Annotated in this window: 46 protein-coding genes and 1 pseudogene; 30 read left to right on the top strand and 17 right to left on the bottom strand. The window is 37.5% G+C overall.

Going from position 1 to position 45,561, the window contains the following annotated elements:
- From AACV00_RS07170 to AACV00_RS07135, 9 genes and pseudogenes are all read left to right on the top strand, one after another.
- A partial coding sequence (locus AACV00_RS07170; protein ID WP_202608913.1) for an RHS repeat-associated core domain-containing protein occupies nucleotides 1-862 on the top strand: 862 nt, incomplete at its 5' end.
- 2 nt (nucleotides 863-864) lie between these two features.
- On the top strand, nucleotides 865-1,335 hold the full coding sequence (locus tag AACV00_RS07165; protein WP_036918261.1) for a hypothetical protein: 471 nt from the start codon (nucleotides 865-867) through the stop codon (nucleotides 1,333-1,335).
- 472 nt (nucleotides 1,336-1,807) lie between these two features.
- Nucleotides 1,808-2,260, top strand: a complete 453-nt coding sequence (locus AACV00_RS07160) for a hypothetical protein (protein WP_036918263.1) — start codon at nucleotides 1,808-1,810, stop codon at nucleotides 2,258-2,260.
- Nucleotides 2,261-2,325: 65 nt separating this feature from the next.
- A pseudogene (locus tag AACV00_RS17635) lies at nucleotides 2,326-2,667 on the top strand (hypothetical protein); the annotation flags it as partial.
- 45 nt (nucleotides 2,668-2,712) lie between these two features.
- Nucleotides 2,713-3,321 carry an RHS repeat-associated core domain-containing protein gene (locus AACV00_RS07155; RefSeq protein WP_272519700.1) on the top strand — a complete coding sequence of 203 codons (609 nt, stop codon included), beginning with the start codon at nucleotides 2,713-2,715 and terminating at the stop codon, nucleotides 3,319-3,321.
- Entirely contained in the window at nucleotides 3,314-3,748 is a 435-nt protein-coding gene (locus AACV00_RS07150; protein WP_104731628.1) for a hypothetical protein, read from the top strand. The genes AACV00_RS07155 and AACV00_RS07150 overlap by 8 nt, the downstream gene beginning before the upstream one ends.
- A 460-nt stretch (nucleotides 3,749-4,208) precedes the next feature.
- Nucleotides 4,209-4,526 carry a hypothetical protein gene (locus AACV00_RS07145; RefSeq protein ID WP_036918267.1) on the top strand — a complete coding sequence of 106 codons (318 nt, stop codon included), beginning with the start codon at nucleotides 4,209-4,211 and terminating at the stop codon, nucleotides 4,524-4,526.
- A 434-nt stretch (nucleotides 4,527-4,960) separates the two neighbouring features.
- Complete coding sequence (locus AACV00_RS07140; RefSeq protein ID WP_004242751.1) at nucleotides 4,961-5,146, top strand: hypothetical protein; 186 nt, start codon at nucleotides 4,961-4,963, stop codon at nucleotides 5,144-5,146.
- Nucleotides 5,147-5,312: 166 nt separating this feature from the next.
- Complete coding sequence (locus tag AACV00_RS07135) at nucleotides 5,313-5,525, top strand: hypothetical protein (protein ID WP_223293443.1); 213 nt, start codon at nucleotides 5,313-5,315, stop codon at nucleotides 5,523-5,525.
- Between the two features lie 460 nt (nucleotides 5,526-5,985).
- Here the strand turns inward: AACV00_RS07135 and znuB are convergent, their stop codons facing one another.
- On the bottom strand, nucleotides 5,986-6,771 hold the full coding sequence (gene znuB / locus AACV00_RS07130) for a zinc ABC transporter permease subunit ZnuB (RefSeq protein ID WP_004247983.1): 786 nt from the start codon (nucleotides 6,769-6,771) through the stop codon (nucleotides 5,986-5,988).
- Nucleotides 6,764-7,489, bottom strand: coding sequence for a zinc ABC transporter ATP-binding protein ZnuC (znuC, locus tag AACV00_RS07125; RefSeq protein WP_004242756.1), 726 nt, complete (start codon nucleotides 7,487-7,489; stop codon nucleotides 6,764-6,766). The genes znuB and znuC overlap by 8 nt, the downstream gene beginning before the upstream one ends.
- 74 nt (nucleotides 7,490-7,563) lie before the next feature.
- Here znuC and znuA point away from each other — a divergent pair, with 74 nt between their 5' ends.
- The 3 genes from znuA to lpxM all read left to right on the top strand — a co-directional run bounded on the left by znuA (nucleotide 7,564) and on the right by lpxM (nucleotide 10,930).
- Nucleotides 7,564-8,508, top strand: a complete 945-nt coding sequence (gene znuA / locus AACV00_RS07120; protein ID WP_004251364.1) for a zinc ABC transporter substrate-binding protein ZnuA — start codon at nucleotides 7,564-7,566, stop codon at nucleotides 8,506-8,508.
- 12 nt (nucleotides 8,509-8,520) lie between these two features.
- Nucleotides 8,521-9,849 (top strand): murein DD-endopeptidase MepM, encoded by a 1,329-nt coding sequence (mepM, locus tag AACV00_RS07115; RefSeq protein ID WP_004242759.1) that lies wholly within the window; start codon nucleotides 8,521-8,523, stop codon nucleotides 9,847-9,849.
- Between the two features lie 106 nt (nucleotides 9,850-9,955).
- Nucleotides 9,956-10,930: a lauroyl-Kdo(2)-lipid IV(A) myristoyltransferase gene (gene lpxM, locus AACV00_RS07110; protein ID WP_004242762.1), complete on the top strand. Its 975-nt coding sequence runs from the start codon at nucleotides 9,956-9,958 to the stop codon at nucleotides 10,928-10,930.
- An 89-nt stretch (nucleotides 10,931-11,019) separates the two neighbouring features.
- On the opposite strand, the gene pyk is transcribed toward lpxM, so the two are convergent.
- Complete coding sequence (pyk, locus tag AACV00_RS07105; protein WP_004242765.1) at nucleotides 11,020-12,462, bottom strand: pyruvate kinase; 1,443 nt, start codon at nucleotides 12,460-12,462, stop codon at nucleotides 11,020-11,022.
- Between the two features lie 230 nt (nucleotides 12,463-12,692).
- Entirely contained in the window at nucleotides 12,693-13,535 is an 843-nt protein-coding gene (locus AACV00_RS07100; RefSeq protein WP_012367880.1) for a MurR/RpiR family transcriptional regulator, read from the bottom strand.
- A 354-nt stretch (nucleotides 13,536-13,889) separates the two neighbouring features.
- On the opposite strand from AACV00_RS07100, the gene zwf reads away from it, so the two are divergent.
- The 4 genes from zwf (at nucleotide 13,890) to AACV00_RS07080 (ending at nucleotide 17,877) form a co-directional block, all read left to right on the top strand.
- The gene (gene zwf, locus AACV00_RS07095) at nucleotides 13,890-15,365 is read left to right on the top strand and encodes a glucose-6-phosphate dehydrogenase (RefSeq protein WP_004242768.1); all 1,476 of its coding nucleotides are present in this window, start codon (nucleotides 13,890-13,892) and stop codon (nucleotides 15,363-15,365) included.
- Between the two features lie 582 nt (nucleotides 15,366-15,947).
- Nucleotides 15,948-16,388 (top strand): multidrug/spermidine efflux SMR transporter subunit MdtJ, encoded by a 441-nt coding sequence (mdtJ, locus tag AACV00_RS07090; RefSeq protein WP_004242769.1) that lies wholly within the window; start codon nucleotides 15,948-15,950, stop codon nucleotides 16,386-16,388.
- Nucleotide 16,389: 1 nt separating this feature from the next.
- Nucleotides 16,390-16,722: a multidrug/spermidine efflux SMR transporter subunit MdtI gene (gene mdtI, locus AACV00_RS07085; RefSeq protein ID WP_004247986.1), complete on the top strand. Its 333-nt coding sequence runs from the start codon at nucleotides 16,390-16,392 to the stop codon at nucleotides 16,720-16,722.
- Nucleotides 16,723-17,013: 291 nt separating this feature from the next.
- Entirely contained in the window at nucleotides 17,014-17,877 is an 864-nt protein-coding gene (locus AACV00_RS07080) for an SDR family oxidoreductase (RefSeq protein ID WP_046334771.1), read from the top strand.
- Between the two features lie 29 nt (nucleotides 17,878-17,906).
- Here AACV00_RS07080 and AACV00_RS07075 read toward each other — a convergent pair whose 3' ends face one another.
- Nucleotides 17,907-18,251: a RidA family protein gene (locus tag AACV00_RS07075; protein ID WP_004242773.1), complete on the bottom strand. Its 345-nt coding sequence runs from the start codon at nucleotides 18,249-18,251 to the stop codon at nucleotides 17,907-17,909.
- Nucleotides 18,252-18,336: 85 nt separating this feature from the next.
- On the opposite strand from AACV00_RS07075, the gene AACV00_RS07070 reads away from it, so the two are divergent.
- The 5 genes from AACV00_RS07070 to rnd all read left to right on the top strand — a co-directional run bounded on the left by AACV00_RS07070 (nucleotide 18,337) and on the right by rnd (nucleotide 24,962).
- Nucleotides 18,337-20,274 carry an ATP-dependent DNA helicase gene (locus AACV00_RS07070; protein ID WP_161679991.1) on the top strand — a complete coding sequence of 646 codons (1,938 nt, stop codon included), beginning with the start codon at nucleotides 18,337-18,339 and terminating at the stop codon, nucleotides 20,272-20,274.
- Between the two features lie 93 nt (nucleotides 20,275-20,367).
- The gene (gene tsaB / locus AACV00_RS07065) at nucleotides 20,368-21,069 is read left to right on the top strand and encodes a tRNA (adenosine(37)-N6)-threonylcarbamoyltransferase complex dimerization subunit type 1 TsaB (protein WP_004251334.1); all 702 of its coding nucleotides are present in this window, start codon (nucleotides 20,368-20,370) and stop codon (nucleotides 21,067-21,069) included.
- A 90-nt stretch (nucleotides 21,070-21,159) separates the two neighbouring features.
- Nucleotides 21,160-21,753 (top strand): Slp family lipoprotein, encoded by a 594-nt coding sequence (locus AACV00_RS07060; RefSeq protein WP_004242776.1) that lies wholly within the window; start codon nucleotides 21,160-21,162, stop codon nucleotides 21,751-21,753.
- 302 nt (nucleotides 21,754-22,055) lie between these two features.
- Complete coding sequence (gene fadD, locus AACV00_RS07055) at nucleotides 22,056-23,744, top strand: long-chain-fatty-acid--CoA ligase FadD (protein ID WP_004242778.1); 1,689 nt, start codon at nucleotides 22,056-22,058, stop codon at nucleotides 23,742-23,744.
- A 99-nt stretch (nucleotides 23,745-23,843) separates the two neighbouring features.
- Nucleotides 23,844-24,962 carry a ribonuclease D gene (gene rnd / locus AACV00_RS07050; protein ID WP_161679993.1) on the top strand — a complete coding sequence of 373 codons (1,119 nt, stop codon included), beginning with the start codon at nucleotides 23,844-23,846 and terminating at the stop codon, nucleotides 24,960-24,962.
- A gap of 273 nt (nucleotides 24,963-25,235) precedes the next feature.
- On the opposite strand, the gene minE is transcribed toward rnd, so the two are convergent.
- Genes minE through minC form a run of 3 tightly spaced genes read right to left on the bottom strand, consistent with a single transcriptional unit; the run spans nucleotide 25,236 to nucleotide 27,045 of the window.
- The gene (gene minE / locus AACV00_RS07045) at nucleotides 25,236-25,505 is read right to left on the bottom strand and encodes a cell division topological specificity factor MinE (protein ID WP_004242781.1); all 270 of its coding nucleotides are present in this window, start codon (nucleotides 25,503-25,505) and stop codon (nucleotides 25,236-25,238) included.
- A 3-nt stretch (nucleotides 25,506-25,508) separates the two neighbouring features.
- Entirely contained in the window at nucleotides 25,509-26,321 is an 813-nt protein-coding gene (gene minD, locus AACV00_RS07040) for a septum site-determining protein MinD (RefSeq protein ID WP_004242782.1), read from the bottom strand.
- A gap of 22 nt (nucleotides 26,322-26,343) precedes the next feature.
- Nucleotides 26,344-27,045, bottom strand: coding sequence for a septum site-determining protein MinC (gene minC / locus AACV00_RS07035; RefSeq protein WP_049210477.1), 702 nt, complete (start codon nucleotides 27,043-27,045; stop codon nucleotides 26,344-26,346).
- A 133-nt stretch (nucleotides 27,046-27,178) separates the two neighbouring features.
- On the opposite strand from minC, the gene AACV00_RS07030 reads away from it, so the two are divergent.
- Genes AACV00_RS07030 through AACV00_RS07015 form a run of 4 tightly spaced genes read left to right on the top strand, consistent with a single transcriptional unit; the run spans nucleotide 27,179 to nucleotide 29,805 of the window.
- Entirely contained in the window at nucleotides 27,179-27,466 is a 288-nt protein-coding gene (locus tag AACV00_RS07030) for a YcgL domain-containing protein (RefSeq protein WP_004247993.1), read from the top strand.
- A gap of 24 nt (nucleotides 27,467-27,490) precedes the next feature.
- Nucleotides 27,491-28,618: a lytic murein transglycosylase gene (locus tag AACV00_RS07025; protein WP_017827468.1), complete on the top strand. Its 1,128-nt coding sequence runs from the start codon at nucleotides 27,491-27,493 to the stop codon at nucleotides 28,616-28,618.
- 53 nt (nucleotides 28,619-28,671) lie between these two features.
- Nucleotides 28,672-29,328 (top strand): fumarylacetoacetate hydrolase family protein, encoded by a 657-nt coding sequence (locus AACV00_RS07020; RefSeq protein WP_004242786.1) that lies wholly within the window; start codon nucleotides 28,672-28,674, stop codon nucleotides 29,326-29,328.
- A 33-nt stretch (nucleotides 29,329-29,361) separates the two neighbouring features.
- Nucleotides 29,362-29,805 (top strand): YcgN family cysteine cluster protein, encoded by a 444-nt coding sequence (locus tag AACV00_RS07015; protein WP_004242788.1) that lies wholly within the window; start codon nucleotides 29,362-29,364, stop codon nucleotides 29,803-29,805.
- Nucleotides 29,806-29,849: 44 nt separating this feature from the next.
- Here the strand turns inward: AACV00_RS07015 and fetB are convergent, their stop codons facing one another.
- The 4 genes from fetB to AACV00_RS06995 form a co-directional block, all read right to left on the bottom strand.
- The gene (fetB, locus tag AACV00_RS07010) at nucleotides 29,850-30,620 is read right to left on the bottom strand and encodes an iron efflux ABC transporter permease subunit FetB (RefSeq protein ID WP_110706646.1); all 771 of its coding nucleotides are present in this window, start codon (nucleotides 30,618-30,620) and stop codon (nucleotides 29,850-29,852) included.
- Nucleotides 30,621-30,685: 65 nt separating this feature from the next.
- Nucleotides 30,686-31,336, bottom strand: coding sequence for an iron efflux ABC transporter ATP-binding subunit FetA (fetA, locus tag AACV00_RS07005; RefSeq protein WP_004242790.1), 651 nt, complete (start codon nucleotides 31,334-31,336; stop codon nucleotides 30,686-30,688).
- A gap of 291 nt (nucleotides 31,337-31,627) precedes the next feature.
- The gene (locus tag AACV00_RS07000; RefSeq protein ID WP_036908038.1) at nucleotides 31,628-32,551 is read right to left on the bottom strand and encodes an alpha/beta hydrolase family protein; all 924 of its coding nucleotides are present in this window, start codon (nucleotides 32,549-32,551) and stop codon (nucleotides 31,628-31,630) included.
- 118 nt (nucleotides 32,552-32,669) lie between these two features.
- On the bottom strand, nucleotides 32,670-33,584 hold the full coding sequence (locus AACV00_RS06995; protein WP_004242792.1) for a helix-turn-helix domain-containing protein: 915 nt from the start codon (nucleotides 33,582-33,584) through the stop codon (nucleotides 32,670-32,672).
- 94 nt (nucleotides 33,585-33,678) lie between these two features.
- Here AACV00_RS06995 and AACV00_RS06990 point away from each other — a divergent pair, with 94 nt between their 5' ends.
- On the top strand, nucleotides 33,679-34,302 hold the full coding sequence (locus AACV00_RS06990; RefSeq protein WP_152908225.1) for a TetR family transcriptional regulator: 624 nt from the start codon (nucleotides 33,679-33,681) through the stop codon (nucleotides 34,300-34,302).
- 679 nt (nucleotides 34,303-34,981) lie between these two features.
- Entirely contained in the window at nucleotides 34,982-36,535 is a 1,554-nt protein-coding gene (locus AACV00_RS06985) for a methyl-accepting chemotaxis protein (protein ID WP_004247997.1), read from the top strand.
- Nucleotides 36,536-36,662: 127 nt separating this feature from the next.
- Here AACV00_RS06985 and AACV00_RS06980 read toward each other — a convergent pair whose 3' ends face one another.
- The gene (locus AACV00_RS06980; RefSeq protein WP_004247998.1) at nucleotides 36,663-37,661 is read right to left on the bottom strand and encodes a 2-hydroxyacid dehydrogenase; all 999 of its coding nucleotides are present in this window, start codon (nucleotides 37,659-37,661) and stop codon (nucleotides 36,663-36,665) included.
- A gap of 158 nt (nucleotides 37,662-37,819) precedes the next feature.
- On the opposite strand from AACV00_RS06980, the gene AACV00_RS06975 reads away from it, so the two are divergent.
- The 3 genes from AACV00_RS06975 to AACV00_RS06965 are packed head-to-tail and all read left to right on the top strand — an operon-like array spanning nucleotide 37,820 to nucleotide 41,006.
- A complete protein-coding gene (locus AACV00_RS06975; protein WP_049256063.1) occupies nucleotides 37,820-40,456 on the top strand; it encodes a YdbH family protein in 2,637 nt (878 codons plus the stop codon).
- The gene (locus tag AACV00_RS06970; RefSeq protein ID WP_004242803.1) at nucleotides 40,453-40,659 is read left to right on the top strand and encodes a YnbE family lipoprotein; all 207 of its coding nucleotides are present in this window, start codon (nucleotides 40,453-40,455) and stop codon (nucleotides 40,657-40,659) included. Before AACV00_RS06975 ends, AACV00_RS06970 begins: the two co-directional genes overlap by 4 nt.
- A 14-nt stretch (nucleotides 40,660-40,673) precedes the next feature.
- Nucleotides 40,674-41,006: a YdbL family protein gene (locus AACV00_RS06965; RefSeq protein ID WP_004248000.1), complete on the top strand. Its 333-nt coding sequence runs from the start codon at nucleotides 40,674-40,676 to the stop codon at nucleotides 41,004-41,006.
- A gap of 78 nt (nucleotides 41,007-41,084) precedes the next feature.
- On the opposite strand, the gene AACV00_RS06960 is transcribed toward AACV00_RS06965, so the two are convergent.
- From AACV00_RS06960 to AACV00_RS06945, 4 genes are all read right to left on the bottom strand, one after another.
- On the bottom strand, nucleotides 41,085-41,669 hold the full coding sequence (locus AACV00_RS06960; protein ID WP_004242805.1) for a fimbrial protein: 585 nt from the start codon (nucleotides 41,667-41,669) through the stop codon (nucleotides 41,085-41,087).
- Between the two features lie 41 nt (nucleotides 41,670-41,710).
- A complete protein-coding gene (locus tag AACV00_RS06955; protein ID WP_049199559.1) occupies nucleotides 41,711-44,125 on the bottom strand; it encodes a fimbria/pilus outer membrane usher protein in 2,415 nt (804 codons plus the stop codon).
- Nucleotides 44,118-44,819 (bottom strand): fimbrial biogenesis chaperone, encoded by a 702-nt coding sequence (locus AACV00_RS06950; RefSeq protein WP_036918277.1) that lies wholly within the window; start codon nucleotides 44,817-44,819, stop codon nucleotides 44,118-44,120. The genes AACV00_RS06955 and AACV00_RS06950 overlap by 8 nt, the downstream gene beginning before the upstream one ends.
- Before the next feature lie 126 nt (nucleotides 44,820-44,945).
- Nucleotides 44,946-45,491 carry a fimbrial protein gene (locus tag AACV00_RS06945; RefSeq protein WP_237612836.1) on the bottom strand — a complete coding sequence of 182 codons (546 nt, stop codon included), beginning with the start codon at nucleotides 45,489-45,491 and terminating at the stop codon, nucleotides 44,946-44,948.
- Between the last annotated feature and the right edge of the window lie 70 nt (nucleotides 45,492-45,561).

Below are 45,561 nucleotides of genomic sequence, written 5' to 3'. Positions count from 1 at the left end.
GATATATGCCGATGGCACTCTTGCGGAGTCTCAGCAAATCCAATGGCTGTATCAACCCGGAGAAATAACGCCCACCGCGCGTTATCAACAGGGTAAACTGCACTATGTGGTCACCGACCACCAAGGAACCCCGCGAGAGATATTCAGTGAAGGCGGACAAGCCAGTTGGGCAGGACGGTTGAATACGTGGGGCCAAATGCAGTTTTGGCGTTACCGCGAGGGCAAAGCGGAGAATGACCCTAATTATACCGAATGTCCTTTTCGCTTTGCGGGGCAATATGAAGATGAAGAAAGTGGCTTGTATTATAATCGCTTTCGCTATTATGATAAGGAAACAGGGCAGTATCTTTCCCCAGACCCCATAGGGTTATTGGGTGGGCTGAATCCGTATGGGTATGTGCATTGCCCGACGGGGTGGGTTGATCCGTTTGGGTTGGAGTGTTGTCCAGGAAAAATAACTGGAGATTCTAAGACTCTAAGAGAAAAAATTAATTTAGCTCGATCAGGAGATGTTTCTGCTCAAGCAGAATTGGCTTATGCTAAATATATGCGTGACAAAGGACATAACATTCATTTTAATACGCCTCCAAATCGTTCTATATCAATGGCTGATTTCACAGTAGATGGGGTTCAAATTGATACTAAGCTATTAAGTGGAATAGGTGGTAATGCAGCTAAAAATATTACGAAAGGTGTAAGACAAGTTGGTGATAATGGAGTGGTTCAAGTAATTAGAAACTCAGATTCACCTATAAGCTTAGAACAATTTCAAGGGTTTATTAATGGATATAAGTCTCCAAACCCTTCAGTTAAAGTTGAGCTAATCGATCAATCGGTCCTGAAGCCTTACTGGGATTTTTAAATATGGTTATAAAAAGTAATATATTAGTAGAATACAAGAATAAAAGTTTGATAACTCTTAAAATGAATGAGTTCTTAAATCTTTTTGATATTGATTTCAGTGTGTCAGATTATGATTATTTTGATATAAATGAATATAAGTTTCTTTCAGAAGAATATAAAAACATTATAAATGATGACCATAGATTAATTGATATTCTTTCTAGGGTTAATTTTACATACGAGATAGATATAGGAACATCGTATACGTCTATAGAAAGTAAATATTTGCCCGTTATAACAGACTATATAGCTCAAAAGTTATCTTACGAATTACACTGCAATGTTTTAACTTCATTTAAATCGTGCAAAGGTGATGATGATTGCTATGTTAGCTTTTTTTATTGTGGGAAAGAGTTAATAGATTTATCTTCGTTTGATTTGTCGATTTGGGATAATGTGAAATGGTCAAAACACAATGTTAAACTAAGTTAGCCAAAAATTCAACTAACTTAGTTTAGGGACGTTTAAATACAGAATTCAACTGTAATTATACCCTGCCATCAGCTCGCACATTGAGTTTTTTATCTCACTCAATTGCGCTTGCTACTGTTGATTTTGCTATTTAATCGCTCGCGTGTTTTCACTGTCGGGTATCAATACCAAAAAGCCGTTTAAGATCTTGACGGTAAAGGTGAAGCCAGTCTCAAATTGTCGGCGCCGTTCGAGCATCGGGCGCTGGGCGGTTACCATAATATCAGTGGGCGGCTTGCCCCACTTAACGGCTTTATGTGTGGGCTTCACCAACCAATAAGGGCAATAACCGTCTGACAAAACGCCAATATAGAGATACTTTGATTAAACGAGGCACTGTAGGTAAATACCAAATATCCGGGTAATATCAAGGACAGGATTATGTTGTTGGTTTCAAAAATGGAAGGGTAGGACAATTCTATCCAGGTAAATTATGATTAGCATAAATACATTTATTAAAATAAATAATGATTTTATTGATGTTTTTGATTTTGATAAAAAAATCAAAAATAATGATTATATAGATGGTGCAATTGAGTTAACTATCAATGGAAAAAAACTAATTGATAAATCAATGTATGATTATATTGATGATCTTTGGAGTTATTTGTCTGAAGGTCTATTCTTAGTAAGCCAAGGAAGTGAATTTAAATGTTATTTTCCAGATCAGCCAATTGAGGTTAACTTCGTACCACAAAAAGGAAATCGTATTTTAGTTAGCATTAATTGTCACGAAGAAATAAAAACATCTGTTGATAAGTCAGAGTTTTTACATGTAATGACGGAACATGCAAAAAAATTCTTTGAAAAATTAGAAGACTTAAATTCGGCATCAATGGGAACACGTAAATCAGCCTTACAATTTCTTGATAAAATCAACGTATAATAGGGTAGCTAAAAAGCTACTCTATTGTACTCTCAAGGGCGATTCAGTTAATTCTCAACTGTTTTATGTTTTCGCTGTCGGGTATCAATGCTAAACACTCGTATAAGGTTTTTACCGTAAAGGTGAAACCTGCCTTAAACCCTGTATCCTTGAACCACAGTTCTTTGAGGTACACCGCGAGCAGTGGTGCACTTTTGTTACCGCCCCTCCGTGTAACAGAGCGTGGCGCTATTTATAGTCGGGAGACCAACTCGCCGATATATGCCGATGGCACTCTTGCGGAGTCTCAGCAAATCCAATGGCTGTATCAACCCGGAGAGATAACGCCCACCGCGCGTTATCAACAGGGAAAACTGCACTATGTGGTCACCGACCACCAAGGAACTCCGCGAGAGATATTCAGTGAAGGCGGGCAAGCCAGTTGGGCAGGACGGCTGAATACGTGGGGCCAAATGCAGTTTTGGCGTTACCGAGAGGGCAAAGCGGAGAATGACCCTAATTACACCGAATGTCCTTTTCGCTTTGCGGGGCAATATGAAGATGAAGAAAGTGGCTTGTATTATAATCGCTTTCGCTATTATGATAGGGAAACAGGACAGTATCTTTCCCCAGACCCAATAGGGCTATTGGGCGGGCTGAATCCATATGGGTATGTGCATTGTCCGACGGGTTGGGTTGATCCGTTTGGGTTGGAGTGTTGTCCGCCAACTCTGAATCGAACTCAAGCCTTAAACAAAGCTAAGGATTTGGCTGGAATACCTCGCTCACAACAACCAGTTCGACAATGGACAGTTGGAAATGACCCTAAGAGAAGAGGGCAAACAAATTATCAATATTCAGAAGATTTTGGTTCACATGGGCGTTATTACGAATATAGAGATGCTAATGGTTATAAAAAAGTTGTGTTAGAACATACACATGATCCAAGAGCACCATATCCACATGCACATGCAGGACAAGCTAAGACAGGTGCTGACCCAAGAACATATGACTTTAAGCAAGATAGATATTTGAAAATAGATGACCCTAAAACTAAGGATCACCACATTTATTATGAATAATAAGCTTCAAGAAAAACTACTATTACTTAGGGCAAAAAAGTATATTAATAGAATCCGAGGAATTAAGAATATAGCCGTAAACCTAGATGATTATACTCAATTTCAATGGCATAGAGATATTTATAATAAAATATTAAGGAGAAGTGAGTTACCTGAATATAAGATTGCTCTTCCAGCTAGCCAACAGGACATTTATTTATACTTGCAACCAAAAATAAATATAGATAAAAGTAGTTGTTATTATATGTTTTTTGAAGGAAAAGTAATTATATCCTTTTATTTTGCTGATTTTTATGATTTTTTTCTTAGTCATATGTTATTAAATAATACATTTGATATGAATATTCTATCACTTAAACCAGATCGAGTAATTGATATCAGTGAAGATGAATATGACTTAAATATATATGATATATTTAGATCTTAATATGAAAAGCCAGAAGGTCTTCCAACATTCTGGCGTCTTCGTTGTTAAGAGTTCTTTAGTCGCTGACGTACTCCGCATCAGCTCGCGCATCGTGTGTTTGATGGCACTGAGTTGCGCTTGCTGCGGTTGGTTTTGTTGTTTAATCGCTTGGATGCCTTCACTGTCCGGTATCAACACCAAACACCTGTTTTAAGATTTTCACCGTAAAGGTGAAAACTGTTTCAAAACCGACGCCTTTTAACCACGGTCTCTAAGGTGTATCGCGGGCGGTGATACAGTTTTGTTATCGCTCCTCCACATAATTAAAAAATTGTCCATACACGTGGTCTTCGTCCCAGAAAATGGCGCTATTTATGGGGAGTGGACAGTACTCTTGCGGTGTAAAATAGTCACTGATGCTAACTCAAATAGAGTAGTAACTGCTTTTCCAATTTAGAACAAATAATATAAGGGAGATAATATGAGATTAGTATATTTCGTTTATCAAGATACAAATGCTTATGAACGACAAAGTGATGGTGTTGAGTTCTGCAAAATTCCTGAGTTTCATAATGATAAAATTTATTTTTATTGTGATGAATATTCCATGTTTTGGGATTCTATTGATAAAGTTGGAAATCCTAATGATTGTTGTAATTTCTCATTAAAGAGTAGTATTGTCCCAGCTACATTACTAGAAATATCTAACAACGACCTGATATCTTATATTGATACAGTAAAAGAATACATTATAGAAAATAACAAATTAAGTAAATTAACATATATTCATATAAAATAATTACATCATAAGTGTCTATGATCAAAATTATGTTTTTACCTACTTTTGATGTGACATTTACACCGAAAGTAGGCAATTAATTATCTCTTATTCGATAAGCAACGCCTGCAATTGTAGCTTAATATCGCTTAACTGCGCTTGCTGCTGTTGGTTCTGTTGCTTCATAGTTCGAATGTCTTCACTGTCCGGTATCAATACCAAACACTCATTTAAAATATTCACCGTAAAAGTGAAATCCGTATCAAACCTTGTATCCTGAACCACTGCCCTTTGAGGTGTATCGCCGGCGATGGTACAGTTTTGTTACCGTCCCGCCATGTAATAGAGACATATAATAGAGAATGGCTGTATTTATGGAATACACAAAATCATCTAACTGCGTGTCTTGTAGATAGGGGTTTTCCTGATGAAATTAGAAAATTACTGGGGATAGAATGAATATATATGACGGTATAGTATCAAACTCGTTACTTAAGAAGTTTCCATCGGGTTATCCTGCAAATGTACTATTGACTAATTTTGTGGCGAATTTTGTTGATTTAGAAGGCGTTCTTGCCTGTGCTGGTTTATTTTGCCCAACATTTATTGAAATAGATAATGTACTAATGAATATCTTTTAGATATAGACTGGAGACCTTCGTTCAAAATTGATGGTCAATTTAAGTTGGCGCTAATTAAAGGTTTTAACTTGTAAAATTCTGTTTATTTAGGTTCAACAATTAATTTATTCGAATTAAAGAAGAAACTCAACTAGCAATGCGCAAATTATAGGATCTCTTGATTAATATGGAACAATTACTAACCAAAACCGAAATGCCAGAATGGTTTTCTTACCCACGTGAATTTCTCAGAATAGTTGAGCAAAATTTACTTAATTTTGATCCTTGGATTATTTTGGAAGGAGAGCGGCTCAGGGTTCGTTTTGGTGGTTTAAAAAAAGATACCCAACAAATAGAAATATTATTCCTTTTGCCCATCGGGAAGATAATGATGATGTAGCGTGTTGGGATAAAAATAGCCGTCATCAGGTTATTATTATTCACGATTTTGCAAGTGAAGGTTATGAATATGTCGGTAAGTTTGATTCATTTTGGGATTGGCTCAGAACGGCCTTAGAAGCAACTATCGAATACAATGAGTAAATATTAATGTATCAACAAAGCCGGAAGACTGAAGTGGCAAGTTACCGTTGATGGGAGAACCTAGAACATATTTCAAAGCAACTGGTGGGCATATTATAGTCTTCGATCCAGATGGGTGCCGCATAGCGGATATAAGTAAAGAAAGAATAAAAATAGTTGAATGAAACCGTTCACCCAAAGGACAATATTTTATCCCAACTGGTAGTGATACAAAGTTTGCGAGTAAAGAAATACCCGATGTAATTAAAAAATTATAATAGCCCTTGCTATAAATTAGCAAAGGCTATTTTTTTGTTTATAAGATAAACGCTAAACAACTACTGCTTTGCTGGTACAAGCAAGCTCAATACAAATAAACTACTGGCGGCTAATACTACTGATGGGCCTGCAGGGGTGTCATAGAATGCAGAGAAAGTTAATCCCCCAGTGATAGCAAACATACCTACAGCGACGGCAATCACTGCCATCTGTTCTGGTGAACGTGAAAAACGGCGCGCTGTTGCTGCGGGAATAATCAATAGTGACGTAATGATAAGTGCACCAACAAATTTCATTGCCAAACCAATTGTTAATGCGGTGATCATCATTAATTTTAAACGTTCGCGTTGAATATTCACACCATCGACAAAAGCCATATCTTGATTAATAGTCATTGAAAGAAGTGGACGCCATGAACGGATAATCACTAATAAAACAATAACGACACCAATAAAAATGCTGATCACATCTTGGTAATTAACTGAGAGTAAATCACCAAAGAGATACGCCATTAAATCAACACGAACATTGGCCATTAAACTGACGACAACAAGCCCTAAAGAAAGGGCGCTATGAGCCATGATACCTAACAAGGTATCAACAGAAAGTTGAGGCTTTAGTTCTAACCAAACCAATAAAATAGCTAACAGCAAAGTTACGGCAATAACGGCATAAAAAGGCTCTATATTAAACAGCAGGCCAAAAGCGACCCCCAATAAAGAGGCGTGGGCGAGGGTATCGCCAAAATAGGACATTCTGCGCCAAACAACAAAGGAGCCTAATGGACCTGCGGCCATCGCTAAGAGCATACCGGCGATCCAGCCCGGTAACAGCAACTCAATCATGATGACACTCCTTATTATGTTGGTGATGATGACGATAAATACCTAGTTGTTCAGCACCACGACTACCAAACATAGCTATAAATTCAGGGTGAGAAGAAACCACATCTGGTGTACCTGAGCAGCAGATATGACCATTTAAACAGAGCACTTCATCTGTTTTAGCCATAACCAGATGTAAGTCATGTGACACCATTAAAATTGCGCAGCCTAATTCATTGCGAAGCTGATTAATTAAATCATAGAGGGCTAATTGACCATTTACATCAACCCCTTGAGTGGGTTCATCTAGCACTAACAGTTGTGGTTGATTAAGTAAAGCTCGGGCGAGTAAAACACGTTGCGATTCACCCCCTGATAATTTTTGCATAGGGGCGTTTATTAATTTTGCTGCATTGACTCGTTCTAAAGCAGGTAAAATATCTTTATCTTTAACACCCGGTTTTAAGGTCATAAACCGCTTGACTGTCAATGGCATAGTTGGATCGAGATAGAGTTTTTGAGGTACATAGCCAATACGTAAACTATGTTGACGTTCAATCTTTCCAGAAGAGGGAGCCAACAACCCTAAAACCAAACGAATAATCGTTGACTTACCCGCACCATTAGGGCCAAGTAAGGTAAGAATACGGCCTGCTTTTAGATTAAAAGAGATATCTTTTAGAATAACGCTTTCACCAAAAGAGACACCAACCGATTTTAAACGAATTAAGTCAGACATAAAATTAGCACTTGCAGAATCATTGAAACGTTATAATATAACATTTCCAATGACGTTTCACGAGAATTTTGCCTATGTTACATAAAAACAACAAATTTGCGCATGGTTTTTTAATTAAATCATGTTTAGTGACTGCTATGATAGCCTCATTTAGTTCATCTGTTCAGGCAGATGTTGTTGCTTCAATTAGGCCGATAGGGTTTATTGCGGCAGCAATTGCTGATGGTGTAACGCCAACAGAAGTTTTATTACCTGATGGGGCATCGCCACATGATTATGCATTAAAACCTTCGGACTTACGCAAAATCACCTCAGCAGATTTAATGGTATGGGTTGGGCCGGATATGGAAGTCTTTTTAGATAGACCATTAAATAGACTTAGTGACAAAAATAAGCTGGCTTTAGCGGAAACTGACAAAATAAAGTCGCTTTTATTGAAAGATGATAATGACAATGTGCATAAACATGAGGAAAATCACGAACATCATTCTCATGGTGATTATAATATGCACATCTGGTTATCACCAGAGATTGCGTTGTCGTCTGCAAAACAGATCCACGATAGGTTAGTGATGCTCTATCCAGATAAAAAAGAACTTCTGGACGTAAACCTAAGTAAATTCAGCGAACAACTCAAGCAAACAGATAAAAATCTTGTTAATATTCTGTCGCCTGTTAAAAACAAGGGTTATTTTGTCTTTCATGATGCTTATGGCTACTTCGAAAAACATTATAATTTAAAGCCATTAGGTCATTTTACGATCAACCCTGAAATACAACCAGGTGCACAGAAATTACATCAAATACGAACACAGTTGGTTGAGCAAAAAGCCACATGTATTTTTGCTGAGCCACAATTTAGGCCGACAGTAATTGAGACAGTGGCGAAAGGCACTGGAGTTAAAATGGGGGTATTAGATCCCCTAGGAAGTGGGATTGCATTAACTCAAGATAGTTATGTGAAATTCCTTACCCAATTAGCTAACCAATATGCGAGCTGCCTGAATGAAACACAATAAGGAATTAAGAACGTGCAGCAGAAGACGAGATCCATTGCACAGGTATATTTAAATTTACCCTTACCACATAAAATTATGCTTGGTTCGTTAACTGCAGCAACACTGGCTGTCGCAATATGGCGGCCAGTTGTGCTTCACACCGAACAAAGCAGAGAAGTTCCTATCAGTATTCAAACTCCCCTAACAACCCAAGGGGAAAACACCGACGATATTATCACCGACAGTAGTGATCAGCTAACAGATGAAGGACTTGTAGGTGCTGATGATGGTGTCGATACTAGCACCGCAGTGGCACAGGTTCCTCATACTTATATTGTCTCCAGTGGAGATTCATTAAGTTCGATATTAACGCAATTTGGTATCGACTCAGCCGATATTGCAACGCTCTCCAATCAAAATAAAGATCTCAGAAACCTTAAAATAGGCCAACCAATAAGTTGGAAACTTGATGATGATGGTTTATTGCAAGAGTTAAGTTGGGGCGTTTCTCGCCGAGAAACTCGTGTTTATACGCGTACGGAAACAGGTTTTACTGAAGCGAAAGAGTTCCAAAAAGGCGAATGGAAAAATAGTGTGACCACAGGGGTTATCCGTGGTAGTTTCTCTGCAAGTGCAACAAATGCTGGCTTAACTAACGCAGAAGCTCGCGCAGTGACTAAAGCTTTGCAATGGCAATTAGACTTTAGAAAATTACAAAGTGGTGATAAATTCTCAGCCCTTTTTTCTCGTGAAGTCTTAGATGGTCGTACCGAACAGAGCGAACTTATTGGTGTGCGGTTACGAAGTGGTGGTAAAGATTACTATGCTTTTCTTGCTGAAGATGGCCGCTACTATGATAGCCAAGCAGGTGGTTTAGAACGTGGTTTTATGCGTTTTCCAACGGTAAAACAGTTTAGAGTCTCTTCTCAATTTAATCCTCGCCGTATCAATCCTGTCACAGGCCGTGTTGCACCGCATAAAGGGGTTGATTTTGCTATGCCTGTTGGTACGCCTGTTTTAGCTACGGGAGATGGTGAAGTCATTGTCTCTAAATACAGTGGTGCAGCAGGTAATTTTATTGCTATCCGTCATGGTAGCCAATATACCACTCGTTATATGCACTTACGCCAACTGTTAGTCAAACCGGGACAACGTGTAAAACGAGGTGATCGCATTGCACTATCCGGCAATACAGGGCGCTCCACAGGGCCACACTTACATTATGAATTATGGATCAACCAACAAGCGGTTAATCCATTAACAGCTAAATTACCCCGTGCAGATGGCCTAACAGGCAAAGAGAAGCGTGAATACTTAGCTAAAGTAAAAGAGATCATGCCTCAATTAACGTTAGATAATTGACATTAAACAAGAAGTTAAAGACATAAAAGCGGATGATTGATATCATCCGTTTTTGTTTTAATGATTTTTACGCCTATTTAGAGGTGTCAGTTCAGCGAGTTATCTGATGAATAAAGAAAAAGATACAGATAGTAAAGCGGGTTATGTACCGACTTTTCACCGCGCCTATTTGCATCCTCGTCATTGGGGAACCTGGTTTGGTGCAGGCGTATTGTGTGCATTAGCGTATATGCCGGTAAAATGGCGTGATCCGCTCCTTGCTTCTATAGGTCGTTTTGTTGGGCGTAAAGCGAAAAGTGCCAGACGTCGTGCAGATATCAATTTAAGATATTGTTTTCCTCACTGGGATAAAGCACAACGAGAAGATGTGCTTGATAAAATGTTTGAAACAGCGCCACAGTCTTTCGTGATGCTTGCAGATCTTTGTTTAAGAGGGGCTAAACACACATTACAGCGTACCTCTTGGGAAGGGATAGAGATTATAGAGCGCTTAAAAGCACAAGGGCGTAATGTTATTTTTATGGTACCGCATGGATGGGCTGTTGATGTACCTGCCATGTTATTGGCTGCTAAAGGGCAAAAAATGGCAGCAATGTTTCACCACCAAAAAGATCCGGTGACTGATTATTTATGGAATAAAGCACGTTACCATTTCGGCGGACGTTTACACTCGCGCGAAGCGGGGATAAAACCTTTTATTTCAACGGTGCGCCAAGGGTTTTGGGGGTATTATTTACCTGACCAAGATCATGGTGCCGAGCATAGTCAATTTGTGGATTTTTTTGGTACTTATAAAGCCACATTACCGGCGATTGGCCGATTAATGAAAGTATGCAGAGCGGCCATTGTGCCACTGTTTCCTGTTTACTGTCATAAAACGCATCAACTAAAGATTATTATCCGTGAGCCGATGGATGATATAGAAGGGCAAGATGATCGTTATATTGCGCGTCGGATGAATGAAGAGCTAGAAGCGTTAGTCTCACCGACACCAGAGCAATATACTTGGATCTTAAAACTATTAAAAACGCGTAAAGAGGGGGAAATAGAACCTTATGCGCGTGAGAATATCCTAGACTAGTCTATTGCTGGTGAACGAATAGGAAGATAAAAAAACGGGCACTATTTAAAGTGCCCGTTTGCCATTTTGCTATAAAAGAATAAGAACGATTATTCTACGGTAAGGATACGACAAGTATTGGTACTTCCGATCGTACCCATCTGGTCACCTTGCGTGACTAAGACTAAATCACCTGAAACTAAAAAGCCTTTTTCACATAAACGCATAATAGCTTCATTAGCGGCTGCAATACCGTCAGTATGAGTACTGCAATAAACAGGCGTAACACCTCGATAAAGTGCAGTTTGGTTTAATGTTTTCTCATGGCGTGACATAGAGAAAATAGGTAAACCGGTGCTAATTCGTGACATCATACGGGCAGTACGACCGGACTCAGTCATAGCGATAATCGCATTAACGCCTTTCATATGGTTAGCTGCATACATGGTTGACATGGCTATCGCTTCTTCAGCATTATCAAATACCATATCTAAACGGTGTTTTGATACATTGGCCGCAGGCATTTTTTCCGCGCCTAAACAGACTTGTGCCATTGCGGCTACAGTTTCAGCGGGATATTGTCCTGCTGCTGTTTCAGCCGATAACATAACGGCATCTGTACCATCTAATACCGCATTGGCGACGTCCATGACTTCTGCACGAGTTGGCATTGGGTTAGTTATCATCGATTCCATCATTTGAGTGGCTGTGATAACAACACGATTTAGCTGACGAGCACGACGGATGAGTTTTTTCTGTACCCCGACTAATTCAGGATCACCAATTTCTACGCCTAAATCACCACGGGCAACCATGACAACATCAGAAGCGAGGATGATCTCATCGATAATTTCATCATTGGCAACGGCTTCGGCACGTTCAACTTTCGCGACAATTTGGCACTCGCAGCCTGCATCACGTGCTAAGCGACGTGCATAATTAAGATCTTCGCCTGTTCTTGGGAAGGAGACAGCAAGATAATCAACACCAATTTTGGCTGCAGTAATAATATCTTGTTTATCTTTTTCAGTTAATGCTTCAGCAGAAAGACCACCACCGAGTTTATTGATCCCTTTATTATTAGATAGTGGGCCACCGACAGTCACTTCAGTGAAAACTTTCAGGCCTTCGACTTTAAGGACTTTTAATTGAACACGTCCATCATCAAGTAGCAAGATATCGCCAGGAACAACATCGGCAGGTAACCCTTTATAGTCAATACCGACTTTTGTTTGGTCGCCTTCGCCTTTTTCTAAATTGGCATCAAGGAGAAATTTGTCTCCCACATTAAGAAATACTTTGCCTTCTTTAAATGTCGAAACACGGATTTTCGGACCCTGCAAATCGCCTAAAATAGCAACATGGCGACCAAGTCTAGCTGCTATTTCACGGGTGCGATTAGCACGAGCAAGATGATCTTCTGCAGAGCCATGAGAGAAATTTAATCGAACAACATTTGCACCAGCAGTAATGATTTTTTCTAGGTTATTATCACGATCTGTTGCTGGGCCTAAGGTGGTAACAATTTTTGTTCTTCTGAGCCGTCTGGACATGCATTACTCCGTTGACCTTGAACGAAAGGTATTGGCTATTGGATAAAACGGAGGTAAGTAACATTCTATCCAATATGTTAAGTGAAACGCTTCAAGCTAATTGTAACATACTTAGGTGTTTTCATCATATGTGAGAGTTAGCTCGCAGTTATGCTACCATTTTTCAAAAAGTTATCTAGTCAAGGGCACACTGCTAAATGTGACTATACTAACAAATTCATTTAAAACGGTTACTTATCAAAGCGCGAATCGCGTAATGCTTCTTTGACACGCTTCAAGTTATCTCTAAATTTTGGCCCTCGGCGTAAAATAAACCCTGTAGCCAGAACATCAATAACGGTAAGTTGTGCAAGGCGAGAAATCATCGGCATGTAGATATCAGTATCTTCCGGTACATCAAGTAAGATGGGTAACGTTGCTTCGGCGGCTAATAAAGAGCCAGAAGTGGTAATCGCTATTACTGATGCATCATTTTCACGTGCAATTTTAGCAATTTCGACTAAATTTTTAGTACGACCTGTGTGAGACACAATCACCACAACATCACCGTCGATACTATTTATACAGCTCATTCGTTGCATGATAACATCATCAAAATAGGTCACGGGAATGTTGAAACGTGAGAATTTATTCATGGCATCATGTGCGACGGCGGCAGAAGCACCTAGACCAAAAAACGAGATTTTTCTTGCTTGAGTAAGAATATCGACAGCTCGATTAATAACCGCAATATCGAGATTATTTTTGACATTCTCTAAACCCGCCATCGCAGATTCAAATATTTTATTGGTATAAGCAGAGACAGAATCGGAGTCATCAATGTTACGATTGACATAAGGTGTACCATTGGCAATGCTTTGTGCTAATTGTAACTTAAAATCTGGAAATCCTTTTGTTGCCATGCGTCGACAAAAACGATTTACAGTGGGCTCACTAACATCAGCTGTTTTCGCCATAAGAGCGATACTTGAATGGATCACGGTTTGTGGTGTTGTTAAAACAACCTCAGCCACTTTTTTTTCTGATTTACTCAAGATGTCCAGACTAGACTGAACCCTTTCCAATATATTCATTAAATATACAGATCCTTGGCTTTGCCAATTTCAATAAAAGGAGAAATCTATAACGGTTTTATGAAAATATACTACGCATATAACAGCACTTACATCGCTGACAGCCCCTTAAAAGGGCTTTTTTCATCAAAGTATGACCTGTGTCTAACTTTCAAAGCTGAAAACAATTAACAAAACTGTTGTAAATTTACATAGAAATAGAAAAAGCTAGACATAAAAAACTGTTGGTTAATAAGATGTAAGGGGCGTTAAAGACTAAAACACGCAAGCGTATTTACTGCGTACACCCAAAAGAGTACATTAATACGAAATTATGTAACAAAATTACAAAATCTCATCATGAGGAGACGTACTATGGCAGCGATATCGACTGCTCAGGCCTGTGATCTGGTTATCTTCGGTACTAAAGGGGATCTTGCCCGTCGTAAGTTAATTCCATCACTTTATCAACTGGAAAAGGCAGGATATATTCACCCTGATACACGTATCATCGGTGTTGGTCGTGCTGATTGGGATGTAGCTGCTTATACAAATGTTGCCCATGAAGCATTACAAACTTTTTTAAAAGAAGAGATTAACCCTGAAATTTGGCAACGTTTAAGTGCTCGTCTCGATTTTTGTAATCTTGATGTCAATGAAACTGACCACTTTATTGAGTTAGCAAAACATCTAAAACAAGACAAATTACCGGCGATTTACTATTTTGCAATGCCACCAAGTACTTTCAGTGCGATGTGTAAAGGTTTGGGACATGCTAAATTAAATAAAGAGCCAAACCGTGTGGTTATGGAAAAACCACTAGGAACAGATTTAGCGTCTTCAGTTTCTATTAATGATAGTGTGGCGAAATACTTTAAAGAGAGTCAAATTTATCGTATCGACCACTACTTGGGTAAAGAAACCGTTTTAAACTTATTGGCTTTACGTTTTGCTAACTCCTTATTTGTTAATAATTGGGATAACAAAACGATAGATCATGTCCAAATCACGGTGGCAGAAGAAGTTGGTATTGAAGGACGTTGGGGGTATTTCGATCAAGCGGGTCAAATGCGTGATATGGTGCAAAATCACCTATTACAAATTTTGACGATGATCGCCATGTCACCACCTGCTGATTTAACGGCTGATAGTATCCGCCAAGAGAAAGTGAAAGTACTGCGCTCATTACGTCGTATTGATATGACTAATGTCCGTGAAAAAACGGTTCGTGGGCAATATACGGCTGGTTTTGTACAAGGTAAAAAAGTACCGGGCTATCTAGACGAAGAGGGTGCAAATAAAGCCAGTAATACAGAGACCTTTGTTGCAATTCGTGCTGATATTGATAACTGGCGTTGGGCGGGTGTACCCTTCTATTTAAGAACCGGTAAGCGTATGCCAAGTAAATGCTCGGAAGTGGTGGTCTATTTTAAAAAACCAGCTCTGAATATTTTCAGTGAAACCTATCAAGAGTTACCACAAAATAAACTCACTATCCGTTTACAGCCTGATGAAGGTATTGATATTGAAGTGCTAAATAAAGCACCAGGTCTTGATCATAAACACCGCTTACAAACCACTAAATTAGACTTAAGTTTCTCCGAAACTTTTAATCAAACTCATTTAGCTGATGCTTATGAGCGGTTGTTGCTTGAGGCAATGCGGGGTATTCAAGCGCTATTTGTCCGCCGTGATGAAGTAGAAGAAGCATGGAAATGGGTCGATTCAATTATTAATGCATGGGAATGCGATAATGAATTACCTAAGCCATACCAAGCAGGAACATGGGGGCCGGTTGCATCTGTTGCAATGATCACTCGTGATGGCCGCTCTTGGAATGAAATTGAGTAGGGAATTTCATCGTCAGATATAGTCCCTAACTAATATAAATAACACCGTAAAATAAGAGGTCGAGTTTTGCGGTGTTTTTTTATTAAGCATAATTACTGCGATATAAATGAATAAATTAATAACAAGTTCAGCTAAGAATTGATTAACTATGCAGTGTATTGCAATCTTCAACTTAAAACCTAAATAAAACCAATCAATTACCTAAAAAATTTTTGCAGAAGATCCTTGCTTTAAATAATTCGGCATGATAGAAATATCATGTAACATTTATCCATATTATATGAGGGTTCGGAGTATATCGTGCGGATGGTCTGCGCGATGAAAGAATAAATAATCATGACTAGCGCCAAAAGCGTAAAAGTTAAACGTTCTACTTATAAGTTATTCCTTTCTGCTATTTTATCCAGCGAACACTACTGGTGTGGCGCATTATAGAAATTTCTCATCCTACTTCCTGATATATCAGGAAATAACGTTGCCTTAACGTTCGGTTTTATACCGCCAGAAAGACTATCTGCATATTCTCTATCTTCTGCGCAAGAAACGTTTAGGCGTGCTTTAAACGTGTATGAGAGATGAAAAATGATTTATTGGATATTTTTAGTTTTAGCTATTATCTGTGAAGTGATCGGCACTTTATCAATGAAGTATGCCAGTGTCAGCGGTGGTTACACTGGTATGATCGTTATGTGGTTAATGATTGCCACTTCCTATATCTTTTTAGCCATAGCCGTAAAAAAAGTGGCATTAGGTGTAGCTTATGCACTGTGGGAAGGTATTGGAATTGTCATTATTACAACATTTAGCGTGCTTTGGTTTGGTGAATCACTGTCAGCATTAAAATTAGGTGGTTTAGCAATGTTAATTGCGGGGATCACTTTGATTAAGTCAGGCACTAAAAAATCGGCGGTTGCTAAAAAAACAACCGATTCGGTAAAAAATATTGCCGGAAAAGCCAAACAGGTTGCTACTGTGGTAAAGGGAGTTAATAAGCCAATTTCTTCTAATGTTAAAGAGGCTTAATATGTTAGCTCAATTTGAATGGTGGCATGGTGCTTTTCTTCTTCTTGCTGTTGTGCTTGAAATCGTGGCCAATATATTCTTGAAAATGTCTAACGGTTTTAGTCGTTGGGGGTTGGGAATATTGTCATTGCTTTGTGTGTTAGGCGCATTTAGTTCATTGGCAATGGCCGTAAAGGGGATAGAGCTTTCTGTTGCTTACGCACTATGGGGAGCTTTTGGTATTATTGCCACTATCGCCGCTGGGTGGATCTTATTTAATCAACGCCTAAATTATAAAGGATGGAGTGGAATTATATTATTATTAGTCGGTATGATAATGATTAAATTCGCTTAACTCTATTTTACATAGTAAAGTAAAGCATATTAAATAAAAAAGCTAAGTTTCTTGTAAACTTAGCTTTTTTGTTTCTATAAATATCTATTAAAAACGATGTGTTTAAAATAACAAAAGTTTATAGTAAAAATAACCTTACTATTTCAACACTAAAAAGAGTGAAATTTGAAGATGCTATAGAATCTATCACTAACAATGGTGAGTATATTGCATTTATTATGCTAAACGCAGTTGCTATTTATTTATCATTGATGTTACTTTTCATGATAATTAAAAAATAAAGGAGTTGAAATGAAACGGATATTAGTCGCGGGAGCAACAGGATATTTGGGTGGTTTTTTAGTTCAAGAATTAAAAAAACAAGGATATTGGGTACGTGTTTTAGTTAGAAATCATCAACAAGCGACAAAGTTTGCGGATGTTGATGACATATTCATCGGCGAGATCACAAAACCAGAGCAACTTTCTTTGATTGCTCAAAATATTGATTGCGTGATATCAACGGTAGGGATCACTCGGCAAAAAGAAGGGTTAACCTATATGGATGTGGATTATCAGGCAAATGCCAATTTATTAGAAGAAGCGATTAAATCGAAGGTTAATAAATTTATTTATATCTCGGCTATTGATGGCGAAAAACACCGAAATCTAAAGATTTTTCAAGCAAAGGAGCGCTTTGTTGATAAATTAAAACAAGCCAATTTAGCATACTGTATTGTAAGACCTAATGGCTATTTTAGCGATATGGGGGATTTTTTACAGATGGCGGCATCGGGTAAAGTTTATTTATTTGGTGATGGCGAACAAAAAATAAATCCTATCTCTGGAAAAGATTTAGCGCAATTTATTGTCGAGAAAATGACAACCAATATAAATGAATTCACTGTAGGTGGACCGGATATTCTATCTTTGAATCAAATATGTGAACTCGCAGGAAGCGCATTAGATAAAAAAATTAAAATAATCCATTTACCCGATACGTTAAGAAAAATAACTATTTTTACGTTACGTCATTTTACGAGCCAAAAGTTTTATGGGCCATTAGAGTTTTTTTTAACTTTTATGGCAAACAGTCATATTGGTATGTGTTATGGGCATGATCATTTATCAAATTATTATATTGAATTAGCTGATCCGACATATAAGAGAAAATAGTACCCGCATGTGCGGGTGCTAATAAAAAATTAGAGAGCAGCGATGATTTTAATTTCTACTTTATATTCAGGATGCATGAGTTGAGCCTGAACGGTACAACGTACTGGCGCGCTCCCTTTAGCAACCCATGCATCCCATGCTTGATTCATACCTGCAAAATCGGCTTTATCTGCTAAAAATAGTGTTGCATCAAGGATCTTACTTTTATCTGATCCCACTCTTTGTAATAACACATCAATAGCTGCTAATGTATCTGCAGTTTGTTCGATTATATCCCCTGATAAGTTTTCAGGAACCGCAGTGTAATAGACAGTATCATTATAAATAACCGCTTCAGACCAACGGTCTTCTGGATCGATACGTTTTATAGTCACGATAAATTCTCCTTTGTATTAACAACGTGGGTGGTACTTTTAGCTATCCACTGGCATAATTTACGTCTTATTTTATAAAAAGAGTATGCCTGTGTCAGACGATTTTGCAGAAAACGGGATTTTAACCCGACGCGTTCCTGGATTTCATCCCCGTGAAGCTCAACGACAAATGGCGATATCAGTAACAGAGGTTATTGATAAACAAGGTGTGCTTATTGCAGAAGCGGGTACTGGGACAGGGAAAACCTATGCCTATCTTGTGCCTGCATTACGTTCTGGGAAAAAAACTATCATCTCTACCGGATCTAAGGCATTACAAGATCAACTGTATAGTCGTGATCTCCCCACCATAATAGAAGCGCTAGACTACGATGGTACAACGGCTTTATTAAAAGGTCGCTCTAATTATTTGTGTTTAGAACGTTTAGATCAGCAAATGCTCAGTGGCGGTGATTTAGAAGCAGAAGTACTTGCTGATATTATGCATGTACGCCAATGGTCAACGCAAACAGAAGATGGTGATATTAGTCGCTGTCATAGTGTGGCGGAAGATAGCAAAGTATGGCCATTGGTGACTAGCACTAATGATAATTGTCTGGGCAGTGATTGTCCTCGATACAAAGAGTGTTATGTATTAAGTGCCCGTAAAAATGCGTTAGCCGCTGATGTGGTGGTTGTTAATCATCACCTTTTTATGGCAGATACGGTAGTAAAAGATACTGGTTTTGGTGAGTTGATCCCCGATGCGGAGATAATGATCTTCGATGAGGCGCATCAAATTCCTGATATAGCGAGCCACTACTTCGGTCAACAGCTCACTAGTCGTCAATTATTCGATCTAGCGCGAGATATGATTGTGGCGTATCGCACTGAAGTGCGTGATCAAGTGCAACTGCAAAAAAGTGCTGACCGTTTAACTCAAATGGTACAAGATTTTCGTCTTAGCTTAGGTGATACGGGTTTTCGGGGTAACTTAAGGGAATTATTACAAAATAAGGAAACCAAACGCTATTTAACCTTATTAGATGATGCGTTAGAGCTAAGTTATGATGTAATGAAGCTCTCTTTAGGGCGTAGCCAATTACTGGATAGTGCGTTTGAACGGGCAACACTTTATCGTAATCGCTTAAAACGCCTAATTGATACGACGATTGCCGGATACAGTTATTGGTTTGAAAGCTATGGTCGCCATTTTTTACTGGCGATCACGCCACTTTCGGTTGCTGATAAATTTCGTGAGCTGATAAAGTCCCATAAAAGTAGTTGGATATTTACTTCTGCAACACTCTCTGTAGATGAAAAAATGTCTTATTACACAGATAGATTAGGACTGGAAAATGCCACAACATTAATTTTAAATAGCCCATTTGATTATCAACATCAAACGTTGCTCTGTGTACCACGTTATTTACCTCCGTTAAATCAACCATACACCGCGAAGCGTTTAGCCGCTATGCTGGCTCCTGTGATCTTAAAAAATCAGGGGCGTTGTTTTTTTCTTTGTACCTCTCACGCTATGATGCGTGGATTAGCCGAAGAGTTTAAAGCCAGCTTACCACTTCCCGTGTTAATGCAAGGCGAAATGGGGAAATCGCAATTATTGAAAAAATTTGTTTCCTCAGGCAATGCGTTACTTGTTGCGACACAAAGTTTTTGGGAAGGGGTGGATGTCAGGGGAGATACACTTTCTTGTGTGATCATTGATAAATTACCCTTTACCGCACCTGACGATCCATTATTAAGAGCACGTATTGAAGATTGTCAATTACGTGGTGGTGATGCATTTCGGGATGTACAAATCCCTGATGCGGTGATCACTCTAAAGCAAGGCGTCGGGCGTTTGATCCGCGATATACATGACTATGGTGCCATTATTGTTTGTGATGATAGATTAGTTTCAAGGCCTTATGGGGAAGTGTTTTTAAGTAGTTTGCCCCCATCACCACGAACCCGTTCATTAGAAAAAACCAGTTATTTTTTAAGCCAACGGGCACAACGAAATGAAATAGTGTCGGAGTCATAATAGTGATTACATATGATGTGTATTTATTCTGTTGAATACTATTATGATATTATTCTTTCTCTTTTTACTTATTGAATCTGCCGGAGTTATGGCGTGTCACTGCGAATTTTAGCAATTGATACCGCAACTGAGTCTTGTACTGTTGCGGTTTGGAATGAAGGTGTCGTTGCTTCACGTTTTGAAATTTCACCGCGTGAACATACACAAAAAATTTTACCAATGGTGAAAAGTGCTTTAGAAGAAGCCAATTTATCACTGCAATCCTTAGATGCCCTCGCTTTTGGTCGTGGTCCGGGCAGTTTTACCGGTGTTCGCATTGGTGTCGGTGTTGCGCAAGGTATCGCACTAGGGGCTAATTTGCCACTGATTGGTATTTCTTCTCTTGCCACTATGGCAGAAGGCGTTTTTAGAACAACAGGCATTAAGCAAGTTTTAGTCGCCATTGATGCCCGTATGGGGGAAATCTACTGTGCCCAATATCAGCGTAATGACGCTGGCATTTGGTCTGGTGAAGAAACAGAAGCGGTAATGAAACCAGAACAATTTGCCGAAACGCTACAAGCTATCACAGGTCGCTGGGCAATTGCGGGTACGGGGTGGCAAGCTTATCCTGATTTAGCTTTATCATTGCCTTTTACCGTGGTTGAAACGCAAATTACTTTGCCTGCGGCACAAGATATGTTGCCACTTGCCGTTACCGCATGGCATGAAGGGAAAGCAACTAAAGTAGAAGAGGCCGAGCCTGTTTATTTACGTAATGAAGTCACTTGGAAAAAATTACCAGGACGGGAATAGATTGTTAGCGATTTTCTGTTAGAAGTGACAGAGTGACGCTATACTTATCTTAGCGTGTAACGTACTTAATGACGTACAAAGAGGTGGTTTATGAACAGACAATTAAACTACCGTTTGGTAAGTAAAGCGCTATTTTTATCTGGCGCTCTATTACTAACGGGCTGCGTCTCTATACCTGAATCTATTAAAGGGACAACAGCAACTCCTGTTACTGACTTAAATGTAGTTCTAGCGGCACCGGAGCTTTATGTCGGTCAAGAAGGTCGTTTTGGTGGGCGAGTGATTGAGGTTAAGAATCTACCTTCATCAACCCAGTTAGAAATTGCTGTGATGCCACTTTCTCACTATGATGCGGCTCCTGAGTTACAGCAACCTTCTGTTGGTCGTCTTTATGCGAATGTTACCCATTTTTTAGATCCAACAGATTATAAAAATCAGTATGTCACGGTAGTGGGTACGATCAAAGGTGTAAAAACAGGCAAAGTGGGTGAAGCCGTTTATCCATTTTTACGTATCGATGTTACAGGAATGAAACGCTGGACATTAACGCAACAAGTTATTATGCCTGCGCCTGTTATGACATGGGGATACTATGGTAATGCCCCTTACTGGTATAATTATGGCTATGGCGGCTATGGGGCATATCCATATGGCACTGGCCAAGTTGTCCCCGTTTTGGAGTAATAAACTAGAATAATTGTTAATGACGATATAATATTTTACCTTTATGAGTTTGAAACGGTGTATAATCAATGCCTGTAATATATTAGATGGCAATTATCTAATATAATTATTAAAGATGAAGACAACAAAAGAGAGGGCGGTTTTGACCGCCTTCTTTTTTGTTAAACATAAAAAGAAAAAATTTAGTGATACACTTCGCATCTTCACAACAGAAAATTGTTTGTGCTGGTAGGATGAGTTAATACTTTGTTAAAAAGAAACATAATATTAACCAAGAAGTGCGATTAATCAGGAGTACTACTTTGGAAAAAGTCTGGCTTAAACGTTATCCGGCAGATGTTCCGGCTGAAATTGACCCGGACCGTTTTGCATCTCTTGCGGAGATGCTTGAAAACGCTGTCGCAAATTACGCAGATCAACCCGCCTTTATCAATATGGGCGAGGTCATGACTTACCGCAAACTAGAAGAGCGTAGCCGTGCTTTTGCCGCTTATTTGCAAAATGGCTTAGGATTGAAAAAAGGTGATCGTGTCGCCTTAATGATGCCTAACTTACTGCAATATCCTATAGCGCTTTTCGGCATTCTTCGTGCCGGTATGGTAGTGGTCAATGTAAACCCACTCTACACACCAAGAGAGCTTGAACATCAGCTTAATGATAGTGGCGCCACAGCTATTGTCATTGTTTCTAACTTTGCCCATACGCTGGAAAAAATCGTCTTTAATACCAGCATTAAACACGTTATTTTAACACGTATGGGAGATCAGCTATCTCGTCCTAAAGCGACACTGGTTGATTTTGTGGTTAAATATATCAAGCGATTAGTCCCAAAATATAATTTGCCTGACGCGATATCATTTCGTCGAGCGATGCATTTAGGCTACCGAATGCAATATATTAAGCCAGAAATTACTGGAGATGATTTAGCCTTCTTACAATATACTGGTGGTACCACAGGAATTGCGAAAGGCGCGATGTTAACTCATCGTAATATGTTGGCTAATCTAGAACAAGCTAAAGCCGCTTATGTTCCTGCACTTAATGTAGGGAAAGAGCTGGTGGTAACCGCTTTACCCTTGTATCACGTCTTTGCATTAACAGTGAACTGCTTGTTATTTATTGAAGTTGGCGGGAAAAACCTACTGATAACGAACCCACGAGATGTTAAAGGCACTATTAAAGAGTTATCGCGTTATCCTGTCACGGCGATTACCGGGGTAAATACACTATTTAATGCTTGGTTACATAATCCTGAGTTTCGTCAACTTGATTTTTCTAAGCTCAACCTTTCTGTTGGTGGCGGAATGCCCGTACAAAGTAGTGTTGCGAAAGAGTGGGAAGAATTAACCGGTAAGCATCTATTAGAAGGTTATGGTTTAACTGAGTGTTCGCCTTTAGTAACAGGTAACCCTTATAACCTAAAAAAATACAGTGGTAGTATTGGGCTTCCTGTACCTTCAACGGAAGTAAAATTTATGGATGATGAAGGTAATGAAGTGTCTCGCACCGAAGGCGGTGAAATGTGGGTTCGTGGCCCTCAGGTCATGAAAGGCTACTGGAATCGTCCTGATGCGACAGCAGAAGTACTACATGATGGATGGGTTGCCACAGGTGATATTGCCACAATGGATGATGAAGGCTTTATCCGCATCATTGACCGTAAAAAAGATATGATCTTGGTTTCAGGATTTAATGTCTATCCTAATGAAGTTGAAGAAGTGGTTACTGCGCACCCGAAAGTTTTAGAATCAGCAGCTATTGGTGTACCGAGTAAAAGCTCGGGCGAGACTGTGAAAATCTTTGTTGTCAAAAAAGATCCCTCATTGACAGAAGATGAACTTAAAACTCATTGTCGCCGTTACTTAACGGGTTATAAAGTACCTAAGATTATTGAGTTTCGAGAAGAGCTGCCTAAGTCAAATGTTGGTAAAATTTTACGCAGAGAATTAAGAAATGAAGAAAAACAGTTGAAAACATCAACTGGATCTTGATACAACAAAGTATAACCTTTGATAAATTCGCCGGTTTATACCGGCGTTTTTGTCTTTACGAAAAAGTCATTAGACATAAAAACACAAGAGAAACCTGTTTTGAATTATCAATTTATCACGACAAACACAGCACTAGAAGATGTCTGCAAAGCAGCGTCTGAGGTATCACAAATTGCATTAGATACAGAGTTTGTCCGTATACGCACCTATTACCCACATTTGGGGCTTATCCAAATGTACGATGGGAAACAGATCTCTCTTATTGATCCCCTGACCATTACTGAGTGGACTCCTTTTGTTGAATTATTAACTAATCCCACAGTACTTAAATATTTGCATGCTGGAAGTGAAGATCTTGAAGTGTTTTCTCATCAATTTGGTTGTGTTCCGACACCCATGATAGACACTCAAGTCGTGGCCGCTTTTCTGGGCTATCCCATTTCTTGTGGTTTTGCCACCTTAGTTGAGAAATATGAACATATTGCTCTCGATAAAAGTGAATCACGAACAGATTGGCTGGCGCGCCCATTAACCGAAAAACAGTGCCAATATGCGAGTGGTGATGTGTTTTATTTGTTACCTCTAGCTAAGAAATTAATTGCACAGGCACAAGAAGCCGGTTATATGGACGCGATTGTTGATGAGTGTGAAATGATAGCCGAGCGTCGCCAAGAGACCGTATCACCAGAGCTTGCCTATCGCGATATTGGTAATGCATGGCAATTACGAGGTCAACAATTAGCATGCTTAAAAATGTTGGCAGAATGGCGTTTAAATCAAGCTAGAGCCCGTGATATGGCATTAAACTTTGTTGTAAGGGAAGAGCATTTATGGTCAGTAGCACGCTATTTACCGACCTCTCTTGCTGAATTAGATGCGCTTTCTCTATCGGGGCAAGAAATTCGTTGTCATGGCCGCCGCTTGTTGGATTTTGTTGCTAAAGCCAAACAGATCAAAGATGAAGATTGTCCTGAGCCTATTGGCAATTTAATTGAACAACCTAACTATAAAAAAGCCTTTAAAGCAATAAAAACGGTGATCCAAGAGGTAAGTGAAGGGCAGCGCTATAACCCCGAGTTATTAGCCTCAAGAAGGCAAATAAACCAATTGCTTAATATTCACTGGAAAATTAAATCAGGGGAGCCTGAATTGCTTTCACGCTGGCGTAAAGCATTATTAGCAGAAAAAATTACTGCAATTTTGGCGCAATATCCTTAATATCACGTTATATTAATTCAGGCTAAAGAGTAATTATTTAGCCTGAAATTTTATCAAACCCAATATGAGTTTCTATCATCCTTCTATCATCCAATAAATAGCAACTCCAACTTATTATTAATGAATGTTTAAAATAGCAACAATATATAGCGCTATTTGCACATTTGTATTCAGCCAGTTTATATATAATTAAAAACACAGAGCCAAGCAAATATGTGATAGTTTATAGCTGGCTCTGTGGATCATTAGCTTATATCAGCGAATTAAATATGATCACTTAGGTGATTCTTCATTTTCAGGTAATGTCACATTTAATTCTAGTACGGAGATATCATCGCCTTTCTGCTCAAACTGAACAGATAGCATATCGGGATCTATCTGCACATACTTACAGATAACACCTAATAAATCTCTTTTCATATCAGGTAAATAAGCTGGCTCAGTATCGCCACGTCGACGCTCTGCTACGATAATTTGTAGGCGCTCCTTGGCAATATTTGCTGTCGACTTTTTACGCGACAGAAAAAAATCTAATAAAGCCATCTTTTACCCCCCAAAAAGGCGTTTTAGGAAGCCTTTTTTCTCTTCTTCAATAAAACGGAATGGATGTTCTTCACCTAATAAACGATTTACTGTATCTAAATAAGCTTTACCTGCATCAGATTCACTATCAAGAATAACAGGCTCACCTTGGTTTGATGAACGTAAAACGGATTGATCTTCTGGAATAACACCCAGCAGTGGAATACATAAAATTTCTAGCACATCTTCCATACTTAACATATCACCACGGCTTACTCGGCCTGGATTATAGCGTGTTAATAGAAGATGTTCTTTAATAGGATCTTCGCCTCGTTCAGCGCGACGTGATTTAGAGGCTAAAATACCTAAAATACGGTCTGAGTCACGTACAGAGGAGACTTCTGGGTTGGTGGTGATAATGGCTTCATCTGCAAAATAGAGTGCCATAAGTGCGCCACTTTCAATCCCTGCAGGTGAATCACAAATAATAAAATCAAAACCCATTTCATCCAGTTCATCTAACACTTGCTCTACACCATCACGGGTTAAAGCGTCTTTATCTCTTGTTTGTGAAGCAGGGAGGATATAAAGGTTTTCTGTACGTTTATCTTTAATCAGGGCTTGATTTAAAGTAGCATCACCTTGAATAACATTAACAAAGTCATAAACGACTCTACGCTCACAACCCATAATTAGGTCAAGATTACGTAATCCGATATCAAAGTCGATAACAACCGTTTTATGCCCTTTTTGAGCGAGGCCGGTAGAAATGGCCGCGCTGGAAGTTGTTTTACCAACCCCACCTTTACCTGACGTAACAACAATAATGCGTGCCATGGAGTGATTCCTTGTCGATGCTCTAAATTAAGTTCTCGATTGTTAATTCATTCTCTTGCAAACTAAGTTGGACTGATTTGCCAACAAAATCTGTAGGAATTTGGTCGCTTAGCCAATATTGACCAGCAATGGAAACTAGTTCTGCAGATAAATGTGTACAAAAAATATGGCTCTCTTGGTCGCCTGATGCACCGGCAAGAACCCGTCCACGCAATACACCATAAATATGCACATTACCGTCTGCGATTAATTCAGCGCCAGCACTGACATTGCTTAACACGACTAAATCGCTATTTGGTGCGTAAATACGTTGCCCGGAACGCACTGGTGTATGAATGATTTTGGTTTTTTGTCGTACATTTATCGGTACTTCATTCGTTTTATCGTTATTTGCCTGAGCTGTTGGCTTAGTTATTTTACCTTCATTTAGAATAGGTAACTGTGCGGCAATTATCGCTTCTTTTTGTTGAGCGTCATGACTACCACTAATTCCCACAACACGTAAGCCAGCATCTTCTACTATTCGCCTCAGTTTTTTAAAATCAATCGTTTGATCTGCGATAGCAGAGACATTGATAACAACAGGCGCATTTTTCAGAAATTGAGGCGCTTGGGCAATTTTATCTGAAATAGCCTGACGAATAACCTTCGGTGATCCATCATTTAAATGAAGTACCGAGAGGGTAAAATTACTGCCTTTTAACTCAATGGGCGTGTTTGACATCTATCTGACTCAGTAAATTTTCTATAATCTGGCACAAAAAACCAGAGACGATATTACGAAATTATATAAGCATGTTATATTTACTAAAATATTCAGGCAAGTCGCTTATTTTAATAATTAGAGTTTAATGAAAATGATTTGTGCAATTTACCGTAGTACCAAGCGTGATCAAACTTATTTATACATCGAAAAAAAAGATGATTTCTCTCGAATTCCTGAGGAATTATTACAAAGTTTTGGTGAACCACAGTTTGCAATGTTGCTAGATCTCGCGCAAAGACAGCGTTTAGCGAATGCAGACATAGAAAAAGTCAAACAAGCGTTGACTGACCAAGGTTTTTATCTACAAGTGCCACCTCCCGTCGAAAGTATGTTAAATGCTTATTTAGATGAATTAAAAAATTCAGAAAAAACTGAATAAATCATCGAGATAAAAGGAGCATAAATGTTCAAATATTCGTTCATCGCGGTGATTGTTTCTACTGTTTTGCTATCTGCTTGTGCAGATAGCCATCAGAAGAGTGCAGAAAAAAAACCTGTAACAAGTGAAATTGCCGATATTACGACATCAGCACCGGCTCGCTGGAAACAGATTGATGTTGCCTCACTTGAACAGGCTTTTCCAAAACAGTCACGGACACCTGCACAATTTCCTGCTTATGTAGATGCTTTAAAACAAAAAGCGGCTGAATTGGGTTATAAACCTGAAACTATCAATTTTGCCTTTTCGGAAATTCACTTTATTGACAGAGTGGTGAAGTCAGACCGTAATCAGCCAGAAAAGAAAATTACTTTAGATGTGTATTTACCTCGAGTGGTGACGAAAGGACGTATCGCAGAAGGGGCGAAACTTTATCAAGCTAACCAACAAACCCTAGCGCAGATCAGCAATCAATATGGTGTGCCTGCAAATTATATTGTTGCCTTATGGGGATTAGAAAGTGGTTTTGGTCGAGTACAAGGGAAAGAAGATGTTATCTCAGCACTGGCCACATTAGCTTTTGAAGGTCGCCGTGAGGCTTTGTTTAGTCGCCAATTAATGGCCGCACTTGAGATAATCGAAAATGGACATTTACCTGTAGGCCAGCGTTTAAAAGGCTCTTGGGCAGGCGCAATGGGGCAGACACAGTTTATGCCATCTTCATTTTTGACTTACGCTGCTGATGGCAATGGTGATGGCAATATTGATATATGGAATAGCCGTGAAGATGCGTTTGCTTCAGCCGCTAATTATTTAGCAACCGAGGGATGGCAACGCGATCTCCCTTGGGGGGAACAAGTCAGTTTACCTGCTAATTTTAATCAACAGTTGGAAGGTATAAAAACAGAGCAACAAAAAACGGTCGCACAATGGAAGGCGCTAGGGGTGCAATTACCCGCTAATAGCCAATTAAGTGATGATATGAAGGTATGGCTGATAATTCCTGATGATGATTTGCATAGAAGTTATTTAGTCACCCAAAATTTCCGTACTATCATGCATTGGAATAGCTCTTACTTTTTTGCTTTGAGCATTGTGACGATGGCTGATGGCGTGGCCAATAAAATAAATACACTGCCAACTCAACACTAAATCACGTTAGCAGTGACATAAAACACAGCGATTTACCTAATAAGGAAAATATTATGTATCAACATAGAGATTGGGAAGGTTCGTTGCTTGATTTTCCTGTCAATAAAGTGATTTGTGTGGGCAGTAATTATGCAAACCACATAAAAGAGATGGGCTCGGTGCGCTCTGAAGAGCCTGTTATCTTTATTAAACCAGAAACGGCAATGTGTGATATTCGCCAACCTATTGCGATCCCCAAAGAGATGGGGGCAGTGCATCATGAAATAGAGTTAGCGGTATTAATTGGTCAGCCACTGAAACAAGCCAATGAAGATAGGGTTGATCGCGCTATTGCTGGTTTTGGTGTTGGTTTAGATCTCACTTTACGTGATTTACAAAGTCAATTAAAAAAAGCGGGACAACCTTGGGAGAAAAGTAAAGCGTTTGATGGTTCAGCGCCTTTGTCGGGATTTATTCCGGTGAACTCTTTTGGTGATCCCCAAAATGTTGACTTAATGTTGAAAGTTAATGGTGAAATTCGTCAGCAAGGGAACAGTCGTGATATGCTAACGCCTGTTTTACCCCTTATCAGTTATATGTCGCGCTTTTTTACCCTTCGCCCAGGTGATGTCATTTTAACGGGAACACCAGAAGGTGTCGGTCCCTTAGCATCGGGTGATATGTTGGTATTAAGTGTCAATGAACATCAGCTGACCACACGGGTTATTTAATAATATGATGAGCAATAAGGTAATAACGTAGAGATGACACAGGCTTTTTGGCAGACAAAAACTTTGGATGAAATGAGTGATGATGAGTGGGAATCGTTATGTGACGGGTGTGGGCAGTGCTGTTTACACAAGTTAATGGATGATGATACTGATGAGATATATTTTACTAACGTCGCTTGTAATCAGTTAAATATTAAAACCTGCCAATGCAGTAACTATGAAGATCGTTTTCGTTATGAGCCTGATTGTATCAAACTCACGCGATATAATTTGCCGACGTTTGAATGGTTACCGATGACTTGTGCTTATCGCTTATTAGCAGAAGGGAAGCCTTTAGCGGATTGGCATCCCCTTATTGCAGGTAATAAAGCAAAAATGCATCAAGGTAATATCTCAGTAAGATATATTGCTGTTCCTGAAGTGGAAGTTGAAGACTGGGAAGATCATATTCTTAATCGCCCCAAAGGACGCGGTTAATATTGCGCTCTCCCTTTGTGTTACACAGAGGGAGAGTCATTATCTTATTGATTAAACGTCATTAATTGATGGCGTTGATTAAAGAATTTCTTATAGGTTAAATAGCAAGCAATAATTGTTGAAATACTGGCGGTTGCCATCAACATAAAGGTGACCATAATTTGGTATTTAACCGCTTGTAGTGGATCAACACCGGCAAAAATTAATCCAGACATCATTCCAGGTAAGCTTACAATCCCCACGGTCTTGGCTGCGTCAATGGTCGGAATTAACGACGATTTAATACTATCTCGAATAATAGCCATTGAAGCAATTTTAGGGGTTGCCCCTAAACTTAACATTTCTTGGATCTGTTGTTGATGATTTTCAAAACGTTGCCCAAGCTGATTATAACAAAGTCCGGTCGCAATCATTGCATTCCCCGCGATCATACCGGTAATAGGAATAATTTGGATAGGGGTAAAGGCAATGGCATGAGTAAAAAGTAAAATACTTAAGGTGAGCAATGCCCCTGTGGTAATAGCGACAAATGAGATAATAAAAATATCTTTAACGTATTTACTGCGTTTTTTAGCATTATAGGCAGCGTTATAACAGATAAATAAGACCATTAGAAATGTAAGGATAATATGGTCGACGTCGAAAATATAAGTTAATACGTAGCCAACAATAAAGAGTTGAATTATCGCTCGGGCGGTACTCCAAATAATATCTTTCTCTAATGAAAGTTTCTCTTTTCGACTAATAAATATAGCCACTAAGACCAGTAACAGAGAAAAAATAAGAGATTCATTACTGATTGTATGTTCGTTCATAATAATTTATTTGCTCACTGCTCAATAAAGTTAAAATTAAGGGGGTAATGGAAGTAAACCTAACCTTAATTGTTCATATGACTCGGTAAGTGGATCACATCATCGGCATGTTTGATTTCATTTTGATCGTGAGTTACCCATAATGCAGCGATTTTTTGCTCTTTGACATAATGATGAATAAGCTCATTGACTTTTATTTTATTGTCTTCATCAAGAGCACTAGTAATTTCATCAAGCAATAACACTTTAGGTAAAAACTGTAGGTTACGGATAAGTGAGATACGTTGTTTTTCACCACCAGAAAGTTCATTAATACCTTTATTTAAAATCTCATTGGGCAAATTAAAGTAATCTAAATCTTTCGCTAATTTCTTCTCATCAACGGCGATTTTGCGTAGTAAATAAGGAAATTTAAGATTGTCATAAACCGTTTCACCAAATAACATCGGGGTTTGAGTACAATACGAAACTTGTTGTCGGTATTGTTCAGGAGAAAGGGTTAAGTAGTCTTTTCCGTCAAAGAAAAGTGTGCCACTTGTTGGTGATAATAAAGAAGCAATGATTTTTAATAACGTACTTTTTCCACAGCCAGAAGGGCCTGTAATCAATTTAAATTCAGAAGGTTGTAGTGAGAAAGTCACATTATCTAGAATAATTTTGCTATCGAGTTGAAAGCCAATTTTTTCCAGACATAGTAGTGCGCGATTATTGTTCATTCTGATCCTATACATCTAGAAGAGAGAAATTATCACTATTATACAAGGTTAATTGTATAATGATCCTGTTCCATATCAGTGATCTGATAACAAGATTTAACTTAAGTATAAGAGCATAAAGGTGTGATGATAAATTGCTTTTCTCTATCACTACTATCAGTCAATCAATATTAAATAGCCAATAGGGGAAACAGAAAGATAACGCAGCATAAAAGATTAAGCATGATAAAATAGGCCTAATCATCAGCTCGTAAAATTATCTTAATATAATAAGTCAAGATAGGATGAATGTTATTTATTATATTGCGCATACCATTGCTGTATATCTTGAACGACTTTTCCGGTTAATCGCTCACCTTGTTGATTATAAAAACCATGATTTAATTTATCATATTTAATAAATGTCACATTAGGTTGCGTTATCTCTTGAGATAATTGATGGAATGCAGCCACATCTACATTGATATCATCTAATGTTTGAACAATTAATACCGGAGTTTGCGTGTTGCGCTTAATCACCTCAAGTAGATCAATAGCAAGATATTGTTGCCACCATAATTTGCTATGTTCACTAACAAATTGCTCATCACCAATTTGATTCGTTATTATTGCATTAGCGAGTTGTTGAAAGCTATTTATTGCTTCTTCCACATGCTCTTTAGGTGTTGTATTGCGTATATTGTACAGTACATCATCAAGGAAAAAACGACCACCGCCATTTAATGCGATTGCAGCGCTAATATCATGACGTTCAGCAACAACTAAATGAACCATTGTTGCGCCTTCACTTCCTCCAAGTAATACAATATTGGTGTAATTAGGGGATAGTTTATCTAGCACTGCTAAATAATCAGCAAGCCTTTGGCTAGGATTATCATGCAGTTTATAGTTTTTAGGGCAATCTTCTCTTTCACCATTATCGTCGGAATAAGTCAATTGTGCTGTAATACCATACTTTTCAACCATTAAAACATCACTACTCGGTAGCCATCTACCAAAGGTTTCTTGAATAAAAGTATTATTTTTTATGCTATTACAGTCAGAACCTTGCATTAAAACTAACAGTGTTTTGTTATGTTCAGCTTGTTTATCTAGATAATAAATCAGTTCGCTATTATCTTGGCGAATCAGTTTATGTGTGCTTATTTCTGCGTAGCTTGATGTTATTGATGATACTAAGAAAGTGGTGCATAGCAACAAAGAACAAATACGCATAGAACAACCTTATTAACCAAGGGATGCTGAGAGAGAAGAATGGCTAAATAACCCATTAAGACGGTTAATTAGCCATATCAATAAACTGAAAGTCAAGTCGTTAAGTACTTATTACTGATTAATGAATTGGAACGTAATAATCAATTTCCAGTGTTTTTGGTAGTTCCATAATGTCGCTATCTGTTTCTATACAAATGTAGTTTTCAATATCTGGCCCTAAACGACGACATAACCCCAAAGCCGGTAAAGTATAAAAGTAGATCTTGATGGCAAATTGTTTATATTCTTCTAACGTGCCTTTAAATTGGAAACGAACATAACGCCCGCCTGCGATCGCTTTTTTTCTAAAACCACGGGGTCTGGTAAAGTGATCTAAATTGTTTAGGCCAATTTCATAATCAATCTGGATCTTATCTTTACGTAATGTATTTGGCTGATAAGAAATTAACACACTACTTTCCGTAAAGTTTTTATCTGTGTACAACAAAAAATCATTCCAAAACTGATGACGAATATCTTCATGTAGTTTGCCAATATCCTCGATAGAGCAAAAGTATTGGTATTGAATAACATAAAGAAAGCTTTCAGGTAGCTCGATAATATTTGGAATAGGGAGGTCGGTAACTTCAAAATTGATGGGGGGCTGAAAATTGTCGCTACACAACACATCAACTTTACGGTATTCCGAAGGAGTAACGCCAAAAACAGCTTTAAAGCGGCGTGTAAAAGATTGCTGCGAATCAAATTGATAGCGTAGTGCGATAGTTAATACCGGAAGTTTAGTTAAGCGCAATTCAGTGGCGGCTTTGGTCAGTCGTCTACCACGAATATAAGAGGCTAATGTTAAGCCCGTTGCTTGCTTAAACACCCGTTGCAAATGCCATTTTGTATAACCTGATTTTATCGCTACATCATCAAGTAATAACGGCTTTTCTAGATTTACCTCGATCCAGAGCAGAAGTTCTTTAATCACTTCTATATTAAACGAAGATAAAGAATTGGAAGGGATAAGTCCATTGAACTGAGATGACATGATGATTTCCTGAAAAGATATTTTGTTCAGTTTACACAAAACTGATACCCATATATTATTACATACTTATGGTATGTTTTATGGGTTTTTTATCATGAAATTAAAATCACGGCAACAAGAGAATTCAGAACAAACACGCTTAGCTTTACTTGAAGCTGGGCAATATCTCTTTGTAAATCAATGCTATTATGATGTTTCCATTGATGAAATATCACGTTATGCAAGGGTCACTAAAGGGGCGTTTTATCATCACTTCAGTAATAAAAAAGCCCTTTTGAGAGAGTGTTATTTACTGCAAGTTAAGCATGCTGTTCAAAAATTAGATGAAGTGCCTACTTATGATGATAAATGGCAAGAGCTAACGGCTCTCTTCTCTCTTTGTGTTGACCATATTTATCAGTGTAAAAACGAGTTAATTCCCTTACAAGAAGTTATCTCGGTATTAGGTTGGAAAGAGTGGGAAGAGATTGACGCCAACATTCTTATTCCTCGTATCCAACACTGTGTTGATATTCTCTTTGCTGAAAAACAGATCTGTGCTTATTCACCGGCTATTGTGGTGAATTTAATTTATGGTTTTATTACTCATATTGCTATCAATCTAAAAAATGAAGCGTCATTGCCGAAAGAGGCATGTAGTGATTTTAAAGCTATTTTTGCTGATTTTTTAATCGGGGTAAAACAAGCATCACCACAGCGTCATCAACATAGGGCATAAAGAGGTATTAAAATACCTCTAAGCATTGTGCAAAAGATTAACAATCAACAAATAATTCTGTTCAATTATTACTGTATTATTGAATAGCAAAACATAGCGATTGAATAAAGAGATAAGTTTAATTGAACTAACTAAAAAATAATTAAAAATAGAATAAGTAATCTTTCTTAATATCGTTAATCTATTTGAGTTAAATAACCTAATGTCCACAGTATTAAGCAATAGCATTATTTTTTAAGAAAGTAACAACAATTCTTTCTGTTTAAATAAAAAAGTATGATTAGTTTAATTTATAAAATAAATACTGATATTGTATGATGAATTGGTCATGCTTTAAAATTTATCCTGTTCATTCTAAAAGATAATTAATCATTTAATTTTTTATCAATCAAATCATAATGCTAATGGAATATTATGTAACGAATTGCTTAGTGGACAGTGAAATGAAATGTTTATTTCAAAAATAAAAAATAGATTTCACTATGCTCTAAAGTTTTTGATGAAAATGACCGACATTATCAATGTGAGCAGTCTCTTACCTGTCTCTATAATCTAAAAAATAATCTTTAATTTATTTTGTTAACACTAGGGAATGCACTCTTTTTTACTAAAGAGTGCATTCTGATATCTTACAAATATACAGAAAAATCAAAGCTGTATATTTTGCTGGAATATGATTATGTTTAAAAACATCAGTATAGAAAAAACCGTTAAAGTTATGCTGGCTATTTTATTTGTACTTATTATGAGCATTATTTACTTTAGTTATGATGCTTCAACACGCTCTTATCATAACTTTGTTTCATCAAATAACTTAAGTCAGCAAATGTTGCTGATGGGAAAAGCGCGTTATCAAATGGCGGTGATCAGAGCGAATATTAATGGCTTGGATGGGCAGTTAAGAGTGAATGAAAAACCTTCTGCTAAATACCTTCATCAAACTCAAGAATATATAAAAATCACCCGTGAAGAGATCCACCGTTGGGCGGATGCTGAAAAGTTAACCATGGAAGGGCGTCAGGTTGCTGATGATATGACGAAACGCTTTGATGAGCTTTTAGATATATTTACCGATGCCTTAGCTAAATTACGTAAAGGACAATTGACTACGCACTCTGCTAGTCAAAAAATGGATGAACTCAACGAGATCACCATGACATATTATGCCGTCGCCAATGGTATTGAGAATAATTATATTGATATTGCGAAAACCTCACAACAGCGCATTATGCTAATGGCGTTAGTCACAGCGATTATTGTCATTATGCTCTTTATCATTATCTTACGTTGGTTCTCTCATAGCTTTATCGGCAATATTAAAGTGCTTATTAATATTTTTAGTAAAATGAGCCAAGGCGATTTAAGTATGCGAGTAGAAAATCACGGTAACAATGAATTTGGTAAGCTATTTAATGAAATGAATAAAATGAAAGTTTCATTAAGTCAAATGATTGCTTCGGTAAAAAATGCAGTAAACACCATTAGCGTCAGTGCAAGTGAAATAGCAACAGGTAATACTGACCTCTCCTCACGTACTGAAGAGCAGGCTAGTGCGCTACAACAAACTGTTGCAAGCATGGAGCAAATCAAAACCACGGTTGAAAAAAATGCTGATAACTCACGCCAAGCTAGCCAGTTGGCATTAAGAGCGACAACGTCAGCACAAAACGGCGAAAAGGTGATGGATAATGTTATCGAAACCATGTCGTCGATTTCTGAAAGTGCAAAGAAGATCTCAGATATTAATGACATCATTAACAGTATTGCCAATCAAACCAATATTCTCTCATTGAATGCCGCGGTTGAAGCGGCTAGAGCGGGTGAACAAGGTCGCGGATTTACCGTTGTTGCAGCCGAAGTGCGTAACTTAGCCAGTCGTAGTGCAGAGGCAGCCAAAGAGATAAATGAACTTATTACCCATTCGGTAAATAAAGTACAGGTTGGATCACAACAAGTGAGCGAAGCAGGACGCTCCATGTCGGAAATTGTGACCACCATTAGCCAAGTTAATGATTTTATGCAACAGATTGCCTTAGCCTCTAATGAACAAAGTATGGGGATTAATCAAATTGCTATGGCCGTAAGTGAGATGGATACCGTGACTCAACAAAATGCAGCACTTGTGGAAGAGTCTGCCACTATTACTGCCAATATGGATGATGAAGCTCATCAGCTTGCCAACTTAGTCTCTCAATTTAAAGTGGATGAGAAAGAAAATACTAGGCAGGCATAAAAGGGATAATTTACGCTTGATAAAAATGTACCTAAGAAGATAAATATGTTGTTAATTCATTAACCAAGACGAATAAGATAAAACCCCTTTAACCACTCAAAGGTGGCTAAAAGGGGTTTTTAGAGACTTAGGCTTTCACTTCGTTAGGTGATGTTATACCTGCAGCAACCTCTTTAATATTGTGCAATGTCGTTTCACTAATACTAATTAACGCTTCTTCAGTTAAGAATGCTTGGTGCCCGGTAAACAATACGTTATGGCAAGAGGAAAGGCGACGGAACACGTCATCTTGAATAACATCATTTGATTTATCTTCAAAAAATAAATCGCGCTCATTTTCGTAGACATCCATGCCTAATGCGCCAATTTTACCTTGTTTTAAGGCATTAATGGCAGCTGCAGAATCAATTAAGGCCCCACGGCTAGTGTTGATGATCATTACTCCATCTTTCATTTGCGAAAAAGCACTTTCATTTAATAAATGATGATTTTCTGCGGTTAATGGGCAATGCAACGAAATAACATGTGAATTTGCGTAAAGAGTCGCTAAGTCAACATATTCCGCACCCAAATCTAATACAGCTTGGTTTGGATAAGGATCATAGGCCAATAGCTTCATACCAAAGCCTTTTAGTATGCGTAAAGTCGCTAGACCAATTTTCCCCGTACCGATAATCCCAGCAGTGCGATTATGCATATTAAAGCCAGTTAAGCCTTCTAAGGAAAAGTTTGCATCACGGGTACGTTGGTAGGCTCTGTGAATACGACGATTTAACGAGAGCATCATCCCAACAGTATGCTCAGCAATCGCTTCTGGGGAATAAGCCGGCACACGCACTACGGTGATCCCTAATTCGGCCGCTGCCTTAAGGTCAACATTATTAAACCCCGCACAACGCAGTGCAAGGATATGGATGTTGAGACTGGCAAGCTCTTGTAATACCGCACGATTAGCATCATCATTAACAAAGATACAGACTGCATCTGCGCCGACGGCATTTTTTGCTGTTTGTTCAGTCAAATTAAAGTCAAAATATTCGATATCATAATGATATCCATTATGCTGATTGACCCATTCCATATGTTTGCGGTCATAATGTTTAGTACTATAGGAAACAATTTTCATCCTGTACTCGCTTATTATCGATTAAAATTTATTTTGAGAGTGAGAAAACAAGAATTATCTAACCCCAATAGAGAAGCATTTAATACTATTATTATAAACAATTTAATGGGTAAAGTGGATGTTCGGAATGTGGTTAATGTGATCAAAAGGAAAATGAGGTGTTGTTAAAGAAAACAATCAAATGGACAGGGATGATACTACTGGGTGTCGGTGCAGTTAGCACGACCTTGTGGCTCACCATTCCACGTTGGTTACCTGTTGTGGCTAAAACCTATTTACCTGAAGGTGTTTCACTCTCTTTAACACAACCTAGGTTACAACAATGGGGTGTTTTTATTGATGATATCGCATTAAAAAGTGATAGCTGTACCTTGGCTAATGTGCAGCAATTTACGTTTAACTATCAAAAACAGCAAATTGATAGCCTATCATTTAATAGTCAACAACTTACTATTAACGAAGGGTGTTTTTCACAATTATCTTTTGCAGATAAAAAAGAGACCGCAACAGTTCCTCTCGATATTCATGCGTTATTAGCTACTATTCCTCACTTATCGGTTGATATCAATCATGTTTCTTTAATGGATAATCAGCGCTATAACGGCCATTTTCAGCTTAAAAGTGATACAAATGGGCGATTAATCAGCTATCAGGGAGATAATACGCAGATACAAGCGCTGATCCGTGATAATCAATGGTTAGATATTAAACAATTAAAGATTAATTTACCTGACGATAATCAGATAGAGCTGGCGGCTGAAATAGCGTTACCCCTTAATGTTGATTCATTACCAGAAAATGGTTCTATCAGCACAACATTGTTAACATCCCATTATGCTTACCCATTAGTCTTTATTGCTCAATGGCAAGGGAATAGCGGTACTATTTCTATTGCTGAACAAGGTGGAGGGCAAGCGTTAGCTGTGTTGCCTTGGAATGTAACTGCAGAAAATATCACGATAGAAAAAGGGCGTTGGGAATGGTTTGGGTTTGATCAACCCTTACGTGGTGGTGTGAATATCAACATTGCCCAGTGGCAGCAAGGATTAACGGGGTTACGCTTAACTGCGCGCTTAAATGTTATGACGCAAGGGCATGCAGGGAAAGGGAATTTAGTGATGACGATACCTGAAACGGCGATTAACTGGTTAGATGCTGATATACCTATTCAATTGACAGGCATTGTAAATAAAGATCTCATGCAAGCCAGTGCACAACTTCCCGTTAAAGTGACTGGTATGTTGACAGATCCTACTATCGAATTTCAGCCCGGTTCACTATTACGCTTTAAAGGGCAACTAACAGAAACGCTGACGGTAAAAGATGCTCGTTTACCACTGGCTGGCTCAACATTATCTTCCAAAGGATTTAATGGTCACCTAAATGCGATTGTGTTAGCTGAAGATACTATTTGGGGAGATTATCGGGTCCATTTTGCTGGACGTTCGACCGATTTCTTACCTGATCAGGGCAATTGGCAATGGCGTTATTGGGGAGAGGGCAATTTATTGCCATTAAAAGCGCGTTGGGATATCGCTGGAACTGGCTCTTGGGTAGATAACATGGTGAGTTTTGAGACATTAAATACCGGATTTGATGTTTTAACTTATCAGCATACCAGTATGTTAGCACCCAGATTGACGCTCTTAACGCCATTTCGTTGGTTAAGAGACGATAAAAACCCATTATTTGAAGGAAAATTGAAGTTAACCAGTCAACGAATCGATTTTCCTGCGGGGGGATTCTTAGATAGAGCTGACTTTATTGCTAGTGTAAAAGGTCAATCTCCTTTTCGTTTTAATATGAAAGGCGAGCTCAATGCCAAGCCAAATATTGGACCGATAACGATTAATACACGTTGGGATGGTGAAAGGCTAAGAGGGCAGATGCGTTGGCCTGCACAACCAATCAATGCCTTTCAATCTTTATTGCCAGAAAAATTAGGCATCACATTAGATAATGGCGAATTTTATACTCAAGCTGACTTTTCTATTGCCCCTCAACAAGGTTTAGTTGCTGGTGGACATTTAGTAGTTAAACAAGGCAGCATGTGGCTAAAAGATGGCGTATTAGAAGGACTCGATTTTATTTTACCTTGGCGTTTAAACGGTGATGAATGGCAACTAGGTGTAAAGCAGCCAGTGCAATTACGCATTAAGCGCGTCAACAACTTATTTGAAATGACAGATATTACCGCCGATCTGCAAGGATTTTACCCTATTACAGAAGCAAAACCTTTAGTTTTATCTAATGTCAAGGTTGCCATGCTTGATGGCACTATTTCTATGGCAAAATTAGCATTACCACAGCATGAAGCGGCGATTATCTCATTAGATAATCTAGAGTTAAGTCGGCTTTTCACTTTATTGAAGGTGACCCAATTTGCCGCATCAGGTAAAGTAAGTGGCGAATTACCTTTCTTTATCAATAACAATCAGTGGATAGTGAAAGATGGGTGGCTGGCTAATTCATCGTACTTAACCCTCAGGCTTGATAAAGATTTTGTTGACTCTATTGATGATAGCAATATGACAGCCGGTGTCGCTATGGCATGGTTACGATATTTAGAGATTAGCCGCTCTTGGACGCGGGTTAATTTAAGCAACCTAGGTGAATTAGTGCTTGAAGCGGAAATCCAAGGGAAAAATCCATTGGAAGACAAACGGCGACAAGTAAATCTTAATTATCGCCATCAAGAAAATATTTTTCAGTTATGGCGCAGCTTGCGATTTGGTTCGCAATTGGAAGAGTGGTTAGAAAAGAGCCTATCCGATTTAGGGAGTGAGTCAGAATGATGTTATTATTTTTAAAAAGACTATTTTTATTTGTTATTTTCACTATCGGCATATCAGCACTCACTGGATGTATTCGATTAGAGGTTGCTACCCCGGAAAAACCGATAAACATTAATATGAACGTTAAGATTGAACATGAAATTAATGTCAAAATAGATCGCCAAGTTGAAGACTTGCTGAAAAACAATAGTGCTATATTCTAACGCTGGGGTGAATAATGAATTATAAAAAATATCTCTTTAGTTTTGCATTAATCACAGCATTGATTAGTTCAAATGCCGTTGCTTTAACACTTGATGAGGCGCGCGCGCAAGGCTTAGTAGGGGAAACTTTTAGTGGTTATGTTGAGTTAGTACAACCAAACCATAAGCAAGCTCAAATATTGGTGAATGAAATCAATCAAGCCAGAAAAGCCAAATATGCTGAAATTGCTAAAACCAATCAAGTGACTCCTGAATCTGTTGCCCGTTTAGCGGGTGAAAAATTAGTGGCAAGAGCCAATTCAGGTGAGTTTGTTAAAGGAATTAATGGGCAGTGGGTTAAGAAATAATATCCACTACCCAAGTAGCGATAAAAGAGAGACTAAATTATTCTCATAGCGTTGATATAGTGATAATACTTATTATCACTACAGTACTCTGTTTTCTACACCCGCAAATTCATTATCATTTTCAACAATCTGATCTTTTGCTTCCACAATGAACGTAATACGAGAAGATATATACCCTGGCTTTGCGCGAAGATTATCTTTTTTGACATAATTTATAAAGAAATTAAAATAAGCAGTACCACTTTCATCAATAGTTTTAGTGAATGTATTTTTCTGATTTAAATCAATAGGATTATTTTCATCATCAATTAATTGGAATGTCACATTATCACTTGCTTCAGAGCCTGTTACATCGTTGATAAGGTAACCATTATTAAAATCAATATTTGTATTATCAATACGTAAAGTTATTTTAGTATTCTTTTCTGAACAAAGACTAAAAACTATAGCAATTCTTTTAGAATATCTGTCATTAGCTAAGGTTCCTGCATAATTGCTAGGGAAAGAATCAGGACGTATACTTCTAACTTTAGTGCTATTAGGTATGTCAAAGCTACAACTTATTGGCGCTGGTAAACTACCTCTTCTATTATCAGATAAAGCAATAAAAGGGAAGTATAGTAATAATAGAGGAATTAAAAATGTTATATTTATTGATTTCATAGAAACACCTTACATAAATATTCAAGAATAAAAATTATTCATTATTGGCAATAAATTTGTTTCTTAATAATTGAATTATTTTTACTTTCATTTTTTACGTTATAATGGAAGAAACATTGTTGCTCCTCTGTATCTCCCCATTTTACTTGTACCGTTCCGCTTTCTTTTATTCCGGAGAGGAATATTCTATTGTGGTCATAGACAGAATCACTAGAAATGAGATTATTATTATCATCAAATGCCATTACATTGGCAGCAAAAGGAATTGGTGTATTTGAGGTAAATAAAACATTATAGCCGATATTTATAGGGAAATTGATTTTTGCTACCGCACCTAAAGTGGGTACGATGATTTTACTTTGAGTTTTAGTATTACTAAATTCAGGTAACGAATTTATGTTTAGTCCAATAGTATTTTTACGATATGGCATGATGTGCGGTAATATTAAATTACCGTTATTGTCTGTAGTGGCTTGTGAAGAACGATTAGTTTTAATTCCGGCAATGCCATTAGTATTTACAATAGCAAAAGTATTACCTAAATCAGGTGCCAAAGTTATTCCACTTTGATGTAACACTATCGCACCATCAATCCCCAATCTTAAATTGGTTTTATTATTAGATGATTTATTTGCATTAATAGAATAAGATTGATATCTCCCCTTATACTGAGTATTTACTGAAGTATGATAGCCAGCATTTGGGTGGCTAAAATCCCGTCGGTAATTAATAGAATAGCCTAAGCGATAGTGTTCTAATAAACTTCCACCTATAGTCGTACTATTTATATAACCTTTATTGTTTGGATGATAATCAAATTGATTGCTTACCCAATGATAGGATTGAGAGCTATTTGTTAGTGGAATATTAAAATTTAAAGAAAAATGATTGTCATTATAATATCTTTCATTTTTATATTGATATTTTATACTATAATTCATTTTTTTTATAGAAGATGATAGAGAAGTATTGATTGTAAAGTCATTTTTTCTTTTGGCATAAGAATTTTGATGATAACCAATAGAAAATGTCCCGAAAGATTTAATCGGTTGAAAGAGAGAAATTGTATAGCTATTTTTTATGTTGTCTGTTTGACTTTTTCTAATGCTAACACTATCAGATTTTATTGATTGATAATGGCTAGAAGATATATTTAAAGAAGTACCAATATTGCTCCATCGTTTATTATAGCGCAATTGGTATTTTAATAGATTATTGTGTTCAAAATAACTAATATCACTGGCTACTCCCCCCCAGCGTCCTAAATCTAATGATAATCCTGAAAAGAAAGTATTGCTATTCAGCTTCTTTCTAATTGCACCATAAGCGGTTATTTTTTGATTAATACCATAGGAGAACTCACCCAGTAAAAAAATAGGGTTATTATTTTGATTATTAAACTGGTTATATCTATCATAAGAATATCCAGAAATAAAATTATATTGATAACGACCTTTTTTTAATTGGTTTGGCATTGTAGTAAAGTAATGCGTACTTTTTCTTATACGTCCATCTGCTTCTTTTATTTCTAATACCAATTCATTGCTACCTATAACAGGTAGATCGTTTAAAATAAAAGGCCCAGGAGGAACAATAGTTTCATAAATGGTTCTTCCTTGTTGTTTCACTTTAATTTCAGCATGAGATTCTGCAATCTCTTCTATAATAGGACTATTCATATAGAGATCATTACCAGAGAGCAAATCACTAGATATAAGTTGAAATCCAATTAATTTATCTGTTGATAACATTCTACTGGTTGGTCGAAATTCCCCCACATTAAGCGTTGCCAACAGCGTATTTAATTGATGATAAGCATATAATGAGTATAGCTTAAATTGCTGTTGCTTATCCGTATGATGATAATAACTTTTACTACGTACTCGCCAAGCACCTAAGTTAGCACCTGAATTAAAACTGATTTTGTGTTCTATCTTATTTTGATTGTTATATTTGCCAAAATAAGAATATGAGCTAAACAAAGCAGTGACACCATCATCCCATAAAACTTGGCTAGCAAGCATATTTTTTTTATTATCTAAGGCTTTTTGTGGAATAGTTAAATATAATGATTGCGAGGAAAAATTATATTTAAAATCAATATTGTAATCGCTTAATAACAAATCCGAATTTAAATCAACAGGAATATTATAAAAAGATGGGTCAATATTTAAACGAATTAAATCATTAATATTAATCCTTGGTGTTAATATACCGTCTTTATTTTCATAATATAAAATAATGGTTTCTTTTTTATTTTCGTTGATATAAATATTTGTTGAGTAATAACCATCAGGATGTTCATTATTTAATAACTTGCCGATGGTTTTATTATCAATGTTTGACAATACACTTTTATATAGAGAATGAATATTATTGTTAGCAATAGAAAAGAGAGGGTATGCATTTAATATCAATAGCAAAGATGTTTTTAGTCTAAAACTTATCTTACTCATAAATAAGTTCCTTTGGGGTTGCAATGATAGTCTGCTCATACTCATCGACTCTCTTCCAATGTACTTTTCTATCTTTGATATTTTTAGTTATATTTTTATTTTTTATACTGTAATTTTTAAATGGCGATAGGGTTATTCGTTCATTTAATATATCAATGTTATCTACCTTTGCTTCTGCTATGGTAATAAAATAAGGAGTGGGGTTATTTATTTTAATAAAATCTTCATCATTAATAAAAAAATTAATATCTTTATTATCACTTTTGTTAATAATATTGCTAGGTGTATAGAAAAGATTATATATTGAGTTTAAAGAGATAAGAAGCAAGTTTTTATCAGCCATCTCATCATCTATAACTGGAACTACTTTTATGTTTACTCTATATACAGATTCTTGGTTGATTTCTTTTATATCATCCGTTTTGATAATTTTTAATGTAAATTTATCATTTGGTGCTAATCTTATCAAACTAGGAGAAATGATAAATGGTGCCTCACTATTATCTTCTTTGTTATAGTGTGATACCCAACTTTGAATAATATAGGTTTTTTGTTCGCTTTTATTTTTTATATTAAATAGAATTTCCTTATCTTGTTCTTTATAAAAAAATCTATCCTTATTAATTTGAATAGAAGCATAACATGAGAATGTAAAGACAAATGATATTATATAAACAATATATTTTTTAATCATATGTTTTTTTAATTAACCATTAGTTAAGTTATTTATTGTATTAACCTATAAATAAAAAGCCGGTATTTCCCCGACTTTTTATTGGGTTGAAAATTAAAGCAGAATTATATTTAGTTTTGGCTGTTTTTATTGGATATTATCAGTGATGTAAGCATCAAGAGATAAGGTAGCCTTGAAAGCACCTGCGGTAACAGCATCATCAATCGATTCAGGTCTATCATATTTTAATGAAAATACTAATCTACCACTATCACCGGCAACATCCGAATAAAATGTACGTTGTTCTCGCTCACCATTAAGTGGAACAAGTTCACCTGTAGAACCCAATAATGCTACTCGAGCATTGGTATCATTTGCTGTCGAACTAGCATTCATTAAATGAGTAGTGTTTTGTCGTGCAACAACTATTTTGACTTTTCTTGCTCTTTCTTGATTAGTACAGCCAGAAAAATCCACACTAAATCGTTTTTCAGGAGTAAGTAGTAAAGAATCAACGTAAGCATCATCCAATTGAATTGGAGCAATATCTTGAACGACACAAGTTAGTTTCTCGTCAATTACTCTGCCTTGGATATCTATATTATAACCACCAAGGTGAATCTGTTGTGCAATAGCTTGTGTTGATAAAGAAAGTGTAGATAGAATTAATAGTGAAAATAATGATTTTTTCATTTTAAAGTCCATTTAAGTATTAATTGTAGTTACAAATTTGCTCATAATTAAGAGCGAGATAATAATATTT

Source organism: Proteus sp. G3927 (genome assembly GCF_963894685.1).
GTDB lineage: Bacteria > Pseudomonadota > Gammaproteobacteria > Enterobacterales > Enterobacteriaceae > Proteus > Proteus mirabilis.
Note: the sequence above shows the minus strand (reverse complement) of the source record. Positions and strands in the feature narration are given on the sequence as shown.

Excerpts from the sequence above, each read along its gene's own strand:
- AACV00_RS07165 (WP_036918261.1), top strand. The coding sequence starts at position 865 with ATGGTTATAAAAAGTAATATATTAGTAGAATACAAGAATAAAAGTTTG.
- AACV00_RS07160 (WP_036918263.1), top strand. The coding sequence starts at position 1,808 with ATGATTAGCATAAATACATTTATTAAAATAAATAATGATTTTATTGAT.
- AACV00_RS07155 (WP_272519700.1), top strand. The coding sequence starts at position 2,713 with ATGCAGTTTTGGCGTTACCGAGAGGGCAAAGCGGAGAATGACCCTAAT.
- AACV00_RS07150 (WP_104731628.1), top strand. The coding sequence starts at position 3,314 with ATGAATAATAAGCTTCAAGAAAAACTACTATTACTTAGGGCAAAAAAG.
- AACV00_RS07145 (WP_036918267.1), top strand. The coding sequence starts at position 4,209 with ATGAGATTAGTATATTTCGTTTATCAAGATACAAATGCTTATGAACGA.
- AACV00_RS07140 (WP_004242751.1), top strand. The coding sequence starts at position 4,961 with ATGAATATATATGACGGTATAGTATCAAACTCGTTACTTAAGAAGTTT.
- AACV00_RS07135 (WP_223293443.1), top strand. The coding sequence starts at position 5,313 with ATGGAACAATTACTAACCAAAACCGAAATGCCAGAATGGTTTTCTTAC.
- znuB (WP_004247983.1), bottom strand. The coding sequence starts at position 6,771 with ATGATTGAGTTGCTGTTACCGGGCTGGATCGCCGGTATGCTCTTAGCG.
- znuC (WP_004242756.1), bottom strand. The coding sequence starts at position 7,489 with ATGTCTGACTTAATTCGTTTAAAATCGGTTGGTGTCTCTTTTGGTGAA.
- znuA (WP_004251364.1), top strand. The coding sequence starts at position 7,564 with ATGTTACATAAAAACAACAAATTTGCGCATGGTTTTTTAATTAAATCA.
- lpxM (WP_004242762.1), top strand. The coding sequence starts at position 9,956 with ATGAATAAAGAAAAAGATACAGATAGTAAAGCGGGTTATGTACCGACT.
- pyk (WP_004242765.1), bottom strand. The coding sequence starts at position 12,462 with ATGTCCAGACGGCTCAGAAGAACAAAAATTGTTACCACCTTAGGCCCA.
- AACV00_RS07100 (WP_012367880.1), bottom strand. The coding sequence starts at position 13,535 with ATGAATATATTGGAAAGGGTTCAGTCTAGTCTGGACATCTTGAGTAAA.
- zwf (WP_004242768.1), top strand. The coding sequence starts at position 13,890 with ATGGCAGCGATATCGACTGCTCAGGCCTGTGATCTGGTTATCTTCGGT.
- mdtJ (WP_004242769.1), top strand. The coding sequence starts at position 15,948 with ATGATTTATTGGATATTTTTAGTTTTAGCTATTATCTGTGAAGTGATC.
- mdtI (WP_004247986.1), top strand. The coding sequence starts at position 16,390 with ATGTTAGCTCAATTTGAATGGTGGCATGGTGCTTTTCTTCTTCTTGCT.
- AACV00_RS07080 (WP_046334771.1), top strand. The coding sequence starts at position 17,014 with ATGAAACGGATATTAGTCGCGGGAGCAACAGGATATTTGGGTGGTTTT.
- AACV00_RS07070 (WP_161679991.1), top strand. The coding sequence starts at position 18,337 with ATGCCTGTGTCAGACGATTTTGCAGAAAACGGGATTTTAACCCGACGC.
- AACV00_RS07060 (WP_004242776.1), top strand. The coding sequence starts at position 21,160 with ATGAACAGACAATTAAACTACCGTTTGGTAAGTAAAGCGCTATTTTTA.
- minE (WP_004242781.1), bottom strand. The coding sequence starts at position 25,505 with ATGGCTTTATTAGATTTTTTTCTGTCGCGTAAAAAGTCGACAGCAAAT.
- minD (WP_004242782.1), bottom strand. The coding sequence starts at position 26,321 with ATGGCACGCATTATTGTTGTTACGTCAGGTAAAGGTGGGGTTGGTAAA.
- minC (WP_049210477.1), bottom strand. The coding sequence starts at position 27,045 with ATGTCAAACACGCCCATTGAGTTAAAAGGCAGTAATTTTACCCTCTCG.
- AACV00_RS07030 (WP_004247993.1), top strand. The coding sequence starts at position 27,179 with ATGATTTGTGCAATTTACCGTAGTACCAAGCGTGATCAAACTTATTTA.
- AACV00_RS07025 (WP_017827468.1), top strand. The coding sequence starts at position 27,491 with ATGTTCAAATATTCGTTCATCGCGGTGATTGTTTCTACTGTTTTGCTA.
- AACV00_RS07020 (WP_004242786.1), top strand. The coding sequence starts at position 28,672 with ATGTATCAACATAGAGATTGGGAAGGTTCGTTGCTTGATTTTCCTGTC.
- AACV00_RS07015 (WP_004242788.1), top strand. The coding sequence starts at position 29,362 with ATGACACAGGCTTTTTGGCAGACAAAAACTTTGGATGAAATGAGTGAT.
- fetB (WP_110706646.1), bottom strand. The coding sequence starts at position 30,620 with ATGAACGAACATACAATCAGTAATGAATCTCTTATTTTTTCTCTGTTA.
- fetA (WP_004242790.1), bottom strand. The coding sequence starts at position 31,336 with ATGAACAATAATCGCGCACTACTATGTCTGGAAAAAATTGGCTTTCAA.
- AACV00_RS07000 (WP_036908038.1), bottom strand. The coding sequence starts at position 32,551 with ATGCGTATTTGTTCTTTGTTGCTATGCACCACTTTCTTAGTATCATCA.
- AACV00_RS06995 (WP_004242792.1), bottom strand. The coding sequence starts at position 33,584 with ATGTCATCTCAGTTCAATGGACTTATCCCTTCCAATTCTTTATCTTCG.
- AACV00_RS06990 (WP_152908225.1), top strand. The coding sequence starts at position 33,679 with ATGAAATTAAAATCACGGCAACAAGAGAATTCAGAACAAACACGCTTA.
- AACV00_RS06985 (WP_004247997.1), top strand. The coding sequence starts at position 34,982 with ATGTTTAAAAACATCAGTATAGAAAAAACCGTTAAAGTTATGCTGGCT.
- AACV00_RS06980 (WP_004247998.1), bottom strand. The coding sequence starts at position 37,661 with ATGAAAATTGTTTCCTATAGTACTAAACATTATGACCGCAAACATATG.
- AACV00_RS06970 (WP_004242803.1), top strand. The coding sequence starts at position 40,453 with ATGATGTTATTATTTTTAAAAAGACTATTTTTATTTGTTATTTTCACT.
- AACV00_RS06965 (WP_004248000.1), top strand. The coding sequence starts at position 40,674 with ATGAATTATAAAAAATATCTCTTTAGTTTTGCATTAATCACAGCATTG.
- AACV00_RS06960 (WP_004242805.1), bottom strand. The coding sequence starts at position 41,669 with ATGAAATCAATAAATATAACATTTTTAATTCCTCTATTATTACTATAC.
- AACV00_RS06955 (WP_049199559.1), bottom strand. The coding sequence starts at position 44,125 with ATGAGTAAGATAAGTTTTAGACTAAAAACATCTTTGCTATTGATATTA.
- AACV00_RS06950 (WP_036918277.1), bottom strand. The coding sequence starts at position 44,819 with ATGATTAAAAAATATATTGTTTATATAATATCATTTGTCTTTACATTC.
- AACV00_RS06945 (WP_237612836.1), bottom strand. The coding sequence starts at position 45,491 with ATGAAAAAATCATTATTTTCACTATTAATTCTATCTACACTTTCTTTA.